Source organism: Streptomyces sp. NRRL WC-3605 (assembly GCF_001509795.1).
Taxonomy (GTDB): domain Bacteria; phylum Actinomycetota; class Actinomycetes; order Streptomycetales; family Streptomycetaceae; genus Streptomyces; species Streptomyces viridochromogenes.
In genome coordinates this window covers 1-49,584 of sequence record NZ_LLZN01000075.1, presented here as the reverse complement: position 1 = coordinate 49,584, position 49,584 = coordinate 1, and the positions used below count along the sequence as shown (strand labels likewise).

Below are 49,584 nucleotides of genomic sequence, written 5' to 3'. Positions count from 1 at the left end.
GGTGGTGATGGTGCCCGCGCTGGGCCGGTCGAGGCCGGCGACCAGGTTGAGCAGGGTGGACTTGCCGCAGCCGGAGGCCCCCAGGAGGGTGACGAACTCGCCCGGGGCGACGTCGAGGGTGATGTCGTCGAGGACGAGCTGCTGCCCGGCCGGGCCGGCGAAGGACTTCGAGACATGCTCGATCCGGGCGGCGTGCTCGACGGACGCGTCCGTGCCGGCGGCCGTGGCGAGGGCGGTGGCCATCGTCACCTCCTGGGAACTCGATGGATGGGCTTACTCGGCGCCGAGTCCGGCGTCGTCGACCGCGGGTGCGCCCTCGGCCTTCAGGACCTTGTTCAGCGGGCCCAGGTCGTAGATGCCGGTCAGGTCGGGCCGCTGGAGCAGGCCCGCCTGGACCGCGTGACCGGCCTGGGTGCGCAGGGTGGCCGCCAGCGGGTCGTCGGTGACCGTGAGGGACCGCCATGCCGGATCGAGGACCGCGGCGGGCAGCGGCTTGCCGGTGTCGGCCTCCAACTGGGCGTTGGCCGCGGCCTTCGCCCGCCCCTGGTGGGCGGTGATCCAGCGGTTCGCCTCCACGGAGCCACGCAGGACGGCCTCGACGGCCTTCGGGTGCTCCTTCAGGAAGCGCTGCGACACGACGACGTTCGTGATCACGAACTTCTTGTCGGGCCACAGGTCGGACTCGTCGAGCAGCACCTTGCCGCCCTCGGCGACCAGCTTCGAGGCGGTCGGCTCGGGCACCCACGCGCCGTCGATCGAACCGGATTTGTACGCGTCCGGGGTGATCTTGTTGTCGGTGCGGACGACGGAGACGTCGCCCTTTCCGCTCTCGGCGTCGACCTTCCAGCCCTGGTCCTTGGCCCAGTTGAGGAACGCCACGTCCTGCGTGTTGCCGAGCTGCGGGGTGGCGATCCGCTTGCCCTCGACGTCCTTCAGGGACTTGATCCTCTCCGGGTCCACGACGAGCTTGACGCCGCCCGACGCCGAACCGGAGACGATCCGCAGGTTCTCGCCCCGCGCCTTGACGTAGCCGTTGACGGCGGGGGAGGGGCCGATCCAGCCGATGTCGATCGAGCCGGAGTTCAGCGCCTCGATCTCCGAAGGACCGGCGTTGAACGTGGCGTACTCCGCCCGGGTCCCGCCCAGCTCCTTCTGGAACAGGCCCTCGTGCCGGCCGACCAGGGCCGTGGCGTGGGTCAGGTTCCCGAAGTACCCGATGCGCACCGAGTCCAGGCCGTCCACCTTGGCCGCCCCGGCGACGGCGTGCTCGCCGGAGTCCTTGGCCTGCGAGCCGTAGCCGCACGCCGCGAGGGCGAGCAGCGGCAGCGCGGCCAGGACGGCGAGCGTCCGGCGCGGGGCGCGGCGGGCGGACACGGAACGTGTCACGTCAGAAATCCCACCCGTCGTCCTCGGGCTCCTCCTTGACCGGCTCCGGGGAGGCGAAGGACTCGCCGACCATTCCCGCCGTGAGCGTGGTGCCGTCGCTCGGATCGATCAGGATGAACGAGCCCGTACGGCGGGAGTCGGCGTAGGAGTCGACCGGCAGCGGCTCGGCGGTGCGCACCTTGACGCGGCCGATGTCGTTGGCGACGAGCTGCCCGGGGTGCGGGTGCAGGGACAGGTCGGAGAGCGTGAGCCGGGACGGGATGTCCTTGACGATCGCCTTCACGGTCCGGGTGCCGTGCTTGAGCAGCACCCGGTGGCCGACGGTCAGCGGGGCGTCGGCGACGTGGCAGACCGTGGCCTCGATGTCCTGCGAGGTCGGGGGCGCGTCCGTGGTCGGCACGATCAGGTCGCCGCGCGAGACGTCGATGTCGTCCTCCAGGAGGACGGTCACCGACTGCGTGGTCCAGGCGACGTCGACGGGCTCGCCCAGCAGGTCGATCCCGGAGATCCGCGAGGTGCGGCCGGACGGCAGCACGGTCACCGGCTCGCCGACCCGGAACGAACCGGCGGCGATCTGGCCGGCGTAGCCCCGGTAGTCGGGGTGTTCGGCGCTCTGCGGCCGGATCACGTACTGCACGGGCAGCCGGGCGTGGCAGTGGCTCAGGTCGTGGCTGACCGGGACCGTCTCCAGGTGCTCCAGGAACGTCGGTCCGCCGTACCAGTCCATGTGCGCGGACGGGTCCACCACGTTGTCGCCGGCCAGCGCCGAGATCGGGATGGCGGTGATCTCCGGGACACCCAGTTCCAGCGCGTACGCCGTGAACTCCTCGGCGATCGCCGCGAACACGGACTCCTGGTAGTCCACCAGGTCCATCTTGTTCACGGCGAGTACCACGTGCGGGACGCGCAGCAGGGCGGCGATGGCCGCGTGCCGGCGGGTCTGCTCGACCACGCCGTTGCGGGCGTCGACGAGGATCACCGTCAGCTCGGCCGTGGACGCGCCGGTCACCATGTTCCGGGTGTACTGCACATGGCCGGGGGTGTCGGCGAGGATGAACCGGCGGCGCGGCGTGGCGAAGTAGCGGTACGCCACGTCGATCGTGATGCCCTGCTCGCGTTCGGCGCGCAGGCCGTCGGTGAGCAGCGCGAGGTCGGGGGTGTCCTGACCGCGGTTGCGGGAGGCGTGCTCGACGGCCTCCAGCTGGTCTGCGAGCACCGACTTGGAGTCGTGCAGCAGCCGCCCGACCAGGGTGGACTTGCCGTCGTCGACGGAGCCCGCGGTGGCGAACCGCAGCAGGGTGGTGGCCGAGAGTTCCTCGGTCGTCGTGGTGCTCATGCTTAGAAGTACCCCTCGCGCTTACGGTCTTCCATCGCGGCCTCGGAGAGCTTGTCGTCGGCGCGGGTGGCGCCGCGCTCGGTGAGCCGGGACGCGGCGATCTCGGTGATGACCTGCTCCAGGCTCACCGCTTCGGACTCCACGGCGCCGGTGCAGGACATGTCGCCGACCGTGCGGTAGCGCACGAGGCGCTTCTCGACGGTCTCGTCGTCCTTCGGGCCGCCCCAGTCGCCGGCCGTCAGCCACATGCCGTTGCGCAGGAACACCTCGCGCTCGTGCGCGAAGTAGATCTGCGGCAGCTCGATGCCCTCGCGGGCGATGTACTGCCAGACGTCCAGCTCGGTCCAGTTGGACAGCGGGAAGACCCGGACGTGCTCGCCGGGGGCGTGCCGTCCGTTGTACAGGTTCCACAGCTCGGGGCGCTGGCGGCGCGGGTCCCACTGCGAGAACTCGTCGCGGAGGCTGAACACCCGCTCCTTCGCGCGGGCCTTCTCCTCGTCGCGGCGTCCGCCGCCGAAGACCGCGTCGAACTTCTCCGCCTGGATCTTCTCCGTCAGCGGCAGGGTCTGCAGCGGGTTGCGGGTGCCGTCCGGGCGCTCCTTGAGCACCCCCCGGTCGATGTAGTCCTGCACGGAGGCGACGTGCAGCCGCAGCCGGTGCCTGTCGACCGTGCGGTCCCGGTACTCGATGACCTCGGGGAAGTTGTGGCCCGTGTCCACGTGCAGCAGCGAGAACGGCACCGGCGCGGGCGCGAACGCCTTCAGCGCCAGATGCAGCATGACGATGGAGTCCTTGCCGCCGGAGAACAGGATCACCGGCCGCTCGAACTCGCCGGCCACCTCACGGAAGATGTGGACGGCCTCGGACTCCAGGGCGTCCAGGTGCGACAGGGCGTACGGGCTGTCCGTACCCTCCCGCTGCGTCGCGACGGTCGTCGTCATGCCAGTCCCCTTTCGGTGAGCAGGGCGTACACGGACGCCGCGGACTCCTGCACGGTCTGGTGCTGCGACTCGATCCGCAGATCCGGCGACTCGGGCTCCTCGTACGGGTCGTCGACCCCGGTGAGCCCGCTCAGCTCGCCCGCGGCCTGCTTGGCGTACAGCCCCTTCACATCGCGGACGGAGCACACGTCGACCGGCGTGGCCACGTGCACCTCCAGATAGGGCGCCCCGCTCTCCTGGTGGCGCTTGCGGACCGCCTCGCGGCTGTCGGCGTAGGGCGCGATCACCGGGACGAGTGCCTTGACGCCGTTGCGGGCGAGCAGTTCGGCGACGAAGCCGATGCGCTGCACGTTGGTGTGCCGGTCCTCGCGGCTGAAGCCGAGGCCCGCCGAGATGAACTCGCGGATCTCGTCGCCGTCGAGGACCTCGACCCGGTGGCCCTCGGCGCGCAGCCGGCCGGCCAGTTCGTGGGCGATGGTGGTCTTGCCGGCGCTCGGCAGACCCGTGAGCCAGACGGTGGCTCCGGTCGTCACGTGGTTCTCCTGAGTCTGGGGGGTCGTCATCCGTGCAGTCCGCACTCGGTCTTGGCGCGGCCCGCCCAGCGGCCGGCCCGCGCGTCCTCGCCGGCGAGGACCCGGCGGGTGCACGGGGCGCAGCCCACGGAGGCGTAGCCGTCCGTCAGCAGCGGATTGGTCAGCACGCCGTGTTCGGCGACGTAGGCGTCCACGTCGTCCTGGGTCCAGCGGGCGATGGGGGAGACCTTCACCTTCCGCCGCTTCTCGTCCCACCCGACCACCGGGGTGTTCGCCCGGGTCGGGGACTCGTCGCGGCGCAGCCCGGTCGCCCAGGCCACGTAATCCGCGAGGCCCCGCTCCAGCGGCTCGACCTTGCGGAGCCTGCAGCACAGGTCGGGGTCGCGGTCGTGCAGCTTCGGGCCGTACTCGGCGTCCTGCTCGGCGACCGTCTGCCGGGGGGTCAGGGTGATGACGTTGACGTCCATCACGGCCTCGACGGCGTCGCGGGTGCCGATGGTCTCCTCGAAGTGGTAGCCGGTGTCCAGGAACACCACGTCGACGCCGGGCATCGCACGGGAGGCGAGGTGGGCGACGACCGCGTCCTCCATCGAAGAGGTCACGCAGAACCGCTCGCCGAAGGTGCCGGCCGCCCACTGGAGGATCTCCAGCGCGGAGGCGTCCTCCAGGTCGCGGCCCGCCTGCTCGGCGAGTGCGCGCAGCTCGTCCGTCGTGCGTTCGTGAGTCGCCGTCATATCTCGTCTCCCCCGGTGTCGTCGTGCCGAAGGCCCCGTGCGAGCAGCCCGAGGAACTTCAGCCGGAAGGCGCGGTTGCACGCGGCGCACTCCCAGGCGCCGTGGCCCTCCTCGCTCGGGCGCAGGTCCTCGTCGCCGCAGTAGGGGCAGTAGAAGGGCGCGGCCCGCTCGCTCATGACAGGGCCTCCTCCGAGGCGCGCGCGGCCCAGGACGCGAACCGCTCGCCCTCCTCGCGCTCCGCCTGGAACCGCTTGAGGACCCGCTCGATGTAGTCGGGCAGCTCCTCGGAGGTGACCTTCAGGCCGCGGACCTTGCGGCCGAACCCGGCCTCCAGGCCGAGCGCGCCGCCGAGGTGCACCTGGTAGCCCTCCACCTGCTCGCCCCGGTCGTTCAGGACCAGCTGCCCCTTGAGACCGATGTCCGCCACCTGGATACGGGCGCAGGCGTTCGGGCAGCCGTTGAGGTTGATGGTCAGCGGCTCCTCGAAGTCCGGCAGGCGGCGCTCCAGTTCGTCGATCAGCTGGGAGCCGCGCTGCTTGGTCTCGACGATCGCGAGCTTGCAGAACTCGATGCCGGTGCAGGCCATCGTGCCGCGCCGGAAGGTGGACGGCCGCGCGGTCAGGTCCAGCGCCTCCAAGCCGTCGACCAGCGAGTCGACCTGGTCCTGCTCGACGTCGAGCACGATCATCTTCTGCTCGACCGTCGTGCGCACCCGGCCCGAGCCATGGGCCTCGGCCAGGTCGGCGATCTTCGTGAGCGTGGCGCCGTCGACGCGTCCCACGCGCGGGGCGAAGCCGACGTAGAAGCGGCCGTCCTGCTGCCGGTGCACGCCGATGTGGTCGCGCCACTGCTGCACGGGCTGCTCGGGGGCGGGCCCGTCGACGAGCTTGCGCCCGCCCAGGTACTCGTCCTCCAGAACCTGGCGGAACTTCTCCGCGCCCCAGTCGGCGACGAGGAACTTCAGGCGGGCCCGGTTGCGCAGCCGGCGGTAGCCGTAGTCACGGAAGATCGAGATGACGCCCTCGTAGACGTCCGGCACCTCGTCGATCGGCACCCAGGCGCCGAGGCGCACCCCCAGCTTGGGGTTGGTGGACAGGCCGCCGCCGACCCAGAGGTCGAAGCCGGGGCCGTGCTCGGGGTGCCGTACGCCGACGAACGCGACGTCGTTGATCTCGTGCACCACGTCCAGGAGCGGCGATCCCGAGATGGCCGTCTTGAACTTGCGGGGGAGGTTGGAGTACGCCGGGTTGTTCAGGACCCGGCGCTTCATCTCCTCCAGCGCGGGGGTGGCGTCGATGATCTCGTCCTCGGCGATCCCGGCGACCGGCGAGCCGATCATCACACGCGGGGTGTCGCCGCAGGCCGTGACCGTGGACAGCCCCACGCCCTCCAGGCGCTCCCAGATGGCGGGCACGTCCTCGATCCGGATCCAGTGGTACTGGACGTTCTGCCGGTCGGTGATGTCCGCGGTGCCGCGCGCGTACTCCTGCGAGATCTCGCCGATCACCCGCAGCTGCCGGGTGGTGAGAGCGCCGCCGTCGATGCGGACGCGCAGCATGAAGTAGGAGTCGTCCAGCTCCTCCGGCTCCAGGACGGCCGTCTTGCCGCCGTCGATACCGGGCTTGCGCTGGGTGTACAGACCCCACCAGCGCATCCGTCCGCGCAGGTCGTTGGGGTCGATGGAGTCGAAGCCGCGCTTGGAGTAGATCGTCTCAATGCGTGTCCGCACATTGAGACCGTCGTCGTCCTTCTTGAACTGCTCGTTGCCGTTCAGCGGGGTGTGGTGGCCCACGGCCCACTGACCCTCACCGCGGTGACGGCTCACCTTGCGGCGCGGAGTCGCGGCGGCAGGCTTCTGCGGGGTGGCGGCCATGGTTGATACGTCCTTCGGGACAGGCGGGAATGCGGCTTTGACCTGCGCATACGGGCGCACGGGCAGAGGTGCGCGGCATCGCGCGGGACGGAAGCGAGAAAGAGAGGAGAAGTCGGGCGCTCGAGGGTGTCAGCGCACCGGACAGATGGCGCTGGACATGCGGCCCAGGTCGACGTGCCGCCGACTCACCAAGGCAATTCCAGATCCAGGCATGACGGAAGCGTGGCACGGCGATCTGAGACCAGTCCAGCTTCGTCCGAGATGTGGACACCCTTGTCCCGTAGAGTGAGACAAGGGTGTCGTCGGTCACATGGCCCGAGGGGGCCGTTTCCGGCCAGGTCAGCCAGGGTACGCCCCGGGCCACGGGCCGGGCGTCGCCACCTCGGCCTCCTCCTCGACCTTCGTGTCGAACAGCGTGAAGCCTCGGCGCTGGTAGTTGGCCATCGCGTGCTCCCCGTCCTTGCTGCACGTGTGCAGCCACACCCGCTTGGTCGGCGGCAGCTCCGGCCACCGCTCGGCGAGGTCCCAGGCGCGGGAGGTGGCGTACGCCAACAGATGGCCGCCGATCCGCCGCCCGCGGAAGGCCGGGATCAGGCCGAAGTAGACGATCTCCACGACCCCGCCGTCCTGCGCCTCCAGCTCCACATAGCCCGCCGGGGTCCCGCGGTCGTACGCCACCCAGGTCTCGACGCCCGGACGCGCCAGCTGCTCCTGCCACCGCGCGTAGCTCCAGCCGAGCCGGTCCACCCAGCGGATGTCCCCGCCGACGGACGCGTACAGGAAACGGCTGAACTCGGGCGAGGGGACCTCGGCACGGATCACCCGCACGTCCCCGTCCGGCGCTTCGGCCGGAAGGAGGTCGGTGGGGGCGGTCTGTTCCAGGGACCAGGTGGTCACGGCGATGGTGGGCATGCCGTCAGGCAATCATCCCGACGGCGGATCTGTCGATCGGCCCCCTGGCCGGGCCGCCCCGGCCGGGCCCCGCCCCTCAGTCCAGGGCGGCGTCGATCGACCGCAGCGGCACCGCGAACAGCGTCCGCCCCGACTGCGACCACACCTCGCCGGTCGCCTCCCAGTACGACAGGGAGCCGGCTCCCAGGCCCCAGCACCTCGGGGCGCCCTCCGTGCCGCACCGCGTCGCCTCGGCTCCGTCGGTGTCCTGGCGCCACAGGCTGCCGTGCCGGTCCGTACGGGCCGGAGCCCGCCCCACGTACCAGCCGGCCCGGTCCGTCCCCGGTGCCCGGCGCGACAGCACGCCCTCGACACCGGACGCCTCCGTCTCGTACGCCTCGACGGCCCGGACCGATCCGGTGGCGTCCGTGGCCAGCAGGCCCGCGCGGGCCGGGTCCTTGCTGAACGCGTACCGCCACAGCCGGGCGTGCCCGTCGCCGTCCGCCGGGGTCCGCTCGCTCGCGACCAGGCTGTCCGGCGCCGTGCTGCGGTCCAGCGACACCGTCCCCAGCCGGGGCGCGTCCCGGCCGGCCAGCCGGTACGAGCCGACGGCCGGCAGCACGAAACCGAGGCCGTGCGCCGACCAGCCCGCGGCGGTCCGGCCCACGGCGGCGCTGTCCACCGTGGTGCGCTGCACGCGGTCCAGGTCGTACACGTACAGCCCGTCGCCCGCGGTGACCAGCAGCTTGTCCTGGTACCAGGCCATGCCCGACAGCCGGGACGTCAGCGGGCGGTAGTCCCGCCCGCCGTCCACCGGGACGACGAGCAGCACCGAGGTGTACAGCAACTGGTCCATGTCGGTGGCGTCCACGAACGACACCCGGGCCAGCGAGCCGCCGCCCTGGCTCCAGCCGGACAGGATCACCCGGTGGTCGTTCCACCAGCCGTCGTCGTCGGCGTCGCCCGAGGTGGTCACCGCACCCGCCCGCCAGGACCGGGTGTCCCCGGCGTCCCAGCAGTAGGCGTGGGTCGCCGCCGGGGCGACCGGCAGCCCCGTGCGCTCCCCGGCCGTGCACCCGTCCGCGTCACGCAGCGTGTGCTGGGCACCCTCCAGGACGGCACCCACCCCGACCGGCTTCCCCATCGCGGAGGACAGCCTGTCGAGCGTCGCCTCCGGGACGAGCTGCTCGCGCAGCCGCAGCGCGTCCGTCCCGGCGGCCCCCGCGAGCGGCTTCAGGGCCCCGGGATCGTCACCCACCGTGGCCTGCGAGGCGCTGATCATCGTGGCGGCGGCGGTGAGCGCCAGGGCGGTTCCGGCGAGGAACGCGCGCAGCGCACGGCCCTGCTTGCGTCGACGGTGTCTGCCGCGGTGCTTCATCAAACCTCCCGAGGCGAGCCAACTGCGCCCATCGGCCCGAGCGTTGACCGAAGGAGCAGGTGGGGCGGCCCGTACCAGGGATGCTACGGCAGGAAGGCACCCCCGCGGACGAAGACCCTGCAAATATGCGCAAGAAGGTGGTGGACCGGATCATCCCGGCCGGGACCCCGCTCCCCGCGCGCGTGCGATCCCGGGCGCCGTCGAATGCGGCAGCAGAGCGCGCGGGTCCCGCGGCAGCAGCACCTCCACCTCGGCGTCCTCCCGGAAGCGGTACGGCCGGTGCTCCAGATGCGCCCCGAGGTAGCGGCGCACCCGCGACATCTCCGCACGCACCGTCACCGTGCGCCGCGCGTCCCCGAACATGTCCTCCGCCAGGCGCGCCGCGCTGCGCCCGCCCCGGTCCATCGCCAGCAGGCACAGCAACTCGGCGTGCCGGGGACTCAGTTCGTGACTCCATGTGCCGGCGCCGCCGGACACCGTCACCGACCAGCGGCGCGGTTCGCTCAGGTCCAGCGTGATGCGGGTGGCGCCGGGCGACCCGGGTTCGTCGCAGGGCCGCAGCAGCCAGCCCCCGGCGAGCGGCTCCATCGTGCACAGCCCGAGCGGCGGCAGCCATCTGCGGCCCGGCACCGGCGACTTCGGCAGCGCGACCCGGTGCGTGTACGGCATCCCGGTCACCGCCGCGGTCCAGCCGTCCCGGTCCACGACGACGGCCCGCCCGGTCAGCCGGGCCAGCGCCGGCGCGGCCACGGCCCGCAACCGCTCCAGCGAGGCGGTGTGCAGCTCCCGCAGCCGGGCCTCGGCCAGTTTGGCCACCGAGTCGACCCAGGCGAGCGTCGCCGGATGCATCGTCTCCAGCGGCCCGCTGACGTCCACCACCCCGATCAGTCGGCCGTCCCGTGGGTCCGTGATGGGCGCGCCCGTGCACGTCCACGAGGTCTGCGAGCGCTGGAAGTGCTCGGCGGCGAAGACCTGAACGGGCCGGCGCACCACCGCCGGGGTGCCCACGCCGTTCGTGCCGACGACGCTCTCCCGCCAGTCCGCGCCGAGTTCGAAGCCGAGGCCGTCCGCCTTCCGCAGCACCGAGGGGCTGCCCTCCCGCCACAGCACCCGGCCCTCGTCGTCGGCGACGACCATGATGTGGTGGGCGACGTCCGCGACCGACAGCAGGCCCTCGCGCAGCACCGGCAGCACGTGCCGCAGCGCGGTCTCCTCCCGGCGCCGCTGCACCTCCTCCCGGGACAGCAGGCCCGCGCGGACGTCGTGGTCCGGGTCCACACCGCTGCGCAGCATGCGTTCCCAGGACTGCTCGATCACCGGGCGCGGCGCGACGGGAGCGCGCTGCCCGGAGAGCGTGGCCGCGCGGACGTCGCTGAGCACGCGCGCGGCGCGTGCCGAGTCCACGGCGGCCAGCTGCGTCACGTCCGTCGGCGAGAGCGCCAAGGGTCCTCCCGGCAGAAGAGGTCTCAACCTGACTGTGCGTCTCATTGTGTGCGTCTCATAGTGCCGCTCCGCGCACATGGAGGGACACGGTCCGCACACAGACGCCAACAAGTTGCAACCCCCTGCAACCCTGGTGGACGGCTCTGGCCTGATCGAGACTTGAACGACGCCGTCCCGAGCGGCGTCCGCCGCCTCGAACGGGTCGGCAGCGGGGGTGGTGCCGTGTCGGCGCAGCACCACCCCCGCCTCGCTTCCGTGCAGGTCAGAGGGTTGGTCGCGCCCGCTCCACCAGCGACGCCCGGGCAAGACTGTGCGGCAGCGTCCCGAACGCGGCGCCCGCGTCGCCGCCGAGCCGCGATGCGCAGAACGCGTCGGCGACGTCCGATGGCGCGAAACGCACCAGCAGCGCCCCCTGGAGCACCAGCGCGAGCCGCTCGGTCACGCGCCGGGCACGCGCCTCGATGCCCTCCAGATCGGCCAGTTCCGTCAACAGCGCCCTGATGGCCGCGTCCAGCCGGTGATCGGCGCCCCGCGCGAGGCCGACCTCCCGCAGATACGCGTCCAGCGCCGCCGGTTCGCGCCGCAGCACCCGCAGCACGTCCAGCGCCTGGACGTTGCCCGCGCCCTCCCAGATCGAGTTCAGCGGCGACTCGCGCACCAGCCGCGGCAGCTGCGACTCCTCGACGTACCCGTTGCCGCCCAGGCACTCCGCCGCCTCCACGGCCACCGGGGCGCACCGCTTGGTCACCCAGTACTTGGCGGCGGGCACGGCGATCCGCAGCAGCGCCCGCTCCTGCTCGCCCCCGTCGTCGTAGCCGGCGGCCAGCCGCAGGGCGAGCGTCGTCGCCGCCTCCGACTCGACGGCCAGGTCGGCCAGGACGTTGCGCATGAGCGGCCGGCCGGCCAGCTTCGTGCCGAACGCCTCGCGGTGGGAGCAGTGGTGGACCGCCTGCGCCACCGCCTGCCGCATCAGCCCGGCCGAGCCGAGCACACAGTCCAGCCGGGTCGCCGCGACCATCCCGATGATGGTGCGCACCCCCTGCCCCTCCTCACCGACCCGCCGCGCCCACGTCCCGTCGAACTCGACCTCCGCGGACGCGTTGGACCGGTTGCCCAGCTTGTCCTTGAGCCGCTGGAGCAGGAACACGTTGCGGCCGCCGTCCTGAAGCACCCGCGGCACCAGGAAGCACGTCAGCCCGCCGGGCGCCTGCGCCAGCACCAGGAACGCGTCCGACATCGGCGCCGAGCAGAACCACTTGTGCCCGGTCAGCGCGTACGTGCCGGACTCGGCGAGCGGCACCGCCCGCGTCGTGTTGGCGCGGACGTCGCTGCCGCCCTGCTTCTCCGTCATGCCCATCCCGAACAGCACGCCCGCCTTGCTCGCCGCCGGCCGCAGCTCGCGGTCGTACACGACGGACGTCAGCCGCGGCTCCCACTCGGCGGCCAGCCCGGGGTCGGCGCGCAGGGCGGGGACCGCCGCGTGGGTCATGGACAGCGGACAGGTGTTGCCCGCCTCGACCTGCGTCCACAGGACGAACGCCGCCGCCCGCCGCACATGCCCGCCGGGTCGCGTCCACGCGGCCGTCAGTCCCGCCGAGACGCCCTTGCCGAGCAGCCGGTGCCAGGACGGGTGGAAGTCGACCTCGTCGACGCGGTGGCCGTAGCGGTCGTGGGTCCGCAGCCGCGGGGGGTTCTCGTTCGCCAGCACCCCCCACTCCTGCACCTGCGCGGACCCGCACGTCCGCCCCAGCGCCGCGAGCTCCCCGGCGGCCTCCTCGCGCACGGCGGGCGGCAGATGCCGTTCGACGGCCGAGACCAGGGCCGGGTCGGCGGTGTAGGCGTCGTACCCGGTCAGGGGCGGGGGCTGGTTGGTCACGCTGTGAGTGCTGCCTGCCATGCCGGTGAACCTATCCCTCCGGGACGCCCCGCTCCCCGGCCCGACACGACCGGCCGCGGTCCGTGGCGGGCGCCCCGATGAGAGCGTCCTCGCGCTGCGGATACCTTTGGTTCGTGCAGCCAGCAAGTGATTCCCCCGAGCAGCCCTCCGGCCGTCTCCACCGGGCGCGTGCCCTCTACCGGAACGTCTCGAAGCGCAGGACCGCCTGGCTGCTGCTGAAGGACACGGTCAACTCGTGCATCGAGTACCGCATCCTGGGGCTCGCGGCCGAGGCGGCGTTCTTCACGCTGCTCTCCGTCCCGCCGCTGCTGCTCAGCCTCATCGGCCTCCTCGGCTACGTCGACGACTGGACCGGCACCGACACCATCACCAGTCTGGAGACCAACCTCCTGGAGGCATCCCGCACCGTCCTGTCCGACAAGGGCGTGCGCCAGATCGCCCAGCCGATCCTGGACGACGTGATGAAGGGCGGCCGCCCCGACGTGATCTCGGTCGGCTTCCTGTTCGCCCTGTGGTCCGGGTCGCGCGCGGTGAACGTCTTCATAGACACGATCACCGTGATGTACGGCCTCGACGGGGTGCGCGGCATCGTCAAGACCCGGCTGGTGGCGTTCCTGCTGTTCCTCGCCGCCCTGCTGATCGGCTCGGTGGCGCTGCCGCTGATGGTGGCGGGCCCGGACGCCGTCGTACGCATCCTGCCCTGGTCGGAGACCCTGGTACAGGTGCTGTACTGGCCGGTCGTCATCGTCCTGTCGGTCGCGTTCCTGACGACCCTGTACCACGTGTCCGTGCCGGTGCGCTCCCCGTGGATCGAGGACGTCCCCGGCGCCCTGGTCGCCCTCGCGATGTGGGTGCTCGGCAGCTTCCTGCTGCGCATCTACCTCACCAGCACCATCGAGGGCGCCACGATCTACGGTTCGCTCGCCGCGGCCGTCGCCGTCCTGCTGTGGATCGGCGTGTCCGCCTTCGCCGTGCTCGTGGGAGCCGCGGTCAACGCCGCGATCGACCGGGTCTGGCCGGCCGCCGCGACGGCCGCGGCCCGCGAGGCCAACGAGCGGGTGCGCGAGGCCCAGGTCGCCGAGTACGTGGCGCGCGCCGCCGCCGGCCTGGAAACCGACCCCGACGACCCGGACATGCCGTCCGAGTTCCCAGAACGCTGGTCCCGCTTCCTCCCGCCGGAGGACGTCACGTCACGGCTGCGGACCCATGTGAAGAACCCGCACCACCCTCACCACCCGCACAAGAAGAACGGCGACTCCTGACGCCCGCAGACCCGGTCAGATCCACCACGCCCCCGCCGCCGCGGCCTCCCGCACGAACGCGGAGAAGTCACGGGGGGCGCGTCCCAGCACCTCGCGCACCTCGTCCGTGAGATGTGCGTTGCGCCCGTCCAGCAGGGTCTCGAACACCTCCACCAGGAGTGCCGCCTCCCCGGCCGGCACCCCGAACCCGGCAAGCGCCTCCCCGTAGGCCGGAGCGGGCACCGGCGTGTACCCGACCGGGCGGCCCGTCGCCGCCGAGATCTCCGCGACCGCCTCCCGCCAGGCCAGCAGCCGGGGCCCCGTCAGCCGCAGCGTCCGCCCCGCGTACCGGTCGCCGTCCGCCAGCACCGCCGTCACCACGTCCGCGAGGTCCCGGACGTCGACGAACGGCTCGCGCACCTCACCCGCGGGGAACACCAGCTCCCCGTGGGCGATCCCCTCCACCAGCGGCCCTTCGCTGAAGTTCTGCGCGAACCACGCGGCCCGTACGACCGTCCAGTCCGCGCCGGACGCCTTCAGCGCCTCCTCCGCCGGCAGCGCCTGGTCCTCACCGCGAGCGGACAGCAGCACCAGCCGCCGCGCCCCGAGCCTCACCGCCTCGCGCGCCAGCGCGTCGATGTCCTTCGCCGCCGCCGGGTCGCCGATGTCGGTCGGGTACATCAGATACGCCGCGTCCGCGCCCCGCAGGGTCGTCTCCCACGTCGAGGGGTCCGTCCAGTCGAAGCCCGTCGCGCGGGACGCCGCCCGCACGGTGAACCCCGCCGCGTCCGCCGCGCGGGCCACCCGGCTCCCGGTGCGTCCCGACGCACCGGTCACCACCACCGTCGTCCCGTTCCGGTGGGCCGTCACGTTCTCGTCGCGCTCATTGCGTGTCATGCCCCCAGTCAACGGCCGCGCGGCCGGGCCGCCCATCGCCGAACGGCTCGCTCGCATACGCGGGCGTCTACGCTGACGGCATGGACGCCCTCGCCGGTCTGCTCGACGGCCCGCGCGCACGCGGTGCCTTCATGATCCGCGCGTGTTTCGACCCGCCCTGGTCCGTCCGCGTCGAGGACCGCGCCCCGCTCACCGTCATGGTCATGGTCCGCGGCGAGGCGTGGGTGACGCCCGACCGGGGCGAGCCGCTCCGGCTGCGCGCCGGCGACCTCGCCATCGCCCGCGGCCCGGACCCCTACACCTGTGGCGACGACCCGGGCACCGCGCCGCAGGCGCTGATCCTGCCGGGCGCCGAGTGCCGCTACCCCGACGGACGGTCCCTCAACGGCTCGATGGACCTGGGCGTGCGCTCCTGGGGCGACCGGCCCGACGGCTCGGCCGTCCTGCTGATCGGCACCTACCTGCGGGAGGGCGAGATCAGCGGGCGGCTGCTGAACTGCCTGCCCCCGCTGCTGGCCCTCCCCGCCGACGTGTGGGACCACCCGCTCACCCCCTACCTGACGACGGAGATCGTCCGGGACGCCCCCGGCCAGGAGGTCGTCCTGGACCGGCTGCTCGACCTGCTGGTCATCGCCGCGCTCCGGACCTGGTTCGCCCGCCCCGAGGCCGAACCCCCGGCCTGGTACCGGGCGCTGGCCGACCCGGTCGTGGGACGCGCCCTGCGGCTCCTCCAGGACGACCCCGCCCACCCGTGGACCGTCGCCTCGCTCGCCGCGAAGGCCGGGGTGTCCCGGGCCGCGCTGGCACGGCGGTTCACCGGCCTGGTGGGGGAGGCGCCCATGACCTACCTCACGGGGTGGCGGCTGGCCCTCGCGGCGGACGCGCTGCGCGACACCGACGACACCCTGGAGGCCATCGCGCGGCGCGTCGGCTACGGCAGCCCGTTCGCGCTGTCCGGCGCCTTCAAACGGGTGTACGGGGTGAGTCCGCAGGAGCACCGGCGGCGCCCTGCCCCGGCCCGGGAGGACGCCCGTGTATGAGGAGCGGGAGTCCCGGCTGCCGGGGGCCGTCGTCTGGACGAACACCCCGGACGCGTCCGACAGCGGGCGCGTCCTGCCCGACGGCTGCATGGACCTGCTGTGGCACGAGGGACGGCTGCTGGTCGCCGGGCCCGACACCCGCGCCCAGGTCACCGAGGGCACGGCGGGCGTCTGGAGCGGCGTCCGCTTCTTCCCGGGGACCGCGCCCGCCCTGCTGGGCGTCCCCGCGCACGAACTGCGCGACCGGCGCGTCGACCTCGCCGACCTGTGGCCCGCGTCCCGGGCGCGCCGGCTCGGCGCCCGCGTCGGGGCCGCCGCCGACCCGACGACCGCCCTGGAGGACGCCGCCCTCGCCCTGGCCGCCGGCGCACCGCCGCCCGACCCGCTGCTGCGGCACCTCGTCACCGCCCTCGGCACGGGCCGCCCCGTCGCCGCCGTCGCCGGTGAACTGGGACTCGGCACACGGCAGTTGCACCGCAGCTCCCTGGCCGCCTTCGGGTACGGCCCCAAGACTTTGGCCCGCGTCCTCCGTCTTCAGCGCGCCCTGCGGCTGGCCCGCGCCGGCGTGCCCTTCGCGGAGACGGCGGTCCGCGCCGGCTTCGCCGACCAGGCCCATCTCGCCCGCGACGTCAAGGACTTGACGGGGGTCCCGCTCCGAGTGCTACTCGACCGCTAGCGGTGCGAACAGGTCGACGCCGTTGCCGTCCGGGTCCTGGACGACGGCGTAGCGCTGCCCCCAGAAGGCGTCCCACGGCTTGAGTTCGCCGTGGTACCCGGCGGCCACCAGGTCCTCGTACACCGCGTCCACCTCGGCCGGGCCGTCGCACCGCAGCGCCAGCGCCGCCCGGCCGCCCCCGGTGGGCGGCCGCCACCCCGGGTGGAACGACCGGATGGTGTCCTCGGTGTCGAGCAGCAGCCGTACCCCGCCGGGCGGCGCGGCCTCGGCGTGCGGCTCGCTCTCGGAGCCCTCGGGGAAGGGGAACCCCAGACGCCGGTAGAAGGCGACGGAGGCGGCCATGTCGGAGACGACCAGGCCGACGGCATCGAATCGTGGAGTCATGCGGTCACCGTAGGAGCCGGGGGAGGGGCCCGTCTTGAAGGAAACGGACACGGCGGCGGGCCCGCCGGGCGCACACGCGCTCACTCGAAGGTCACCGGGCCCCTGGGCGTGTCCAGCGTGAACGACAGGCCGGCCGGACCCTCCGCCAGGGCGAGTTCCGTGCCGAGCGACCGCACCAGGGGCCGGATCGCGTCCGGGTCGGGCGCACTCCCCGACATCGCCAGCAGCGGGGTCAGGGGCAGCCCCGCGGCCGTGGGATGAGGCGAGTCGCCCCAGTCGATCAGGAACGGAACCAGACCGGACGGATCGGCGTCGTCGCCGTCGGTGAGCCGCCACCGCAGCAGGGTGCCGTCGGGCCGGCGCCTGCTCATCGGCTTCGCCGGACCCGGGTCGTAGCCCTGGGCCCGCGCGGCCGCGATCGCCGCGTCCAGGTCCGGCGGGGAGATCGCCCAGGTGAGGGTGCGCGCGGTGGTGAGCCCGAGGGACTCGAAGGGCCGCGGCCGCCCCGGAGCGGCCTGCTCCGGGTCCGGGCCGATGATCTCCAGATAGCAGGAGCCGCCCAGCGCCACCAGATGGTTGCGGGTGCCGCGCCCGACATGCACCCCGCCGGGGGCCGGTTCCACCCCCGTGCGGCGGGTGAACTCGGCGAGGGTGGCGGCGAGATCGGGCGTCCCCAGCACGAGATGATCCAGGAACGCGGGAAGGGCACTCATCCCGGCCGAGGCTATGCAGGGCCCCCGCTCCGGGGGAACACCCCCGCGCGGGCCGGGAGTTCACAAGGGGACGGCCCCGCGGACCCGCCGTCTACGCTGGACCGCATGGCCGTACGACTCCTCGTCCTCACCCGTACCACCGACTACCGGCACGCGTCCATCCCGGCCGGGGTGGAGGCCCTGCGCACGCTCGGCGGCTTCGACGTGGACCACACCGAGGACCCGGCGGCCCTCGAACGCCCCCTCGACGGCTACGCGGCCGTCGTCTTCCTCTCGACCAGCGGCGACGTGCTCACCCCGGCCGGCCGCGACCGGCTCCTCGCCTACGTCGGCTCCGGCGGCGGCTTCGCCGGGGTGCACGCCGCCGCCTGCACCGAGTACGGCTGGCCCGCCTACGGCGACCTGCTCGGCGCCCGTTTCGACCGGCACCCCGACCTTCAGCCCGGCAAGGCAGTCGTCGAGGACCACGACCACCCCGCCACCCGGCACCTGCCGCCCGTGTGGGAGCTCACCGACGAGTGGTACGACTTCCGCCGCAGCCCCCGGGGCGCCGTCCGGGTGCTGGTCTCCGCCGACGAGTCCTCGTACGACGGGGGCGGCATGGGCGACGACCACCCGCTGGTGTGGTGCCGCGAGCACGGCGCCGGGCGCGTCTTCTACACGGCCCTCGGCCACACCGCCGAGCTGTACGACGACCCCGCCTTCCGCGCGCATCTGCGGGGCGGGATCGGCTGGGCGGCGGGCTGACGGTCTTCTGGTGGGCCTACGGGGACAGCCCTCAGCGGCCCGGCCGGGGCAGGGCGTGGAACTGGGGGCCGTAGGTGCCCCGGCGGTCCGGCAGCGGGGTCTCCATCAGCTCGACCGCCGGGTCCTCCAGGCCGCGCATGGTGTGGATGCCGGCCCCCAGACTGCGGTGCCCGCCGCCCGCCCAGGCGTCGTCCAGGGAGTCCAGCACCGTGCTGTACATGGCGTCGAAGCGGTACAGCACCCCTCCGACGTGCACCGACGCCCGGGGCCAGCCGCCCACCGGGACCGGTGCCATGGGACGCACCTCCGGGAACGGCACGGGCGGGCCGACGTACCGCCAGCCCTCGTCGGTCTGCCGCAGCTCCCGGCCGTGGTAGATCTCCCCGAACGCGTAGTAGTGCGCGGGCGCGTCGTGCGAGAACGAGTCGTTCGGCGAGGAGGCCGTGCCCTCGCCCTGCTCCCGGATGACCTCGATGTCGTGCTCGACGTCGTCCAGGGTCCGCACGGGACGCAGCTCGTCGGAGTCGATGCGCTGGCTCACCTGCCCGCGCGTCGACAGCTCCGGCCGCACCGCCCGGAACGCGTTCAGCATGCCCTCGTAGAACTCGCCGACCGTGGGGGACGCCTGCGCGCTGCGGACCAGCGACTCCTCGGGCGCCTCGATCGCCATCATCACGTCCCGGACGAAGGACTTGGTCAGCCCCGACAGATAGACGTTCACGCCCGCCCGCACCCCGCCGGGCAGCGGCCCCGGGTAGACGGGCGCGGCGGCCTTCACCTGCGGCCGCCCGCCGATCGCCACCAGCAGGTTGCAGACGATGCCCAGGTGGTACATCTCGTCGCCGACGATGCGCCGGATCATCCGCGCGACCTCGCTGCGCTGGTCCTTCACCGACCACCAGCCGCACAGATAGGGCGGGATCGTGGCGAGCTCCAGACCGACGGCGACCTGGAGCGCGGACCGCAGCCAGGCGACCCCGCGGGCGTCCTCCGGGACCGCCATCAGCCGGGCCACCGACCCGAGCCGGGCCGCGGCGGCCGGGGCACCCGCCAGGGGCGCGGCCTGCGCGGTACCGGCGACCGCGGCCGGCGCTCCGGCCGCCAGCGCGGCCGAAGCCAGGAAACTCCTGCGCTTGAACGGGGCAACCGCCGGCTCGTCCGGCTCTTCGCTCATACCCGTCTACCTCGCCTCAGCTCATGGGGCGGGGCCCCGCCCGCTGCTCGACGCAGGCTCGCGGGGCCCCTTCGACAGCTCGCGAAGCTAGCAGCGATCACGGCCGCGACCAGGGCACACGTGCCGAGCGGCGCCGCGACCACCCGGCCGGGCCAACGCCCCGGCGCGGTGCCGTGACGTACACCGAACGGCGGCATCCGCCCCCCGTCCGGTGGAATATCCGGCCAGAATGAGGTGCTGTGATCTTCACGGTGCACGAGCGCGGTGGAGGAGGCTGACGGACGTATGACGGCACTCCGGACGGACCCTGCGGATCCCGTGGTGAGCACGCCCCACGGCGCGGTACGGGGCAGATACGAGCACGGCGTCGCGGTGTTCAAGGGCATCCCCTACGCCGCTCCCCCCTTCGGCCCGCGCCGGTTCCGGCCGCCGGAGCCGCCCGAGCCCTGGGAGGGCGTGCGCGACGCCCTCGCGTTCGGGCCGACCGCTCCCAAGCCGCCCTACTCCGAGGCGTTCGCGCAGTACCTCTCCGACCCGTCCGTGCCCGGCGACGACTGCCTCAACCTCAACGTGTGGACGCCCGACCCCGGCCCAGGCGCCCGGCTGCCCGTCATGGTGTTCCTGCACGGCGGCGCCCTCACCCGCGGCTCCTCCGGGGTGCCCGTGTACGACGGGCGCGCCTTCGCCCGCGACGGGATCGTCCTCGTCTCGGTGAACTACCGGCTCGGCGTCGAGGGCTACGGCTACTTCCCGGACGCCCCGGCCAACCCGGGCCTGCGCGACCAGCTCGCCGCCCTGGAGTGGGTGCACGCGTCCATAGCCGCGTTCGGCGGCGACCCCGGCCGCGTCACCCTGTTCGGGCAGTCCGCGGGCGCGATCAGCGCAGGCGCGCTCCTCGCCGCCCCGCAGGCCCAGGGCCTGGTGCGGCGGGCGATCCTGCAGAGCGGGCCGCCCGAGGCCGGTGAACGGGACAAGGTGCGGCGCATGGTGCGCCGGATGGCGACCCGGCTGAAGATCCCCGCCACCGCGGCCGCGTTCGCCGAGGTCGACCGCGAGCTGCTGCTGCGCACCCAGGGCGAGGTGGGGCGGCTCAGCTCGCCCGTGCTGGGCGGACCCGCGTTCGGGATCGTCGTCGACGGCGACCTCGTGCCCCGCGACCCGCTGGAGGCGCTGACCGAGGGCGGCGCCGCGGCGGGCGTCGAGCTGATGATGGGCTGGACCAGGGACGAGTACCGGCTGTGGCTGGTGCCCGGCGGCCTCCTCGAACGCGTCGACCGGCTCGGCACCGTCGCCCTCGCCGGAGCCATGGCCCGCTGCCACGTCGGCGCCGACGTCCCCCGCGGCTACCGCGCGCTGCACCCGGAGGCCGGCGCCGCCGAGATCGTCGGCCAGATGGTCACCGACCACCTGCTGCGCGTCCCCCTGCACCGCCTGGCCGACGCCCGGCCCGGATCGTCGTACGTGTACGAGTTCGCCTGGCCCTCCAACCTGCCCGGCCTGGGCTCCTGCCACGCCCTGGAGCTGGGCTTCGTCTTCGGCACCGGCGACTCGCCGGAGTCCCGCAAGCTGGCCGGCGACGGCGCCCCGCAGGAGCTGGCCGACGAGATGCACGGGGCGTGGGTGCGGTTCGCGACGGACGGCGACCCCGGCTGGCGGCCCTGGGACCCCACGCATCCCGTCCGGATCTTCGGCGACGGCGAGACCCGCACGGACCTCGGCCCCCGCGACGCCGAAGTGGCCCTCTGGACGGCCCCACCCCGCCCCGTCCCGGCCCTGCCCGACGGCACCCCGCCCCGGACCACGGAGATGCGCGCGGTGGTCCGCCGACTCCGCCTCCCGGGAGCGGTCCGCCGCCACTGACGGCCGCGCCGCCCGGACACCGGGGGCCGTGGACGTCACGCCCGAGGCGTCAGCGTCCGTGCGAGGGCCGTGACCGTCGTCGGACCGACCCGGCAGCAGCCGCCGATCAGGCGGGCGCCTGATGCCTGCCAGGTGCGGGCCAGGGCGGGGGCGAGGGTGACGTGTCCGTCCCAGGAGCGGGACGTCGCGTCCCAGGACTCGCCGCTGTTGGGGTAGACGACGACCGGCAGACCCGTCACCCGGGCGGCGGTCTCGACGGCGCCCTCGACGTCCTCGGGGGCGCAGCAGTTCACGCCCACCGCGATCAGCTCGTCGGCGCCGGCGGCGAGCCCGAACGCCTCCTCCAGCGGCTGCCCGGCACGGGTGCGGTCGCCGCTGACCGAGTACGACAGCCAGGCCGGGACGCCCAGCCCGCGGACCGCCCGCAGCAGCGCCTCGGCCTCGTCGGCGTCGGGGACCGTCTCCAGCGCGAGCACGTCGGGCCGGGCCGCGGCCAGGACCTCCAGCCGGGGCCGGTGGAACCGCTCCAGCTCCGCGACGCTCAGCCCGTACCGCCCCCGGTACTCGGAGCCGTCCGCGAGCATCGCCCCGTACGGCCCGGCTGACGCCGCCACCCACAGCGGCCGGCCGATCCCACGGGCCCGCGCCCGGCGCACCGCCTCGCGCGCCAGTTCCACGCTCGACGAGATCAGCCCGGCGGCCCGCGCACGGTCGAGGCCGCGCCACGCGAAGCCCTCGAACGTGGCCTGGTAACTGGCGGTGATCGCCACGTCGGCGCCCGCCTCGAAGTAGGCCAGGTGCGCCTCGACGATCGCCTCGGGCTCCTCCGTGAGCAGCCGGGCCGACCACAGCTCGTCGCTGAGGTCGTGGCCCATGGCCTCCAGCTGGTTGGACAGGCCGCCGTCGAGCACGACGGTGGCCGAGGCGAGGGCGTCGGCGAGGGGAGGCGTGCCGTTCATGTCTGCGACCGTAGCCGGTGGAGTGGACGGAGGTCTGGCGCGGTGGGGGCCGGTCCGGGTGGGATGGGGGCGCCGGGCCCTTCAGAGCCCTCCGGGAGCCGTCACAGCCGTCGCAGCCGTCACCACCGGGAGAGTCATGTCCCTCAGCCCCTCCACCGGCCGTACCCGCGCGCACTGGGAGGCCACGGCCGACGCCCTGCTCGCCGCCGTCGAGCCGTACGCCACCGACGACAAGGCCCTCTACCACCTGCCCGGCGGCCACGAGAGCTGGTCGGGCCGGCTCTCCGACGGTCTGGAGGGCTACGCCCGCACCCTGCTGCTCGCCGCGTTCCGCCGCGACGAGACCGTGCTGGAACGCTACGCCGACGGGCTGGCGGCCGGGGTGTCCGGGGTGTGGCCCCGTATCGAGGACCGCGGGCAGCCGCTCGTCGAGGCGGCGTCGGTCGCGCTCGCGCTGCGGCTCACCCGGCCCGTGCTGTGGGACCGGCTGCCGGACGCGGTGCGGCAGCGCGCGGCGGCCTGGCTGGGCGACGCGCTGGACGCCGAACCCTGGCCCTGCAACTGGGAGTTGTTCCCGGTGACGGTCGGCGGCTTCCTCCAGGAGACCGGGTACGAGCCCGAGGCGTCCCGCAAGGCCGTCGACCGGGGCCTCGCGCGCATCGAGGACTGGTACGTCGGCGACGGCTGGTACACCGACGGCGACGGCCGCAAGTTCGACCACTACAACGGCTGGGCGATGCATCTCTACCCGGTCCTGCACGTCTGGCTGGCCGGCGACGACCGGCTTCTGGAGCTGTACGGCGGCCGGCTCTCCCGTCATCTGGAGGACTACGCCCGGCTGTTCGGCGGCGACGGCGCCCCGATGCGCCAGGGCCGCTCCCTGACCTACCGGTTCGCCACGGCGGCCCCCCTGTGGCTGGGCGCGCTCACCGGGCACACCCCTCTCGCGCCCGGCGTCACCCGGAGGCTGGCGTCCGGTGCCCTGTCGTACTTCCTGGAGCGCGGCGCCGTGGACGCGAACGGTCTGCTGACCCTCGGCTGGCACGGCCCCGACCCCTCGGTGCTCCAGGGCTACTCGGGGCCCGCGTCACCGTACTGGGCGAGCAAGGGCTTCCTCGGTCTGCTGCTCCCGGCCGACCACCCGGTGTGGACGGCGCCGGAGGAACCCGCGCCCGCCGAGCGCGAGGACGCCGTCACCGCCCTCGCCGCCCCCAACTGGCTGCTGCAGTCGACGCGTTCGGACGGAGTGGTCCGGCTGCACAACCACGGCAGCGAGGACGTCCGCTACGACCCGTACTACACACGCCTCGCCTACTCCACGGCCACGGCACCCTCGACCTCGCCCCCGTACGACAACTCCGTGATCGTCGGCGGTGATCCGCGCCGTACGGACATCGTGCCGCTCGGTGCCGGCGACGGGTGGGCGGCGTCCCGGCACTCGGTCGGCGACCGGGTCCGCGTCACCAGTGTGGTGCTGGCCGAGGGCGCGGTCGAGGTGCGGGTCCACGAGGTCGCGGGCGCGCCGCCCGGGACGGAGGTGAGGGTGACCGGATGGGCCCCGGCCGACGGGCTGCGGGCCGAACTGCTGCCCGCCGTCGGCCTGTCCGGGGACGGCGAGCCGGCCGGGGTGACGTCCGCCGGGCCCACCCTGTTCGCCGCCGTCGCCCGTCTCACCGCCGAACCCGGCCCGGCACCGCTCGCGGACCTCGTGACCGTGCGGCCGTCCGGCGACGGCCAGGTGGACGTGCGCTTCGGCGGCGGCCGCAGCGTGCGGGTCCGCCCGGCGGGGGAGTGCCCGGTGACGGACCTCGGCGGCTGACGCGGACACTTCGGCCGGGACCGAACGGACCGGGCCCTAGCGTTCCCCGTATGACGCCCATGACCCCGTTCGCCGCGCTTCACCACGGTGCCGCGCCCCTGCTGCTCCCCAACGCCTGGGACCACGCCTCCGCCGCCGCTCTGGTGGCCCGGGGCTTCCCGGCGGTCGGCACGACGAGTCTGGGCGTCGCCGCGGCGGCCGGGCTGCCCGACGGTTCCTCCGCCACCCGCGAGGAGACCCTCCGCCTCGCCCTCGTGCTGGGCTCCGGGCCGGGCCTGATCTCCGTGGACGCTGAGGACGGCTACAGCGACGACCCCGAGGAGGTGGCCGCGTTCGCCCGGCAGCTCGCGGCCGTCGGAGCCGTCGGCGTCAACCTGGAGGACCGCCTCGGCGACCCCGCGCGGCACGCGGCCAAGATCGCCGCGGTCAAGGCCGCCGTCCCCGGGCTCTTCGTCAACGCCCGGACCGACACCCACTGGCTCGGCGACGGCCGCGGGGACCTCAGGCGCCGCCTCGACGCCTACCAGGAGGCGGGCGCCGACGGGGTGTTCGTGCCCGGGCTGGCCGACGCCGGGGAGATCGAGGCCCTGGTGAAGGACCTCGACGTCCCCCTGAACGTCCTCCTCGGCCCGGCCGGCCCCAGCTTCCCCCGGCTCGCCGAACTCGGTGTCCGCCGGGTCAGCCTCGGCTCCCTGCTCTACCGCGTGGCCCTGGGAGCCGCGCTCGACGCGGTCGGCGAGATCACCGAGGGAAGGGCGCCGGCGGGGGCGATCCCGACGTACGGGCAGGTCGAGGCGCTGGCCCGGCAGGACACCCCCTAGGCCCCGTCGTCCGGATCATCTAGGCGTCGCGGGGCCTGGCACGCGCATCTGGGCCAGGCAGGGGCCGGACGATCACCCCGGTTGCGCCTGGGGCTGCGGTCGGCCGGGCTCGCCGCGCGGCCAGTGCGTGAGGGCCACGTGCAGGGCGTCGACGGCCCGGTCCCAGGACTCCTCGACGTCCCGGGGGGCGCCGAACGCCCCGGTGGACTCCAGGGAGCAGTAGCCGTGGAAGGTGCTGCGCAGCAGCCGGACGGCGTCGGTGAGGTCGGGCTCGTCCAGCCCGTAGGCGCGCAGCACGCCGTAGGTGATCTCGGCGGTGCGGCGCAGGGCGGGGGAGTCGGCGATCAGCTCCTGGTCGACCGGCATCTGGGTCGCCGCGTACCGGCCGGGGTGCTCCAGGGCGTACGCCCGGTAGGCCGCGGCGAAGGCGACGAGCGCGTCCTTGCCGGCGCGTCCCGCCACGGCCGCCGCGATCCGGTCGATCAGCTCGCCGCCGGCCAGCAGCGCGACCCGGGTCCGCAGGTCCTGGAGGTTCCTGACGTGCGAGTAGAGGCTCGCGTCCTTCACCCCGAAGTGCCGGGCCAGCGCGGACAGGCTGACGTTCTCGAACCCCACCTCGTCGGCGAGCTCGGCCGCCGCCGCGGCGAGGCGGTCGGCGGTCAGTCCTGCGCGGGCCATGGGGGTCCTTCGGGAAAAGGGGAGGTGACAGGCCCAGATGCTAATGCCCGCCCGGCGCCCTCACGGCCGCTCGCCGGAGCCGCCCGGCCGGACCAGGCCCGTCTCGTACGCCAGGACGACCGCCTGGGCCCGGTCCCGCAGGTCCAGCTTGGCGAAGATGCGCGCCACATGGGACTTGACGGTGGCCTCGCTGAGCGTGAGACGGGCGGCCAGCTCCGCGTTGGACAGGCCCCGGCCGAGCAGCGTCAGCACCTCCAGCTCGCGCGGTGTCAGCCGGTCCAGGTCGGCGGGGACGGCCGGGGGCCCGGCGGCCTCCTCCGAGGCGAAGCGTTCCACCAGGCGGCGGGTGATGGCGGGCGCGAGCAGCGCGTCCCCCGTGCCGACCAGCCGGACGGCCGCCGCCAGGTGCTCGGGCGTCACGTCCTTCAGCAGGAAGCCGCTCGCGCCCATCGACAGGGCCGCGTAGACGTACCGGTCCAGGTCGAAGGTGGTGAGCATCAGCACCCGGCAGTCCGGCGCCTCCCGGAGGATGCGGCGGGTCGCCTCCAGGCCGTCCATGGTGGGCATGCGGATGTCCATCAGCACGACGTCCGGGACGAGTTCACGGGCCAGCGCCACCGCCTCCGCCCCGTCCGCGGCCTCACCGACGACCTCGATGCCACGCACCGTCAGGATCAGCCGGAACCCGGTACGGATCAGGGTCTGGTCGTCGGCGATCAGCACCCGGGGCCCGGCCCCGTCCACCGGCGCGCTCACGGCCGGTCCAGCGGGATGCGGGCGCGGACCCGGTAGCCGCCGCCGAGCCGCCTCCGGGCGTCCAGGTCGCCGCCGTACACCGCGACCCGCTCGCGCAGGCCCAGCAGGCCGCGCCCGGTGCCCTCGCGGTGCCGGGCCGCCGCCGGGCGCGGTGCCGGGCCGCCGGTCAGCACGCTGGGGCCGGTGTTCAGCACCTCGACGCGCAGCGCGTGGTCGGCGTAGCGGACGCTGACCTCCGCCCGGCCGCCGTCGCCGTGCCGGAGGGCGTTCGTCAGCGCCTCCTGGACGATCCGGTACGCCGTCACGTCGATCCCCTGCGGCAGCGGGCGGGGTTCGCCGGAGATCCGCACCTCCACCGGCAGCCCCGCGAACGACACCCGGTCGACCAGCTGCCCGAGCCGGTCCAGGCCGGGCTGCGGGGCCAGTGCGCCCCGCCCGCTCGGGGACACCCCGGTGTCCTCCGCGCACTTGTCCTCATCCACGCCGTCCGGCGACGGCGCGAGCACGCCCAGCAGATGCCGCAGGTCCGTCATCGCGCCCCGCCCCGCCTCCTCCACGGCCCGCAGCGCCGCCGCGGCCTCGTCCGGCATCGTGCCCAGCACCTCGCGGGCCGCGCCGGCCTGCACCACCATGAGGCTGACCGTGTGACTGACGATGTCGTGCAACTCCCTCGCGATCCGGTTCCGTTCGGCCACGACGGCCGCGCGAGCCGCGCTCTCCCGCTCCCGTTCCAGCAGCCAGCCGCGCTCCCCGACGGCGTCGCGCCAGCGTCGCCGGGTCCGTGACAGCGCCACGGCCAGCACCAGTACGGCCGCCCACGCCACCGCCGCGACGGTCCAGCCCGAGTTCCAGTCCCCCATGGGCCCCACCCTGGCAGACCGTCACCGCCCGCGCATCGGCCGTCGGATGCAGGGCCTGCATCCCGGGGATGAGCCCGCCGCCGGAATGCCGTCCGCAGACGGATGCCCCGCCGGCACCCGGCTCGTAGCGTCGTGTCCATGGTCACCGAGGACAGCGGGAACGAGATCGTCGTACGGCTCGACGGCGTGCGCAAGGAGTACGGGGAGACGACGGCACTGGCCGGGGTGTCCCTGGAGATCAGGGCCGGGGAGGCGGTCGCCGTGATGGGGCCCTCGGGGTGCGGGAAGTCCACCCTGCTCAACATGATCGCCGGACTGGACCGGCCCACGGGCGGCAGCGTCGTCGTGCACGGGGAGAACGTGGGGGAGTGCGGGGAGAAGAGGCTCGCGCTGTACCGGCGGCACCGGATCGGCATGATCTTCCAGTTCTTCAACCTGATCGACGACCTGTCCGCCCTCGACAACGTGGCGCTCGCCGCCCAGCTGACAGGCACCCCCGCCCGGCAGGCCCGGCGCCGCGCAGTGGAACTCCTCGACGAACTCGGCGTCGCGGACCGGCGCAACGCCTACCCGGCCGTGCTCAGCGGCGGCGAACGCCAACGCGTGGCCGTGGCCCGGGCGTTGATGAACCGCCCCGCCCTCCTGCTGGCGGACGAGCCGACCGGCGCCCTCGACAGCCGGGCCGGGGAACAGGTGATGGACCTGCTGCTCGACCTCAACCAGATCGGCCAGACGCTGATCCTGGTCACCCACGACGCCCGTCTGGCCCGGCGTTGCGCCGGCCGGCTGATCGAACTCGCCGACGGCCGTGTGACCGGCGAGCAGGCCCTGGAGGTGTCCGCGTGAGGGCCGTGTGGCGGGCCGCGCGCGCGGCGGTACGGCGCCGCAGGCTCCAGACCCTCGTCATCGCCCTGGTCACCCTCACCTCCAGCGCGGCCATGGTGGTCGCCCTCGGCCTGCTCGACGCGGCCTCCGCCCCCTTCGACAAGGTGTTCGGCGCCCAGCGCGGCCCGCACGTGGTCGCCGAGTTCGACCCGGCGAAGGCAGGCGGAGAGCGTCTGGCGCGGGCCGCCCGGCAGCCCGGCGTCGAGGCGGCGGGCCCCTTCCGGCAGGCCACAGTCGAACTGTCCGACAGAGCCATGGAGTTCGGCCTCGGCGCCCAGATCACCGTCGTCGGCCGCGCGGACCCGGGCGGGCCCGTCGACCGGCTGGACCTGTGGGCGGGCCGCTGGGCCACCCGGCCCGGCGAGGTCGTCCTCAACCGCCAGTCCGACTGGACCCCCGACGACCTCGGCAAGCGGCTCCCGATGCGGCCGGGAGGCCCCTCCCTCACCGTCGTCGGGTTCGCCTTCGACCTCAGCAGGACCGCCGACGCGTGGGTGGCACCCGAGCAGATCGGCGCCCTGCGCCCGGCCGCCACCCAGCTGCTGCTCCGCTTCCCGGACGCGTCCTCCGAGTCCCGGCTGCGCGCCGGGCTGGACACCGTGACAGAGACCCTGCCGGCCGGCTCGCTCACCGCGTCCCGGTCGTACCTCTCCCTCAAGCACCAGGTGAGCAGCTCGGCCCGGGCCTACACCCCGTACCTGATGGCGTTCGGGATCCTCGGCGTGGTGGTGGCGGTGCTCATCATCGTCAACGTGGTGAGCGGCGCGGTGATCTCCGGATTCCGGCAGATCGGCGTGCTCAGGGCGCTCGGCTACACACCGTGGCAGGTCGTCGGCGTCCACCTCGCGTGGATCGCGGTGCCCGCGGTCCTCGGCTGCGCCCTCGGCACCGCCGCCGGGAACGCGTTGGCGCGCCCGTTCTTCCGCTCCGTCTTCATGGGGCCCGACGCGGGCGTGCTGCACGACAGCGTGTCCGTCTCCGGGCGGGTCAACGCGGTCACCCTGCTCGGCCTGCCCGCCGTCTGCCTCCTCGCCGCGCTGGTTCCCACGCTCCGGGTGCACCGGATGCCGGCGGCCCGGGCGATCAGCGCGGGGAGCGCACCCCGCGCCGGGCGGGCCCTGCGCCTGCAACGGCGGCTGGCCGGCAGCGCGCTGCCCCGCCCGGTCAGCCTGGGCATGGGCCTGCCGTTCGCCCGGCCCGGACGCAGCGCCCTGACGCTGGCCGCGGTGGTGCTCGGAGTGACCACGGTGACGTTCGCGACGGGCCTCGCGACGACGATGGACCGGTTCGGCGGTGCCGGGCGCGACGCCTACCAGGTGACGGTGTACGCCTCCCGCTTCGACGACGGCAGGGAGATCGAGCCGCGGCACCCGGACCGCGAACTCCACGCCCTGCTGGCCGGGTTGCCGGACGCGACCGAGGTCACCGCACGGGCGGACGTCGAGGTGGGGCTGGTGGGCTCCGCGCACCCGGCGATCCTCGAAGGGCGCCGCGGGGACCGCCTGTCGCTCGGCGACGTGCTCACCGCGGGCCGGTGGATGCGCGGCGACCACGAGATCGTGGCCGGCTCGGCGTTCCTGCGGCAGAACGGCGTCCGGGTCGGCGACCGGATCACCCTGGAGAAGGGCGGGCAGCGCAGGCCGATGCGGGTCGTCGGGGAGGTCATGCAGAACAACGCGCGCGTGGTGCTCACCGGCTGGCCGGCCCTCGCCGCGCTGGCACCCGACGAGAGGCCCGTCGCCTACCACGTCAGGCTCCGCGAGGGCGCCGACCCGGCCGCCTACGCCCGCGCCGCGCGGGCCGCCGACACCGGGGTGAGTCCGGCGCCGAGGGGCCCCGACAACCTCACCCGCACCATCGTCGGCTCCGCCACCGCGCTCACCCTGATGCTCGCGCTGGTCTCCGCGCTCGGCGTGTTCAACACGGTCGTCCTCAACACCCGTGACCGGCGCCGCGACCTGGGCACCCTGAAGTCCATGGGCATGACCCCGGGGCAGGTCACCCTGATGACGGTGACGTCCATGGCGGTCCTCGGCGTGCTCGGCTCCCTGCTGGGCATCCCCCTGGGCGTCGCGGGCTACGAACTGGTCGTCCCGCGCATGGCGGACGCCGTGGACATCACCCTGCCCGCCTTCATGACCGACGTGTGGCGGGCACCGGCTCTCGCCGCGCTCGCCCTCGCCGGAGTGGCCATCGCCGTCGCCGGCGCCCTGGTACCGGCCCGCCGGGCCGGCCGCCTGACCATCGCGGAGGTGCTGCGCGGCGAGTGACCGCGGGCGCGGACGGCACCCGCGGCCATTCGCCCGGCCGGTGGTCCGGCCCTCACCCCGCAGCAGAGAACCCCGCAGCCGAGCCCCCCGCAGCAGATCCCGCGGCCGAGAACACGAAGGAGAACTCCGCCGGTTCGGCGTGCAGGAGGTACCGCGGCTGGGGGCCCGGACCGCAGGACTGGGAGCCGATGCCGTGCTGGGCGTGGTCGAGGTGGACCCACACCGTGTCGCCCGGCACCAGATCGGTGCGGTGCCGGGCGGCGTCCAGCCGCTCGGTGGTCCAGCGCCGGGCACTGAACCAGAACTCCGGGTCGCCCTCGACCCGCAGACCGCCGAGCTCCACCCAGCGGACGTCGCACCGGGCGCCGTTCTCCTGCGGGCGGACGTACGGGGTGTGCAGGTCCTCGACCGCGGCCTCCCAGCGCGCGTGCCGGGCCGCCGCCCGGGTGTCCGGGTACGCCTCGCCGCCGCTGCCGTACCACCGGGCGCTCGGCGTGGTGGCGGCGGGCAGCCCCCAGCGGACGCCGAGCCGGGGCAGCGGCACCGTCCAGCGTCCCTCGGGCACCACCTGGACGGACAGCCGCAGCCGGGCGCCGTCGGACGTCCACCGGTAGACGGTGCGCAGGCCCACGTCCCGGGCTGCGGGCGCCACTCGGGTCCGCACGGTCAGCGTGCCGCCGTCCACGTCCACGGCGTCGACGCGGTGCCGCATCCGGTGCAGGCCGAGCTCCCGCCACAGTCCGCCGTACCGGGTGCCGTCCTGCCAGGACGCGCCCTCGTCGTTGTCGGTGGGCGCCCGCCACACGTCCAGGCGCGGCCCGGTGACGTCCACCCCGCACAGCGACCGCAGCGCGCCGGTGCGGGCGTCGAACACGCCGGGCCCGAGCACGATCCGGTCGCCGCCGGCCTCAGGGACGGCACCGGTGACCGGGGCGGCGGGCGCCCGCCGCGCGACCGTCCGCTGGGCCCAGGCCACCTCGTGGCCCCGCCGCGCCCAGGGGGTGTCCTCGGCGAGCAGCGCCCGGACCGTCCACTGGACCTCCGCGCCACCGCCGTCCGGCGCGGGCACCGGCAGCTTCACCTCCGCCGACCCGCCCGGCGCGAGCGGGGGCACGGCCAGCGGGTGCGTGCCGCCGACGGGTGCGCCGTCGACCTCGTAGGAGAGCGTGAACTCCAGGTGCCCGAGGTCGCGGACGTCGTACGCGTTCGTCACGCGCACGGTGCCGTCCGGGCCGTCCCCGTCGATCCGGACCGGCTCGATCACCTTCTTGTACTCGACGAGCCCCGGCGAGGGCCGCCGGTCGGGGAAGAGCAGCCCGTCGCACACGAAGTTGCCGTCGTGCAGCTCCTCGCCGAAGTCACCGCCGTAGGCGTGGCCCAGCTCCGGGTGCTCGACACCGTGGTCGATCCACTCCCAGACGAACCCGCCCTGGAGCCGCTCGTACCGTTCGAAGATCCGCTGGTAGTCGGCGAGCCCGCCCGGCCCGTTGCCCATCGCGTGCGCGTACTCGCACTGGATGAAGGGCAGTTCCCGGCGCCGGAGCGTGCCCCCGTCCAGGCCCCGGCCGATCCGCTCGACGTCCTCGTGGGACGCGTACATCCGTGAGTGCACGTCCGTGTCCCGGCACTCCGCGTCGCCCTCGTAGTGGATCAGGCGGGAGGCGTCCCGGCCGCGGATCCACCCGGCCATGGCGGTCAGTCCGCGCCCGGTGCCCGCCTCGTTGCCGAGGGACCAGAACACGACCGACGGGTGGTTCTTGTCACGCTCGACCATCCGGGCCGCCCGGTCCAGCAGGGCCGGGGTCCAGCGGTCGTCGTCGACGGGATTGTCCCGCCAGTCCTGTTCGGTGAAGCCGTGCGTCTCCAGGTCGCACTCGTCGATCACCCACAGCCCGTACTCGTCGCACAGGTCGAGGAACGCCGGGTGCGGTGGATAGTGGGAGGTGCGCACCGCGTTGACGTTGTGCCGCTTCATCAGCAGCACGTCCTCCCGCATGGTCGCGAGGTCCATGGCGCGGCCCGTGCGGGGATGCCACTCGTGCCGGTTGACGCCCCGGAACAGGACCGGCCGGCCGTTGACCTTGATCAGGCCGTCCTCCAGTGCCACCGTGCGGAAGCCGATGCGCAGCGGCACCCGTTCGCCGGGGGTGCCGAGCACGCCGTCGTACAGCGTCGGCGTCTCCGCCGACCACGGCTCGACCGGCACCGTCACCGTCTCCCCGGTCGCGACGTCGACGCCCAGAGCGGGCACCGACACCCGGCCCGCCACGTCGCAGTCGACGCGCAGGGTGCCCTCGCCCGTGGTGTGGTCGTAGGAGGCGTGCACGAAGAAGTCGCCCGGCGCGCCCGGCGGCCGGTGCAGCAGGGTGACGTCACGGAAGATGCCCGGCAGCCACCACTGGTCCTGGTCCTCCAGGTACGAGCCCGCCGACCACTGGTGCACCCGGACCGCGAGCACGTTCCCGGCCGGCCGCAGCAGCGCGCCCACCGCGAACTCGTGCGGCAGCCGGGAGCCCTTGAACTCGCCGAGCTCCGTGCCGTTCAGCCAGACCCGGGCGCAGGACTCCACCCCGTCGAAGCGCAGCAGTGCCTCCCCGTCCGCCGGCCAGTCGCCGGGCAGGTCGAAGACGCGCAGGTGGTCGCCGGTGGGGTTCTCCGTCGGGACGTGCGGCGGGTCCACCGGGAAGGGGTACAGGTGGTTGGTGTAGATCGGCGCGCCGAACGCCCCGTCGCCCTGCAGCACCCAGTGCCCGGGCACCGTGACCTCGGCCCAGTTCCCGGCGTCGAACCCCCGGGCGGCGAACGTGTCGTCCTCCGCGTCCGCGGTCGCCGAGAGCCGCAGTCGCCACCGCCCGTTCAGGGACAGGGAGCGCGCGTCCGAGGCCGCGTACCAGGCACGCGGAGGCAGCGATCCGGTGCCCGGCGAGACGTCCTCGACGTAGCCGGCGGAGGGGGAAGTACGCACTGACATCTGTCTCCTCGCTCAGCCCTTGATGCCGGTCTGCGCGATCCCCTGCACCAGCCAGCGCTGGAGGAAGAGGAACACGAACAGCAGGGGCACGATGGATATCGCCGTCGCCATGAAGATCTGGTGGAACACGACCGTCTGCCCGGTCGTGTACGACGACAGCGCGACCTGGACGGTCCACGCTCCGGGGTCCTGGCCGATGACCAGCGGCCACAGGAAGGAGTTCCAGCCGTTGATGAAGGTGATGGTGGCGATCGCCGCGAAGAAGTTCAGCGAGTTCGGCACCACGACACGCCAGTACGCGCCCCAGTGGCCGAGCCCGTCGACCCGTGCCGCCTCCTCCAGCTCCCGGGGGAACCCGAGGAAGTACTGCCGGAACAGGAAGCACGTGAAGCCGCTGAACAGGCCGGGGACGATGAGCCCCCGGTAGCTGTCCACCCAGCCCAGCGACGACACCAGCACGAAGCTGGGGACGAACGTCACCGCGGTCGGCACCATGAGCGTGCCGAGTACCAGGTAGAACACCTTGTCCGCGTGCCGGTACGGGATGCGCGCCAGGCCGTAGCCGGCCAGCGAGCACACCAGCAGGACGCCCACGGTGTGCAGCACGGCGACCACGGTGGAGTTCCACAGCGACCGGGCGAACGGCACCCGCGAGTCGTCGAACGGCGCGGTGACGTTGCCCCATTGGACGTCGGTGGGGAAGAACGTCCAGTCCTCGCCGGTGATCTGGGCGTCCGTGGACAGCGCGTTGCGGACCAGGACGTAGAACGGCACGAGGAACAACAGCGCGGCGACGCCGGTCGCCACGTACAGACCGGTGCTGCTCATCACGCCGCGGCCGCGCCGGGTGCGGCGGGGCAGGGGCCGGCCGGGTGTCTTCCGTGTCTCGGGTGCGGTGGTGGTCACTTGGTGCCCTCCCCTCGTCCGAAGCCCATGAGCCTGCCCTGGAACAGGGTCACGAGGCAGATCAGCGCGGTCAGGATCACGGCGCCCGCGCTGCCGGCGCCGTAGTCCTGGTTCTCGCCGAGTGCCTTCAGGTACAGCTCCACCAGCGGCGGGCGGCCCCAGGTCGTCTTGTCCAGCAGGTTGTAGAACTCGTCGAACGCCTGGTACGCAGCGACGAGCAGCAGCAGGACGACCGCAGCCGACGTGGCCCGCAGTTGCGGCAGTGTGATGTGCCGGAAGGTCTGCGGGCCGGGCCGGGCCCCGTCGATGGCGGCGGCCTCGTACAGCTCGCCGGGGATGTTCTGCAGTGCGGCCAGGAACAGGATCATGTAGAAGCCGGCCTGGAGCCACAGACGCGCGGTGACGATGACCAGCCAGTACCAGGGCGGGTCGGGGTCGGCGAGCCAGGCGACGTTCTCGACGCCGAACCAGCCGAGGACCGTGTTCATCAGCCCGAAGCGCACCCCGCTGAACAGGGACATCTTCCAGATCAGGGCAGCGGCCACATAGCTGCACGCGGTCGGCAGGAAGAACACCGACCGGAAGAACGCCCGCATGAACCGCAGCCGGTGCACCAGCAGGGCCAGCGCGAGCGACAGCGCCCAGGTGGTGGGCACGATGAACGCGGCGAACACGGTGAAGGTGCCGAGCGAGCCGACGAAGTCGTCGTTGGTCAGCATGTGCCGGTAGTTGTCCAGCCCGATGAACTTCTCCGGCGTGACGGTGAACCGTGCCTCGAAGAAGCTGAGATAGACGCTCCAGCCGATCGGGACGTAGACGAAGACGGCCAGCCCGAGCAGGAACGGCCCGGTGAACAGCCAGAAGTGGAAGGTGTTGCCGCGTCGCGGTCCACGCCGTCGCGGGGCCGGCGGGACCGGCGCGGGCGCGGGCCGCGCGAGGCCGGGTTCGGTGGGGGTCGGCATGTCGTGGTCCGTCCGCCGGCCCTATCCGAAGAGCTTCTTCAGCTCACGGCCGACCGCCTTGTCGGCCTTGTCGAGCGCGGCCTCCGGGTCGCCGCCCTTGCGGACGCAGTCGGCGAAGACGTCCTCCAGTGCGGTGATCATGGCCTGGGTCCAGCCGATGTTGTCGAAGTGCCCGTACTGGTTGAACAGTTCGACGCCCTCGGCGGCCAGGCCCGACTTGAGCTTGTCCGCCTGTTCGGCGATCGAGGTGCGCGGCGGTATGTGGAAGCCGTAGGAGGTGGCCCAGTCCTCCTGGTACTCCTTCTGGTCGATCCACAGCCACTTCACGTACTCCTTGGCCTCGTCGACGTGCTTGCCCTTGGCGTTGACGAACATCGACCAGCCGCCGTTGTAGACGGAGGGCGCGCCGCCGCCGGTGACCTTCGGGAAGGGGAAGACGCCGAGGTCGTCGCCGAGGGCCTGCTGCATCTGGGGCATCGCCCACATCCCGCAGAACTGGATGGCGCACAGGCCCTGGTTCAGCGCGGACGGGTCCCAGTAATCGGTGGGGGCGCCCAGCAGCAGATCGCCGCTGGTGAACAGCGTGCGCATCTTCCGCAGGCCCTCGACGACGCCGTCCGTGTGGTAGGCGATCTGGTTCTTCTCGTCGAGGGTGTCGGCCCCGGCGGACCAGATCATCGGGGTGATGACGGCGTGCAGATCGTTGCCGAGGTAGAGGCCCTTGACCTTGCCCGTGGTGAGCTTGGCGGCGGCCTCGATCAGCTCGTCCAGGGTCCGCGGCACCTCGACGCCCGCCTTCTCCAGCAGCGAGGGCCGGTAGAAGAAGAACTGCGGGTCGTCGATCATGCGGATGCCGTAGGTCTTCCCGTCGACCGTGTGCGAGGCGATGTCGGCCGGGTTGAAGTCGTCCTTGACGGGCGCCACGAGGTCGGTGAGGTCCGCGACCTGCCCGCTGCGGACGAGCTGGATCTGCGGATGGAACTCGAAGACGTCCGGCGCGTTGTCGGTGAGCAGCGTCGCGAACAGCTTGTTCTCGAAGTCGGACGACGTGATCCACTGCGTGGTGACGTCCGCCTCCTTGTACGCCTTCGCGTACCTCTTGACGGCCTGTTCGGTCCCGGCCTCGCCGTACGCGTGGAAGTACTGCGTCAAGCGGGTGCCCGACCCGCCGCCACGGCCGGTGTTGCCGCCGCACGCCGCCAGCCCGCCGGCGGCGGCCAGGCCCATCGCGGCCCGCAGAACGGTACGGCGGTCCCAGTTGCTCTTGCTCCATGCCGACATGCTGACGTCCTTGTCTCGAGTGCGGCTCTGCGCCGCCCGTGGCCGGTGGGGCATCGGCGTCAGGCGGTCCAAGGAGGGTGCGGTGCCGGACGTTAACCTTCGCCCAATGCTTCGGCAAGGGGTTGGACGAAGTCCGCGCGAAGCGTTGTGCGCCGTTCGGGATGCCGGACGCGGGCAGGAGACATACGTACCTGAGAAGCAGTCAGGAGGCGGGTGCGGTACGGCCCTTGACCGTTCCCCGCGGTCCCGCGGACTGCAGGGCGCCCTCCAGCGCGAAGGTGGCCGCGCCCAGGCAGACCGGGTCGGTGGGGATGGGGGACAGGACGATCCGGGTGCCCGTCAGCGGCCGGCGCAGCGCGTGCCGGGCGACCGCCTCGCGCACCGCCAGCAGCAGCGGCTCGCCGAGCGCCGCCGCCACCCAGCTGCTGAGCACCACGACCTGCGGGTTGAGCAGGTTCACCAGGTCGGCGATCCCGGCCCCGAGACAGTGGGCGGTGCGCCGGACCGTCTCGACGGCCACGGGGTCGCCGGCGGCCACCTCGCGGGCCAGCGCGTCGATCGTGGCCGTCTGGTCGCCGTCGTGCAGCAGCGGGCTGCCGGGCTCCACCTCCCGCAGGTTCAGCATGATGCCGGGCGCCCCCACGTACGTCTCCACGCACCCATGGTCGCCGCAGTGGCACGGCCTGCCGTCCAGGACGAGCGTCGTATGGCCCCACTCGCCGGCGCTGTTGCTCACGCCCCGGTGCAGTCCGCCGCCGAGCACCAGCCCCGCGCCCACGCCGGTGCCGAGGTTCACCACCACGGCGTCCCCGCTGCCCCGCGCGGCCCCGAACCACAGCTCGGCGACCGCGCACGCGCGCAACGGGTTGTCCAGGTACAGCGGATAGGCGATGTGCTCGGCGAGCAGATCGAGCAACGGCACGTCGTGCCAGTCCCAGTTGGGGGCGTACTCGCACACGCCCGTCGTCCGGTCCACCTGCCCCGGCACGCTCACCCCGACGCCCAGCACCCGCGCGCCCTCCGCCCCGGCCTGCGCGACCACGGAGCCGACGGCGGCCGCGACATGCCCGACGACCTGCTCGGGACGGCTCTCACCGGGCCGCATCTCCTCATGGGCGCGGGCCAGCACGTTCAGGGCGAGGTCGAAGAGCTCCACCCGCACGTACGTCTCCGCGATGTCGACGCCGATCAGGGTGCCGCCGGCGGCGTGCACGGCCACCAGGCCCCGCGGACGGCCGCCGGCCGAGTCCTCGAAACCGACCTCCGTGATCATCCCCAGGTGCAGCAGCTCGCCGACGAGCGTGGCGACCGTGGCCAGGCTGAGTCCGGTGGCGGCGGCCAGCTCCTGCCGCGAGGTGGGCGACGCGGCGATGATCTGGCGCAGCACCTCGTAGCGGTTCGCCGTACGGATGTCGCGTGACGTGCGCTTCACGGGTGCCCCCGTCCCTTTCGTCCGGGCCGGGCGGCTGGGCACCGGCGGCGTCAGGCTATGGCGTGCCGCCGGGATTCGACAAGGGCTTAGGAAAGGGGCTGTACGAAGTCCCGGGGGAGCCTCCGCGCAGGCGGCGGCGCCCCCAAGCGGGGCTCAGTCGCCCAGCACGTCCCGGACGAACGCGTTGGCGAAGGTGCCCTTCGGGTCCACCTCACGGGCCAGCGCCCGGAAGTCGCCGAGCCGCGGGTAGCGGGCGCGCAGCTCCGCGGCGGGCGTCGTGAACACCTTGCCCCAGTGCGGCCGCGGCCCGAACGCGTCCAGCGCCGCCTCCAGCCGCCGCACCACGGGCAGCACCGCCGCCGTGTCCTCGATCCACGTGAAGTGCAGGGCCACCGTGTCCCGGCCGTACGACGGGCTCAGCCACTGCCCGTCGGCGGCGACCGCGCGCACCTCACAGGTCTGCAGGACGGGGGCGACCGTGTCCCGGATCGCGTCGACCGCGTGCAGCGCCTCCAGGGCACGACCGCGCGGCAGCAGGTACTCCGACTGGAGCTCGGCCCCGCTGCTCGGCGTGAACTCGGCCCGGAAGTGCGGCAGCCGCTCGTGCCACGGCCCCGGCACCCCGAACTGCTCGGTGCAGTTCACGGCGGGCATCCCCGGCACCGGGTGCAGCTTCTCGGTGGCGGGCGCCGCCCACGGCACCTCGGGCAGCGGCTGGTCGGTGCGCCGCTTGAGCCACACCTGCCGGAAGCCCGGCGCGCGCCAGTCGGTGAACAGGCTGACGCTGTACGCCGCCGACATCACCGCGTCGAACGCCGCCGCGTCCAGGCCGTCCAGCGGCAGCCCGGTGAACACGTGCTGCTCGACCTCGAAGGCCGGCTCCAGGTCGAGGGTGAGCGCGGTGACCACCCCGAGGGCGCCCAGCGAGGTGACGGCACCCCCGAACCGCGGATCGCCCCGGCCGATCCGCACCACCGAGCCGTCGGCGGTGATCAGCTCCACCTCGCGCACGGCCGACGCCAGGGAGCCGTTGCCGACCCCCGAGCCATGGGTGCCGGTGGCGACGGAGCCGGCCACCGAGATGTGCGGGAGCGACGCCATGTTGGGCAGCGCCAGGCCGTGCGCGTGCACCGCGCGGGCCAGCTCGGCGTACCGGATGCCGCCCGCGACCCGGACCGTGCGCGCGGCGCCGTCCACGTCGACCAGCGGGGGGAGCGCCGCGATCGACACCAGGACGCCGTCGGGGCCGGGCTCGGCGATCTCGTTGAAGCTGTGTCCGCTGCCCAGCACCCGCACGCGAGGGCTCGCGGCCACCAGGGCGGCGACCTCGTCGAGCGACACCGGGCGGTGCAGCTCCCCGGCTTCGTACGTGATGTTGCCCGCCCAGTTGGTGATCGTCCCGGTCATCCTGTCGCCCTTCACGGTGCGTGTCTGTCGCGTTGACCCTCTCAACCGCGGATGTCTACGGTAGAGACCGTTTTCCACGACCGACGTCCGGGCCCGTCCCGCCGAGCCGGAGGCCACGCGTTGACCCAGCGGCCGTACGCCGTTCTCGCCCTGTCCGCGGAGAACGTCCCGCTGGTCTTCCCGCCCCCGGTGCTGGCACGGCTGCGCGAGGCGGTGGACGTCGACTCCGGCCTCGTGGCCGAGGACCTCGCGGACCCGCGCATGAAGGACGCCGTCGCCCGTGCCGAGGTCCTGATCACCGGCTGGGGCTCCCCCCGGCTGGACGCCGCCGCCCTGGACGCCGCCCCGCGGCTGCGGGCCGTGCTGCACGCGGCCGGCTCGGTCAAGGGGATCGTCACGCCCGAGCTGTGGCGGCGGGGCATCACCGTCAGCTCGGCGGCGGCCGCCAACGCACTGCCGGTGGCCGAGTACACGCTCGCCGTGATCCTGCTCTCCGGCAAGGACCTCTTCGCCGTCCGCGACCGGCTGCGCGCCGAGCGGGACGCCTTCGGGGGGTGGGGGCTGATGCCCGGCACCGGCAACCTCGGCCGCCGGGTCGGCGTCGTCGGCGCCTCGCGCATCGGCCGCCGCCTGATCGAGCTGCTGCGCCCCTTCGACCTGGTGCCCGCCCTGTCCGACCCGTACGTCGACGAGGAGACGGCCGCCTCCCTCGGCGTGCCCCTGCTGCCGCTGGACGAGCTGCTGCGCACCTCGGACGTCGTGACCCTCCACGCCCCCGCCACCCCCGAGACCCGGCATCTGATCGGCGCCCGCGAGCTCGCCCTGATGCCGGACGGCGCCGTCCTGATCAACACCGCGCGCGGCTCGCTGCTCGACCACGACGCCCTGGTCGCCGAGCTGCGCACCGGCCGTCTCTCCGCGATCCTCGACGTCACCGACCCCGAGCCGCTGCCCGCCGGGTCCCCGCTGTACGACCTGCCGAACGCCGTGCTCACCCCGCACCGGGCGGGCTCCCAGGGCAACGAGACGGCCCGGCTCGGCCTGGTCGTGGCAGAGGAGGCCGCCCGGTTCGCCGCGGGTTCCCCGCTCGCCCACGCGGTCGACCCGGCGGCGCTGGAGCGCGAGGCGTAGACGTCCGTGCGGACGCCACGACCTGCTGGGAGGGGCCCCGGCGCGTCCGGCGCGCGGGCGGGGGCATACCGTGAGGAGTCGTACGCCTGAGCCGGGAGGAGATTACGGATGGGCAGCCGCACCGCACTGGTCGAGGATCTGATGGAGCGATTCCCGCACGTTCCGCGGGAAGCCGTCTTCAAGGAGGATCTGCTCCGGGGCGGGGTCGCCTTCGACCCGTCCGCCCTGAGCGACAACGAGGGCGGTGAGGTCAAACCGAAGTCGTACTTCATCTTCTCGTTCGACCACGGCACCCTGCCCGAGCTCGGCGAGGCCGCCCTGCGGCGCCCGCCCGAGGAGATCATCCTCACCGGCGGCCCCTACGACCTGCGCCGCACCGTCGTGTCGGTCCGGGTGAACCCGTCGTCCCCGTACCGGGTCGCCGCCGACGAGCACGGCATGCTCGGCCTCTACCTGGACGGCAAGCGCATCTCGGACGTCGGCGTGCCGCCGATGCCGGAGTACTACAAGCACAAGCTGTCCAACGGGAAGTCGGTGATGGAGGTCGCCCCCACCATCCAGTGGGGCTACCTGATCTACCTGACCGTCTTCCGGGTCTGCCAGTACTTCGGCGCCAAGGAGGAGTGCCAGTACTGCGACATCAACCACAACTGGCGCCAGCACAAGGCGGCCGGGCGGCCCTACACCGGTGTGAAGGACGTCGAGGAGGTCCTGGAGGCCCTGGAGATCATCGACCGGTACGACACGGCGAAGTCCTCCACCGCCTACACCCTCACCGGCGGCGCCATCACCAAGACCGTCTCCGGGCGTGACGAGGCCGACTTCTACGGCCACTACGCCAAGGCCATCGAGGAGCGCTTCCCCGGCCGCTGGATCGGCAAGGTCGTCGCCCAGGCGCTGCCCAAGGACGACGTGCAGCGCTTCAAGGACTACGGCGTGCAGATCTACCACCCCAACTACGAGGTGTGGGACGAGTACCTGTTCAAGATGTACTGCCCGGGCAAGGAGCGCTACGTCGGCCGCGACGAGTGGCACCGGCGCATCCTGGACTCGGCGGAGATCTTCGGCGTCCGCAACGTGATCCCGAACTTCGTGGCGGGCGTGGAGATGGCCGAGCCCTTCGGCTTCAAGACCGTCGACGAGGCGATCACGTCGACGACGGAGGGCCTGCGCTTCTTCATGTCGAAGGGCATCACGCCCCGCTTCACCACCTGGTGCCCCGAGCCGACGACCCCGCTCGGCAAGGCCAACCCGCAGGGCGCGCCGCTGGAGTACCACATCCGGCTGCTCCAGGCGTACCGGCAGACCATGGAGGAGTTCGGCCTGTCCTCGCCCCCCGGCTACGGCGAGCCCGGTCCCGGCCGCGCGGTGTTCTCCGTGAGTTCCTTCATGGACAGCCTTCCGGCGGACGAGTCCGCCACGGTATAGGTGGTGTCACGGATGAGCCGGACGGGGTCCGCATCCGTACCTCAGGTCACGGGCGCGGGCGCCACGGTCCGTCATGACGTCTGAACAGAGCGCTTGTCAGTTCTGACGGAGACGTGAAAAGCTCCTGCCCTGCCGCGAGGTACCCCACAACTCCCCTTTTCCTCGGGTGAGTTGTCCTCGGACGTGGATGCAGGAGACTCATGCCGGACCTGCCGACCCCTCAGGACGCCACCGAGGCGGCCCTGTTCGCCGAGTGCTGGGACGCCGTGCTGTCGTACGCCGACCTGTGCACCGTGGGCCCCGAGTCGGCGGGCCACCTGGCCTCGGAGGCCTTCGCGGCCGGACTGCGCGAGGCCCGCGAGGCCGGGGCGGGGCCGGGCACCGCCCGACGGCCCGCCCGGCTGCCCCGCATCCCCCTGCTGCTGGTCGCCGTGCGCACCACGGCGGCCGCCTGGGAGGAGGGCGGCCGGGGCGACGGCCTCGACCCGGACCTTCGGCTGTGGCTCAACTCCGAGCACGCCACCCGCTACACCGGCCCCCCGCTCGGCCGCCCGGTCGCGCTGCGCGGCCTGCGCGACATGCAGGAACCGGACGCGGCCCTGCTGTGGCTCACCGAGGTCGAGGCGCTGCCGCCGCACGTCGTCGCCCGCAGGCTGGGCCTCGACCCGGCCACCGTCTCCGACGAACTCGCCCAGGTGCGCGGCCTGTTCCGGGACCGCTGCCGGCGCAACCACCTCGACACCCCGATGGACGCGCGCTGCCGCAGCTACGCCCGCCTCCTCGACGCGGTGACCCGCTCGCCCGCCGCCGACATCCCCGCCGACCTCTCCCGTCACCTCGCGACCTGTGTGCCGTGCGCCGAGGCCGCCGCCTGTCTGCGGCCGCACGGCGGCGGTCTGCCCGCCGCCCTCGCCGGGGGCGTGCTCGGCTGGGGCGGCCTCGCCTATCTGGAGCGCCGCCGCCGCGCCGCCGAGGCCCGGCTGGCCGGGCACCCCGACGCGGACGCGGACACCGGGCCGGTCCGCCCGGGCGCCCACAAGGCGCGGATGGTGCGCGGCGCCCTGCTCGTCACCGCCGTCCTCGTCTCCGGGCTCGCCCTCGCGGTGTCGATGACCCAGGGCGGCTCCTCCGCGGGCGCCCGCGCGGCCGACGGCGACCTCACCGGACGCCCCCCGGCCGCGGACCCCACCGTCTCCCTGCCGGTCGCGGCCGCCACCCGGCCGGCCCGCGAGGCGCCGGAACCGTCCGCGAGCGCCTCGCGCGGCACGACCCCCACCCCGCGCGACCCCGACCCCGGACCGCAGGGCACCACCTCCCCGACGGCTCGCCCGGACGCGCCCCCGCCCGCCACGTCCGAGGCTCCCTCCTGTACGGCCGTCTACGACCTCGTCAACGAGTGGACCGACGGCTTCCAGGCCATCGTCACCGTCACCACCGACCGCCCCCTGAACGGCTGGCGCGTCGCCTGGTCCTATCGGGACGGCCAGCGGGTCGGCCAGATGTGGGACGCCGCCTTCGCCCAGAACGGCCCCCGCGTCACCGCCACCGCCGCGGACTACAACAAGACCGTCGCCGCCGGCGGCAAGGTCACGTTCGGTTTCCTGGGCTCCTGGCGGGGCGCCAACTCCCCGCCCCACGACCTCACCCTCGACGGACGTGCCTGCACCCTGAAAACCGGTTGACGGCGGTGCGCGGGGCCCGGCTAGAGTGACGGCGTTCCCACAGCGGTGGCCCGTGGCCGCCGCCCTGCTTCGGAAGTGACGAGGAGGTGCAGACCGATGGCTGTCATTGCGACGAGCGCTGCCCGCAAGCGATCCATCCCGTCCACCTCCGTGGCCACCGGCTGACACCCACACTTCCGCGCGCCCTCACGCGCGCCGGCCGGGGCCGCCCTTGTGAAGGGTCACCCGTTGACTTCCAGCTCCGCCGCTTCCTCCGTCCACACCGCGCTCGCCCCCTACGGCTGGGACGCGGCATGGGCGGACGCCTTCGCCCCGCACGCGGCCGAAGGACTCCTCCCGGGACGCGTCGTCCGCGTCGACCGGGGCCAGTGCGACGTCGTCACCGCCGACGGCCTCGTACGCGCCGACACGGCCTTCGTCACCCCGCACGACCCGATGAAGGTCGTGTGCACGGGCGACTGGGTCGCCGTCGACCCCGCGGGCGCCCACCCGCGCTACGTCCAGGCGTATCTGCCGCGCCGCACCGCCTTCGTGCGCTCCACCTCCTCCAAGCGGTCCGAGGGGCAGATCCTCGCCGCCAACGTCGACCACGCCATCGTCGCCGTGTCGCTGGCCGCCGAACTCGACCTCGGCCGGATCGAACGGTTCCTCGCGCTGGCCTGGGAGTCGGGGGCCCAGCCCGTCGTCGTCCTCACCAAGGCCGACCTCGTGCCGGACGCGGCGACGCTCTCGCACCTCGTGCAGGACGTGGAGACCACGGCACCCGGCGTGCCCGTGCTCCCGGTCAGCAGCGTGGACGGGGACGGCCTCGACGTGCTCGTCGCCCTGGTCGGCGGCGGCACGAGCGTGCTGCTCGGGCAGTCCGGCGCGGGCAAGTCGACCCTCGCCAACGCACTGCTCGGCGAGGACGTCATGGAGGTGCGGGCGACCCGTGACGTGGACGGCAAGGGCCGTCACACGACCACCACCCGCAACCTCCTCGCGCTGCCCGGCGGCGGGGTCCTCATCGACACACCGGGCCTGCGCGGCGTCGGCCTCTGGGACGCCGAGACCGGCGTCGGCCAGGTCTTCTCCGAGATCGAGGAACTCGCCGCGCGGTGCCGCTTCCACGACTGCGCCCACGAGGCGGAGCCGGGCTGCGCCGTGCTGGCCGCGATCGACTCCGGTGAGCTGCCGGTGCGCCGGCTGGAGAGCTACCGCAAGCTCAAGCGGGAGAACCAGTACATCGTGGCCAAGACCGACGCGCGGCTGCGCGCCGAGCTGCGCCGGGAGTGGAAGCGCAAGGGCGCGCAGGGCCGGGCCGCGATGGAGGCCAAGCGCGGCCGGCTGCGGTGACGCCCGCCCGTTCCGCCGCCCCTCCTCGGTGTCCGATTCCCGCCAGCGCCGCACCCCGGCACGGCGGACACTGGACAGCGTGAACGACGAGGACAGCAGGTACGAGGCGGTGCGCAGCCGCGACGCCCGGTTCGACGGCGAGTTCTTCTTCGCCGTCGAGACCACTGGCGTCTACTGCCGCCCCAGCTGCCCGGCGGTCACGCCGAGGCGGCGGAACGTGCGGTTCTTCGCGACGGCCGCCGCCGCGCAGGGCTCGGGGTTCCGGGCCTGCCGGCGGTGCCGTCCGGACGCCGTGCCCGGCTCCGCCGCCTGGAACGTACGGGCGGACGTGGTGGGCCGGGCGATGCGGCTGATCGGCGACGGCGTCGTCGACCGGGAGGGCGTCGCCGGGCTCGCCACCCGGCTCGGCTACAGCACCCGGCAGGTGCAGCGGCAGCTCACCGCCGAACTCGGCGCGGGACCCGTCGCGCTGGCCCGCGCCCAGCGGGCCCACACCGCACGGGTGCTGCTGCAGACCACGGGTCTGCCGATCACCCAGATCGCGTTCGCCGCCGGATTCGCCAGCGTCCGGCAGTTCAACGACACCGTCCGGGCCGTGTACGCCCGCACTCCGAGCGAGCTGCGCGCCGCCGCACCCCGCGGCGGCCGCCCCGACGGGCGTACGGCCACCCCGTCCGGCGGCATCCCGCTGCGGCTCGCCCACCGGGGCCCCTACCACGCCGGCACCGTCTTCGACCTGCTCGCCGAGGAGGCCGTGCCCGGCGTCGAGGAGGTCACCGGCCCGCCCGGCGCCCGCCTCTACCGCCGCACCCTGCGCCTCCCGCACGGCAGCGCCGTCGCCGCCGTCGCGGAGAGCACGGCGGCACCCGGCCGGGGCGCGGCCACCCACCCGGGCGGCTGGCTCGACGCCCGCATCCACCTCACCGACCTCCGCGACCTGACCACGGCCGTGCAGCGGCTGCGGCGCCTGTTCGACCTGGACGCCGACCCGTACGCCGTCGACGCGCGGCTCGGCGCCGACACCCGGCTCGCCCCGCTCGTCGCGGCCCGGCCCGGACTGCGCTCACCGGGCGCCGCCGACCCCGACGAACAGGCCGTACGGGCCGTCGCCGGGCCCCTGAGGGCCGCCGAACTGGTCCGCCGGTACGGCAAGGCGCTCGACGCGCCGAGCGGCGGCCTCACCCATCTGTTCCCCGAGCCCGCGGTGCTCGCCGGCGCCGAACCCGCCGGACCGCTGGGCGCGCTGACCGCCGCCCTCGCCGACGGCGCCGTACGGCTGGACGCGGGCGCCGACCGGGACGAGGCGCACCGTGCCCTGCGGGACCTGCCCGGCCTGGACGCCCGTACCGTCGCCGTGATCCGCACCCGCGCGCTCGCGGACCCGGACGTGCCGCCGCCCGGCACCGAGCTGCCCGACGCGTGGCGCCCATGGCGCTCCTACGCGCTGCGCCACCTGCGCGCCGCGGGCGAGCCCGACCCCCGATGACGACGACCGAGAGGACCGCCGTGGCCCCCCGTATCCCCTGGACCGAGGTCGACAGCCCCCTCGGCCCCCTCCTGCTCACCGCCGACCCCGCCACCGGCGCGCTGACCTCCGTGTCCGTGCCCGGCCAGAAGGGCGGCCGGACGGTCCTGGCGGACTGGCGGCGCGACCCGGGGGCCTTCCGCGCCGCCGAGGAGCAGCTGACCGCCTACTTCGCCGGGGAGCTGAAGGAGTTCCACCTGGAGCTGAGCACGCACGGCAGCGCGTTCCGGGAGCGCGTCTGGGCCGCCCTGGACGACGTCCCGTACGGGGCCACCACGACCTACGGCGAGATCGCCGCGCGCATCGGCGCCTCCCGGCCCGCCGTCCGGGCCGTCGGCGGCGCGATCGGCGCCAACCCGCTGCTCGTCGTACGCCCCTGCCACCGGGTGATCGGCTCGGACGGCTCCCTGACCGGGTACGCGGGCGGACTCGCGCGCAAGGTCCGGCTGCTCACCCTGGAGGGCGCGCTTCCGTAGGGGCGGGTCCTAAGCGGGTCCGTGGGAGCGGGTCCGTAGCGGCGGGTCCATCGGGGCGGGTCAGCCCCAGATCACCGCGCCCAGCCAGGCCCCGGCGATCAGCTGGCAGGTGAACAGCTCCGTCAGCACGCTGGTGCCGCCCGAGCGCATCGCCGTGCGCACCGCGGCCCGCGCCTCGCCGTGCCGGCCGAGGCGGCGCCGGGCCTCCAGATAGGCGCCGGCCAGGAAGCCGGGCACCGAGCCGATCACCGGCACCAGGAAGAACCCCAGGAACGAGCCCGCCGCCGCGTACGCCGCCATGCGGCGCCCGGCCCAGCCGGGGCGCAGGCGCCGGGGCGGGAGCGCCCAGCGCACCACCTGGGAGACGAACAGCGCGAGGGTGGCCCCCACGAGCACCCACCAGGTGACCGGCTCGACGTCCTCCAGTGCCCACCACAGGACGGCCGCGAACACGAGCCACGACGCCGGCACACCGGGCACCATCACCCCGCACAGGCCGAGCAGGAGGACCAGGCCCACCAGCACGAGGTCCCAGACTCCCATCTGACCAGAGTGCAGGAGCCCGCGAGGACGCGCAGATCAGAGGCTGCCGCCGACGCGCGACGGCGCGCGGCATCGCGTCGTACGCCTGTTCGGCCTGTCACCCGACGTGTCTCTCTCGGTGCCGTGCGCGGCCGGATTTCCCGATGCCCCGTTCCCATCCGGGCGCCGCGGGGAACAATCGGTGGCATGAATCAGCAGGGGGGCAAGCCCACCGGTCACGAGGACGACTGGTGGGGCCAGCTGTACGGCGACGCCGAGGACGCCGGCCCGTCCGCGGCGCCCGACTCGCTCGACGACCGGTACGCCTCGGCCGCGGGCGCCGTGAAAGAGCGGCCGGACACCGTCCCGGCACCGCGCTCGGACCCGGACGCCCCCGGGCGGGGAGCGCCCGCGTTCCCGGCCGGCCTGCCCAGGCCGCCCGGCTTCACCGTGGAGCCGCAGCCGCAGCCGCAGCCGGAGCGCGAGCCGTCCCCGCCGGCCGCCGAGGGCCGCCCGGCCCGCGCGCCGGAGTACGTCGGTGCCGGCCCGCCCACCTACGACCCCGAACCGACCGCGCTGCCCGAGGCCGACCCGGACGACCTCGGCGACCTGGTCGCCGACACCGTCCTCGACGGCGCCCGCTACGGCACCGCCACCCTGCGGGCCGTGTCCCTGCGCGGCGACTCCGCCCGCTACCGGGGCGAACCCCGCCGCGACTCGCTGCTCACCGCACGCTTCGGTACCGGCGAACACGCCCTGCTGCTCGTCGCGATGGCCACCGGCGCCCGCGCCACCCCCGGCGCCCACCGGGCCGCCGCCGAGGCGTGCCGGTGGATCGGCCGGGCCGTCGGACGCAGCCACGAACGGCTCGCCCGGGACATGCTGGCCGGCCGGCGCGGCGACCTGAAGTCCGGGCTGCACCGCCTCACCGGCCGCAGCCTCGGCCGGCTCCGCGCGAGCGCCGTCGAACAGGGCGTCGACCCGGAGGAGTACGCGGCCACCCTGCGCTGCCTGCTGCTGCCCGCCGACCCGGAGTGCCGGACGCGGGTCTTCTTCGGAGCCGGCGCCGGAGGGCTGTTCCGGCTGCGGGACGGGGAGTGGCAGGACATCGAGCCGCGGGTCACCGACGCCGCCGGTGAACCCGTCGTCGGCTTCGGCTCGCCACCCGCCGAGACCCCCGACGGCGACCGGCTCACCATGGACCTCGGCATTCCGACCCCGCCGAGCCCCTACGAGCCGGCGCCCGAGCCGCCCCGCGAGCCCTTCCGGTTCCGGGCCTCCGTGGCCCGTCCCGGCGACACCCTGCTGCTGTGCACGAACGGCCTCGCCGACCCCCTGCGCGGCGAACCCGAACTCGCGGCCCACCTCCTGCGGCGCTGGTCCGGCTCCGGGCCGCCCGGCCTCGCCGACTTCCTCGCCGACACCCAGGTCCGGGTCAAGGGCTACGCCGACGACCGTACGGCCGCCGCCGTCTGGGAGGCGTGATCAGGTGTACGGCACCCACGCCCGGTCGGACGTCTCGTACACGTAGCGCGGCAGCGACCCGATGCCCGTCGTACGGAACGGGCGGCCGGCGTCGTCGATGCGGACGGTGCCGGTGCGGCCCTGCGAGGACCAGTCGAGCTCCAGGTACCAGGAGCAGTCGCAGGCCCGGGTCTGCGCGGTGACGAGCAGCACCTCCGGGTCCGTCGCGGACACCCGGTAGGGCAGCCGCATCGCCGGGATCGGGGTGCCGGTGTCGTTGCCGTCCTGGGGGCGGGCGACGGGCCGGTCCTTGTCGAGGTCGACGTCGAAGAAGCGCGGAGTCAGCGCTCCGCCGCAGCCCCGGTCCATCGCGTACACGGTGCCCTTCAGCGGCGCCGCGCGGTTCACGACCCGGACCCGCAGCGCCTCCAGGACGACGGCCGTGGAATCGCGGCCCTGCACCGACACGCGCACCATGGTCTGCCGCCCGTGCACGGCGTCCAGGGAGGTCGCCCAGGTGCGGGCGTCCTGCGGAGGCGGTGGCGGCGGCACCTGCTGCGGCGGCCTGGTGAGGACGTAGTCGTGACCGCACCCGGCCTGCCAGACGTGCGAGTCGACGCTCCAGGTCAGGGGGGTGCCCGCGCCGGGCTCCGGCGGCGCGGACCCCTTCGACGCCCCGGTCCCGCCCGCCTCGCGCGGCGCCGGCTTCTTCGAGGCGGCGGGGGAGGGGGACGCCGTGGTCGCGGTGGGGGAGGGGGAGCGGGGCGGGGACGGTAGGGACGAGGGCGGCCGTGTCGTACGGGGCGGGTCGGCGGCCTCGACGGGGTGCGCACCGCGGGGCCGGGCGTCCGGGAGGGCGGCCAGGGGGCC

General features: G+C 74.0%; 44 protein-coding genes and 1 pseudogene. 16 read left to right on the top strand and 29 right to left on the bottom strand.

Annotation, left to right across the window (positions count from 1 at the left end; genetic code table 11):
• From ADL34_RS25345 to ADL34_RS25290, 13 genes are all read right to left on the bottom strand, one after another.
• On the bottom strand, positions 1-243 hold a 243-nt coding region (locus ADL34_RS25345), incomplete at its 3' end, for an ATP-binding cassette domain-containing protein (RefSeq protein ID WP_159038976.1).
• 30 nt (positions 244-273) lie between these two features.
• Positions 274-1,386 (bottom strand): aliphatic sulfonate ABC transporter substrate-binding protein, encoded by a 1,113-nt coding sequence (locus ADL34_RS25340; RefSeq protein ID WP_420714275.1) that lies wholly within the window; start codon positions 1,384-1,386, stop codon positions 274-276.
• A gap of 1 nt (position 1,387) precedes the next feature.
• Entirely contained in the window at positions 1,388-2,722 is a 1,335-nt protein-coding gene (locus tag ADL34_RS25335; RefSeq protein ID WP_062672085.1) for a sulfate adenylyltransferase subunit 1, read from the bottom strand.
• A gap of 2 nt (positions 2,723-2,724) precedes the next feature.
• On the bottom strand, positions 2,725-3,663 hold the full coding sequence (cysD, locus tag ADL34_RS25330; RefSeq protein ID WP_062672083.1) for a sulfate adenylyltransferase subunit CysD: 939 nt from the start codon (positions 3,661-3,663) through the stop codon (positions 2,725-2,727).
• Entirely contained in the window at positions 3,660-4,196 is a 537-nt protein-coding gene (cysC, locus tag ADL34_RS25325; protein WP_062672081.1) for an adenylyl-sulfate kinase, read from the bottom strand. The genes cysD and cysC overlap by 4 nt, the downstream gene beginning before the upstream one ends.
• A gap of 26 nt (positions 4,197-4,222) precedes the next feature.
• Positions 4,223-4,930 carry a phosphoadenylyl-sulfate reductase gene (locus ADL34_RS25320; protein ID WP_062672079.1) on the bottom strand — a complete coding sequence of 236 codons (708 nt, stop codon included), beginning with the start codon at positions 4,928-4,930 and terminating at the stop codon, positions 4,223-4,225.
• The gene (locus tag ADL34_RS25315; RefSeq protein WP_055624009.1) at positions 4,927-5,106 is read right to left on the bottom strand and encodes a hypothetical protein; all 180 of its coding nucleotides are present in this window, start codon (positions 5,104-5,106) and stop codon (positions 4,927-4,929) included. The genes ADL34_RS25320 and ADL34_RS25315 overlap by 4 nt, the downstream gene beginning before the upstream one ends.
• Positions 5,103-6,803: a nitrite/sulfite reductase gene (locus ADL34_RS25310; RefSeq protein ID WP_062672077.1), complete on the bottom strand. Its 1,701-nt coding sequence runs from the start codon at positions 6,801-6,803 to the stop codon at positions 5,103-5,105. Before ADL34_RS25310 ends, ADL34_RS25315 begins: the two co-directional genes overlap by 4 nt.
• A gap of 129 nt (positions 6,804-6,932) precedes the next feature.
• Positions 6,933-7,016 carry a putative leader peptide gene (locus ADL34_RS37255; protein ID WP_360558067.1) on the bottom strand — a complete coding sequence of 28 codons (84 nt, stop codon included), beginning with the start codon at positions 7,014-7,016 and terminating at the stop codon, positions 6,933-6,935.
• Positions 7,017-7,142: 126 nt separating this feature from the next.
• A complete protein-coding gene (locus ADL34_RS25305; protein WP_062672075.1) occupies positions 7,143-7,715 on the bottom strand; it encodes a GNAT family N-acetyltransferase in 573 nt (190 codons plus the stop codon).
• 76 nt (positions 7,716-7,791) lie between these two features.
• Positions 7,792-9,072 carry a hypothetical protein gene (locus tag ADL34_RS25300; RefSeq protein WP_062672073.1) on the bottom strand — a complete coding sequence of 427 codons (1,281 nt, stop codon included), beginning with the start codon at positions 9,070-9,072 and terminating at the stop codon, positions 7,792-7,794.
• A 150-nt stretch (positions 9,073-9,222) separates the two neighbouring features.
• The gene (locus ADL34_RS25295) at positions 9,223-10,515 is read right to left on the bottom strand and encodes a helix-turn-helix domain-containing protein (RefSeq protein ID WP_062672071.1); all 1,293 of its coding nucleotides are present in this window, start codon (positions 10,513-10,515) and stop codon (positions 9,223-9,225) included.
• Positions 10,516-10,777: 262 nt separating this feature from the next.
• Positions 10,778-12,412, bottom strand: coding sequence for an acyl-CoA dehydrogenase family protein (locus ADL34_RS25290; RefSeq protein ID WP_062672069.1), 1,635 nt, complete (start codon positions 12,410-12,412; stop codon positions 10,778-10,780).
• A 113-nt stretch (positions 12,413-12,525) separates the two neighbouring features.
• On the opposite strand from ADL34_RS25290, the gene ADL34_RS25285 reads away from it, so the two are divergent.
• Positions 12,526-13,674: a YihY/virulence factor BrkB family protein gene (locus ADL34_RS25285; RefSeq protein ID WP_062672066.1), complete on the top strand. Its 1,149-nt coding sequence runs from the start codon at positions 12,526-12,528 to the stop codon at positions 13,672-13,674.
• Positions 13,675-13,689: 15 nt separating this feature from the next.
• Here the strand turns inward: ADL34_RS25285 and ADL34_RS25280 are convergent, their stop codons facing one another.
• Entirely contained in the window at positions 13,690-14,550 is an 861-nt protein-coding gene (locus ADL34_RS25280; protein ID WP_062672064.1) for an NAD(P)H-binding protein, read from the bottom strand.
• An 80-nt stretch (positions 14,551-14,630) separates the two neighbouring features.
• Here ADL34_RS25280 and ADL34_RS25275 point away from each other — a divergent pair, with 80 nt between their 5' ends.
• Positions 14,631-15,590, top strand: coding sequence for an AraC family transcriptional regulator (locus ADL34_RS25275; RefSeq protein ID WP_062672062.1), 960 nt, complete (start codon positions 14,631-14,633; stop codon positions 15,588-15,590).
• On the top strand, positions 15,583-16,266 hold the full coding sequence (locus ADL34_RS25270) for a helix-turn-helix domain-containing protein (protein ID WP_062672060.1): 684 nt from the start codon (positions 15,583-15,585) through the stop codon (positions 16,264-16,266). Before ADL34_RS25275 ends, ADL34_RS25270 begins: the two co-directional genes overlap by 8 nt.
• On the opposite strand, the gene ADL34_RS25265 is transcribed toward ADL34_RS25270, so the two are convergent.
• Positions 16,252-16,650 carry a VOC family protein gene (locus tag ADL34_RS25265; RefSeq protein WP_079034373.1) on the bottom strand — a complete coding sequence of 133 codons (399 nt, stop codon included), beginning with the start codon at positions 16,648-16,650 and terminating at the stop codon, positions 16,252-16,254. The two genes, ADL34_RS25270 and ADL34_RS25265, sit on opposite strands and share 15 nt — an antisense overlap.
• Before the next feature lie 80 nt (positions 16,651-16,730).
• On the bottom strand, positions 16,731-17,363 hold the full coding sequence (locus ADL34_RS25260; RefSeq protein WP_062672056.1) for a VOC family protein: 633 nt from the start codon (positions 17,361-17,363) through the stop codon (positions 16,731-16,733).
• Between the two features lie 105 nt (positions 17,364-17,468).
• Here ADL34_RS25260 and ADL34_RS25255 point away from each other — a divergent pair, with 105 nt between their 5' ends.
• Positions 17,469-18,110 (top strand): ThuA domain-containing protein, encoded by a 642-nt coding sequence (locus ADL34_RS25255; RefSeq protein ID WP_062672054.1) that lies wholly within the window; start codon positions 17,469-17,471, stop codon positions 18,108-18,110.
• A gap of 31 nt (positions 18,111-18,141) precedes the next feature.
• Here the strand turns inward: ADL34_RS25255 and ADL34_RS25250 are convergent, their stop codons facing one another.
• Positions 18,142-19,284 carry a ferritin-like domain-containing protein gene (locus ADL34_RS25250; RefSeq protein ID WP_062672052.1) on the bottom strand — a complete coding sequence of 381 codons (1,143 nt, stop codon included), beginning with the start codon at positions 19,282-19,284 and terminating at the stop codon, positions 18,142-18,144.
• A gap of 285 nt (positions 19,285-19,569) precedes the next feature.
• Between ADL34_RS25250 and ADL34_RS25245 the strand changes: the two genes are divergently transcribed.
• Positions 19,570-21,144 carry a carboxylesterase/lipase family protein gene (locus tag ADL34_RS25245; RefSeq protein WP_062672051.1) on the top strand — a complete coding sequence of 525 codons (1,575 nt, stop codon included), beginning with the start codon at positions 19,570-19,572 and terminating at the stop codon, positions 21,142-21,144.
• Positions 21,145-21,179: 35 nt separating this feature from the next.
• Here ADL34_RS25245 and mmuM read toward each other — a convergent pair whose 3' ends face one another.
• The gene (gene mmuM, locus ADL34_RS25240; RefSeq protein ID WP_062672049.1) at positions 21,180-22,103 is read right to left on the bottom strand and encodes a homocysteine S-methyltransferase; all 924 of its coding nucleotides are present in this window, start codon (positions 22,101-22,103) and stop codon (positions 21,180-21,182) included.
• A 136-nt stretch (positions 22,104-22,239) separates the two neighbouring features.
• Between mmuM and ADL34_RS25235 the strand changes: the two genes are divergently transcribed.
• The gene (locus ADL34_RS25235; RefSeq protein WP_062672046.1) at positions 22,240-23,922 is read left to right on the top strand and encodes a DUF2264 domain-containing protein; all 1,683 of its coding nucleotides are present in this window, start codon (positions 22,240-22,242) and stop codon (positions 23,920-23,922) included.
• A gap of 59 nt (positions 23,923-23,981) precedes the next feature.
• Positions 23,982-24,743 (top strand): isocitrate lyase/PEP mutase family protein, encoded by a 762-nt coding sequence (locus tag ADL34_RS25230; RefSeq protein ID WP_402547557.1) that lies wholly within the window; start codon positions 23,982-23,984, stop codon positions 24,741-24,743.
• A gap of 72 nt (positions 24,744-24,815) precedes the next feature.
• On the opposite strand, the gene ADL34_RS25225 is transcribed toward ADL34_RS25230, so the two are convergent.
• From ADL34_RS25225 to ADL34_RS25215, 3 genes are read right to left on the bottom strand one after another with little or no spacing between them, the layout of a single operon-like run.
• Complete coding sequence (locus tag ADL34_RS25225) at positions 24,816-25,421, bottom strand: TetR/AcrR family transcriptional regulator (RefSeq protein WP_062672042.1); 606 nt, start codon at positions 25,419-25,421, stop codon at positions 24,816-24,818.
• A 60-nt stretch (positions 25,422-25,481) separates the two neighbouring features.
• On the bottom strand, positions 25,482-26,177 hold the full coding sequence (locus ADL34_RS25220; protein ID WP_234375105.1) for a response regulator: 696 nt from the start codon (positions 26,175-26,177) through the stop codon (positions 25,482-25,484).
• Complete coding sequence (locus ADL34_RS25215; RefSeq protein ID WP_062672041.1) at positions 26,174-27,037, bottom strand: sensor histidine kinase; 864 nt, start codon at positions 27,035-27,037, stop codon at positions 26,174-26,176. The genes ADL34_RS25220 and ADL34_RS25215 overlap by 4 nt, the downstream gene beginning before the upstream one ends.
• Positions 27,038-27,175: 138 nt before the next feature.
• Between ADL34_RS25215 and ADL34_RS25210 the strand changes: the two genes are divergently transcribed.
• A complete protein-coding gene (locus ADL34_RS25210) occupies positions 27,176-27,883 on the top strand; it encodes an ABC transporter ATP-binding protein (RefSeq protein WP_062672040.1) in 708 nt (235 codons plus the stop codon).
• A complete protein-coding gene (locus ADL34_RS25205) occupies positions 27,880-30,192 on the top strand; it encodes an ABC transporter permease (RefSeq protein WP_062672039.1) in 2,313 nt (770 codons plus the stop codon). The genes ADL34_RS25210 and ADL34_RS25205 overlap by 4 nt, the downstream gene beginning before the upstream one ends.
• A gap of 52 nt (positions 30,193-30,244) precedes the next feature.
• Here the strand turns inward: ADL34_RS25205 and ADL34_RS25200 are convergent, their stop codons facing one another.
• From ADL34_RS25200 to ADL34_RS25175, 6 genes are all read right to left on the bottom strand, one after another.
• Positions 30,245-33,163 carry a glycoside hydrolase family 2 TIM barrel-domain containing protein gene (locus ADL34_RS25200; protein ID WP_062672038.1) on the bottom strand — a complete coding sequence of 973 codons (2,919 nt, stop codon included), beginning with the start codon at positions 33,161-33,163 and terminating at the stop codon, positions 30,245-30,247.
• A 12-nt stretch (positions 33,164-33,175) separates the two neighbouring features.
• A complete protein-coding gene (locus ADL34_RS25195) occupies positions 33,176-34,069 on the bottom strand; it encodes a carbohydrate ABC transporter permease (RefSeq protein ID WP_062672036.1) in 894 nt (297 codons plus the stop codon).
• Positions 34,066-35,031 carry a carbohydrate ABC transporter permease gene (locus ADL34_RS25190; RefSeq protein WP_062672034.1) on the bottom strand — a complete coding sequence of 322 codons (966 nt, stop codon included), beginning with the start codon at positions 35,029-35,031 and terminating at the stop codon, positions 34,066-34,068. The genes ADL34_RS25195 and ADL34_RS25190 overlap by 4 nt, the downstream gene beginning before the upstream one ends.
• 21 nt (positions 35,032-35,052) lie before the next feature.
• On the bottom strand, positions 35,053-36,312 hold the full coding sequence (locus ADL34_RS25185) for an ABC transporter substrate-binding protein (RefSeq protein ID WP_062672032.1): 1,260 nt from the start codon (positions 36,310-36,312) through the stop codon (positions 35,053-35,055).
• A 202-nt stretch (positions 36,313-36,514) separates the two neighbouring features.
• Positions 36,515-37,744: an ROK family transcriptional regulator gene (locus ADL34_RS25180; protein ID WP_062672030.1), complete on the bottom strand. Its 1,230-nt coding sequence runs from the start codon at positions 37,742-37,744 to the stop codon at positions 36,515-36,517.
• A 153-nt stretch (positions 37,745-37,897) separates the two neighbouring features.
• On the bottom strand, positions 37,898-39,151 hold the full coding sequence (locus tag ADL34_RS25175) for an FAD-binding protein (protein WP_062672028.1): 1,254 nt from the start codon (positions 39,149-39,151) through the stop codon (positions 37,898-37,900).
• A gap of 120 nt (positions 39,152-39,271) precedes the next feature.
• On the opposite strand from ADL34_RS25175, the gene ADL34_RS25170 reads away from it, so the two are divergent.
• From ADL34_RS25170 to ADL34_RS25145, 6 genes are all read left to right on the top strand, one after another.
• Complete coding sequence (locus ADL34_RS25170) at positions 39,272-40,282, top strand: hydroxyacid dehydrogenase (RefSeq protein WP_062672026.1); 1,011 nt, start codon at positions 39,272-39,274, stop codon at positions 40,280-40,282.
• A 108-nt stretch (positions 40,283-40,390) separates the two neighbouring features.
• Positions 40,391-41,710 (top strand): radical SAM protein, encoded by a 1,320-nt coding sequence (locus ADL34_RS25165; protein ID WP_062672024.1) that lies wholly within the window; start codon positions 40,391-40,393, stop codon positions 41,708-41,710.
• A gap of 200 nt (positions 41,711-41,910) precedes the next feature.
• On the top strand, positions 41,911-43,392 hold the full coding sequence (locus ADL34_RS25160; RefSeq protein ID WP_062672022.1) for a cellulose binding domain-containing protein: 1,482 nt from the start codon (positions 41,911-41,913) through the stop codon (positions 43,390-43,392).
• Positions 43,393-43,620: 228 nt separating this feature from the next.
• Positions 43,621-44,727 (top strand): ribosome small subunit-dependent GTPase A, encoded by a 1,107-nt coding sequence (gene rsgA, locus ADL34_RS25155; protein ID WP_062672020.1) that lies wholly within the window; start codon positions 43,621-43,623, stop codon positions 44,725-44,727.
• 79 nt (positions 44,728-44,806) lie between these two features.
• The gene (locus ADL34_RS25150; RefSeq protein ID WP_062672018.1) at positions 44,807-46,213 is read left to right on the top strand and encodes a DNA-3-methyladenine glycosylase 2 family protein; all 1,407 of its coding nucleotides are present in this window, start codon (positions 44,807-44,809) and stop codon (positions 46,211-46,213) included.
• Positions 46,210-46,728 carry a methylated-DNA--[protein]-cysteine S-methyltransferase gene (locus ADL34_RS25145; RefSeq protein WP_062672011.1) on the top strand — a complete coding sequence of 173 codons (519 nt, stop codon included), beginning with the start codon at positions 46,210-46,212 and terminating at the stop codon, positions 46,726-46,728. The genes ADL34_RS25150 and ADL34_RS25145 overlap by 4 nt, the downstream gene beginning before the upstream one ends.
• 60 nt (positions 46,729-46,788) lie before the next feature.
• Here ADL34_RS25145 and ADL34_RS25140 read toward each other — a convergent pair whose 3' ends face one another.
• Entirely contained in the window at positions 46,789-47,271 is a 483-nt protein-coding gene (locus ADL34_RS25140; RefSeq protein ID WP_062672009.1) for a DUF456 domain-containing protein, read from the bottom strand.
• A gap of 186 nt (positions 47,272-47,457) precedes the next feature.
• On the opposite strand from ADL34_RS25140, the gene ADL34_RS25135 reads away from it, so the two are divergent.
• Positions 47,458-48,735, top strand: a complete 1,278-nt coding sequence (locus tag ADL34_RS25135) for a protein phosphatase 2C domain-containing protein (RefSeq protein ID WP_062672007.1) — start codon at positions 47,458-47,460, stop codon at positions 48,733-48,735.
• On the opposite strand, the pseudogene ADL34_RS25130 reads toward ADL34_RS25135, so the two are convergent.
• Positions 48,736-49,584, bottom strand: a pseudogene (locus ADL34_RS25130) (transcriptional regulator); the annotation flags it as partial.

Bases quoted from the DNA above. Each gene is read 5' to 3' on its own strand.
- ADL34_RS25175 (WP_062672028.1), bottom strand. From the start codon at position 39,151: ATGACCGGGACGATCACCAACTGGGCGGGCAACATCACGTACGAAGCC.
- ADL34_RS25160 (WP_062672022.1), top strand. From the start codon at position 41,911: ATGCCGGACCTGCCGACCCCTCAGGACGCCACCGAGGCGGCCCTGTTC.
- ADL34_RS25165 (WP_062672024.1), top strand. From the start codon at position 40,391: ATGGGCAGCCGCACCGCACTGGTCGAGGATCTGATGGAGCGATTCCCG.
- ADL34_RS25230 (WP_402547557.1), top strand. From the start codon at position 23,982: ATGACCCCGTTCGCCGCGCTTCACCACGGTGCCGCGCCCCTGCTGCTC.
- ADL34_RS25135 (WP_062672007.1), top strand. From the start codon at position 47,458: ATGAATCAGCAGGGGGGCAAGCCCACCGGTCACGAGGACGACTGGTGG.
- ADL34_RS25260 (WP_062672056.1), bottom strand. From the start codon at position 17,363: ATGAGTGCCCTTCCCGCGTTCCTGGATCATCTCGTGCTGGGGACGCCC.
- ADL34_RS25315 (WP_055624009.1), bottom strand. From the start codon at position 5,106: ATGAGCGAGCGGGCCGCGCCCTTCTACTGCCCCTACTGCGGCGACGAG.
- ADL34_RS25280 (WP_062672064.1), bottom strand. From the start codon at position 14,550: ATGACACGCAATGAGCGCGACGAGAACGTGACGGCCCACCGGAACGGG.
- ADL34_RS25335 (WP_062672085.1), bottom strand. From the start codon at position 2,722: ATGAGCACCACGACGACCGAGGAACTCTCGGCCACCACCCTGCTGCGG.
- ADL34_RS25215 (WP_062672041.1), bottom strand. From the start codon at position 27,037: ATGGGGGACTGGAACTCGGGCTGGACCGTCGCGGCGGTGGCGTGGGCG.
- ADL34_RS25275 (WP_062672062.1), top strand. From the start codon at position 14,631: ATGGACGCCCTCGCCGGTCTGCTCGACGGCCCGCGCGCACGCGGTGCC.
- ADL34_RS25190 (WP_062672034.1), bottom strand. From the start codon at position 35,031: ATGCCGACCCCCACCGAACCCGGCCTCGCGCGGCCCGCGCCCGCGCCG.
- ADL34_RS25245 (WP_062672051.1), top strand. From the start codon at position 19,570: ATGACGGCACTCCGGACGGACCCTGCGGATCCCGTGGTGAGCACGCCC.
- ADL34_RS25310 (WP_062672077.1), bottom strand. From the start codon at position 6,803: ATGGCCGCCACCCCGCAGAAGCCTGCCGCCGCGACTCCGCGCCGCAAG.
- cysD (WP_062672083.1), bottom strand. From the start codon at position 3,663: ATGACGACGACCGTCGCGACGCAGCGGGAGGGTACGGACAGCCCGTAC.
- ADL34_RS25290 (WP_062672069.1), bottom strand. From the start codon at position 12,412: ATGGCAGGCAGCACTCACAGCGTGACCAACCAGCCCCCGCCCCTGACC.
- ADL34_RS25255 (WP_062672054.1), top strand. From the start codon at position 17,469: ATGGCCGTACGACTCCTCGTCCTCACCCGTACCACCGACTACCGGCAC.
- ADL34_RS25265 (WP_079034373.1), bottom strand. From the start codon at position 16,650: ATGACTCCACGATTCGATGCCGTCGGCCTGGTCGTCTCCGACATGGCC.
- ADL34_RS25185 (WP_062672032.1), bottom strand. From the start codon at position 36,312: ATGTCGGCATGGAGCAAGAGCAACTGGGACCGCCGTACCGTTCTGCGG.
- ADL34_RS25250 (WP_062672052.1), bottom strand. From the start codon at position 19,284: ATGAGCGAAGAGCCGGACGAGCCGGCGGTTGCCCCGTTCAAGCGCAGG.
- ADL34_RS25210 (WP_062672040.1), top strand. From the start codon at position 27,176: ATGGTCACCGAGGACAGCGGGAACGAGATCGTCGTACGGCTCGACGGC.
- ADL34_RS25235 (WP_062672046.1), top strand. From the start codon at position 22,240: ATGTCCCTCAGCCCCTCCACCGGCCGTACCCGCGCGCACTGGGAGGCC.
- ADL34_RS25225 (WP_062672042.1), bottom strand. From the start codon at position 25,421: ATGGCCCGCGCAGGACTGACCGCCGACCGCCTCGCCGCGGCGGCGGCC.
- ADL34_RS25145 (WP_062672011.1), top strand. From the start codon at position 46,210: ATGACGACGACCGAGAGGACCGCCGTGGCCCCCCGTATCCCCTGGACC.
- ADL34_RS25320 (WP_062672079.1), bottom strand. From the start codon at position 4,930: ATGACGGCGACTCACGAACGCACGACGGACGAGCTGCGCGCACTCGCC.
- mmuM (WP_062672049.1), bottom strand. From the start codon at position 22,103: ATGAACGGCACGCCTCCCCTCGCCGACGCCCTCGCCTCGGCCACCGTC.
- ADL34_RS37255 (WP_360558067.1), bottom strand. From the start codon at position 7,016: ATGCCTGGATCTGGAATTGCCTTGGTGAGTCGGCGGCACGTCGACCTG.
- ADL34_RS25140 (WP_062672009.1), bottom strand. From the start codon at position 47,271: ATGGGAGTCTGGGACCTCGTGCTGGTGGGCCTGGTCCTCCTGCTCGGC.
- ADL34_RS25300 (WP_062672073.1), bottom strand. From the start codon at position 9,072: ATGAAGCACCGCGGCAGACACCGTCGACGCAAGCAGGGCCGTGCGCTG.
- ADL34_RS25305 (WP_062672075.1), bottom strand. From the start codon at position 7,715: ATGCCCACCATCGCCGTGACCACCTGGTCCCTGGAACAGACCGCCCCC.
- ADL34_RS25200 (WP_062672038.1), bottom strand. From the start codon at position 33,163: ATGTCAGTGCGTACTTCCCCCTCCGCCGGCTACGTCGAGGACGTCTCG.